The 56,607-nt window shown below is 67.8% G+C and carries 52 protein-coding genes (1 of these 52 only partly in view); 34 read left to right on the forward strand and 18 right to left on the reverse strand.

All coding sequences use genetic code 11. The features are described from left to right. From ACNQQL_RS05000 to ACNQQL_RS05030, 7 genes are all read left to right on the forward strand, one after another. Positions 1 to 474: the end of an MFS transporter gene (locus tag ACNQQL_RS05000; RefSeq protein ID WP_347063408.1), read on the forward strand. The gene continues 888 nt to the left of window position 1, outside the view; the window shows 474 of its 1,362 coding nt (coding positions 889–1,362); its start codon lies off the left edge, out of view; it ends in the stop codon at positions 472 to 474. 50 nt (positions 475 to 524) lie between these two features. Then, positions 525 to 1,454 (forward strand): dihydrodipicolinate synthase family protein, encoded by a 930-nt coding sequence (locus tag ACNQQL_RS05005; RefSeq protein ID WP_347063409.1) that lies wholly within the window; start codon positions 525 to 527, stop codon positions 1,452 to 1,454. Between the two features lie 25 nt (positions 1,455 to 1,479). Continuing rightward, on the forward strand, positions 1,480 to 2,409 hold the full coding sequence (locus ACNQQL_RS05010; RefSeq protein ID WP_347063410.1) for a Gfo/Idh/MocA family oxidoreductase: 930 nt from the start codon (positions 1,480 to 1,482) through the stop codon (positions 2,407 to 2,409). A gap of 73 nt (positions 2,410 to 2,482) precedes the next feature. Next, on the forward strand, positions 2,483 to 3,496 hold the full coding sequence (locus tag ACNQQL_RS05015; RefSeq protein WP_072439941.1) for an arabinose ABC transporter substrate-binding protein: 1,014 nt from the start codon (positions 2,483 to 2,485) through the stop codon (positions 3,494 to 3,496). A gap of 20 nt (positions 3,497 to 3,516) precedes the next feature. Beyond that, positions 3,517 to 5,064, forward strand: a complete 1,548-nt coding sequence (gene araG, locus ACNQQL_RS05020) for an L-arabinose ABC transporter ATP-binding protein AraG (RefSeq protein ID WP_347063411.1) — start codon at positions 3,517 to 3,519, stop codon at positions 5,062 to 5,064. 31 nt (positions 5,065 to 5,095) lie between these two features. Next, positions 5,096 to 6,115: an L-arabinose ABC transporter permease AraH gene (gene araH, locus ACNQQL_RS05025; protein WP_175959910.1), complete on the forward strand. Its 1,020-nt coding sequence runs from the start codon at positions 5,096 to 5,098 to the stop codon at positions 6,113 to 6,115. Between the two features lie 58 nt (positions 6,116 to 6,173). Continuing rightward, complete coding sequence (locus ACNQQL_RS05030) at positions 6,174 to 7,076, forward strand: SMP-30/gluconolactonase/LRE family protein (protein WP_347063412.1); 903 nt, start codon at positions 6,174 to 6,176, stop codon at positions 7,074 to 7,076. 87 nt (positions 7,077 to 7,163) lie between these two features. Here the strand turns inward: ACNQQL_RS05030 and ACNQQL_RS05035 are convergent, their stop codons facing one another. Beyond that, positions 7,164 to 8,057 (reverse strand): amidohydrolase family protein, encoded by an 894-nt coding sequence (locus ACNQQL_RS05035; RefSeq protein WP_347063413.1) that lies wholly within the window; start codon positions 8,055 to 8,057, stop codon positions 7,164 to 7,166. A gap of 170 nt (positions 8,058 to 8,227) precedes the next feature. Between ACNQQL_RS05035 and ACNQQL_RS05040 the strand changes: the two genes are divergently transcribed. From ACNQQL_RS05040 to ACNQQL_RS05070, 7 genes are all read left to right on the forward strand, one after another. Next, positions 8,228 to 9,055: a p-hydroxycinnamoyl CoA hydratase/lyase gene (locus ACNQQL_RS05040; RefSeq protein WP_034181554.1), complete on the forward strand. Its 828-nt coding sequence runs from the start codon at positions 8,228 to 8,230 to the stop codon at positions 9,053 to 9,055. A gap of 42 nt (positions 9,056 to 9,097) precedes the next feature. Continuing rightward, complete coding sequence (locus ACNQQL_RS05045) at positions 9,098 to 10,549, forward strand: aldehyde dehydrogenase (protein WP_347063414.1); 1,452 nt, start codon at positions 9,098 to 9,100, stop codon at positions 10,547 to 10,549. 91 nt (positions 10,550 to 10,640) lie between these two features. After that, entirely contained in the window at positions 10,641 to 12,539 is a 1,899-nt protein-coding gene (locus ACNQQL_RS05050) for a feruloyl-CoA synthase (protein ID WP_347063415.1), read from the forward strand. 221 nt (positions 12,540 to 12,760) lie between these two features. Then, complete coding sequence (locus tag ACNQQL_RS05055; RefSeq protein WP_072439955.1) at positions 12,761 to 13,255, forward strand: MarR family winged helix-turn-helix transcriptional regulator; 495 nt, start codon at positions 12,761 to 12,763, stop codon at positions 13,253 to 13,255. Positions 13,256 to 13,541: 286 nt separating this feature from the next. Further along, positions 13,542 to 14,747, forward strand: a complete 1,206-nt coding sequence (mhpT, locus tag ACNQQL_RS05060) for a 3-(3-hydroxy-phenyl)propionate transporter MhpT (RefSeq protein WP_175959916.1) — start codon at positions 13,542 to 13,544, stop codon at positions 14,745 to 14,747. Between the two features lie 67 nt (positions 14,748 to 14,814). Beyond that, positions 14,815 to 15,954, forward strand: a complete 1,140-nt coding sequence (locus tag ACNQQL_RS05065; protein ID WP_347063416.1) for a porin — start codon at positions 14,815 to 14,817, stop codon at positions 15,952 to 15,954. 28 nt (positions 15,955 to 15,982) lie between these two features. Next, positions 15,983 to 17,704, forward strand: coding sequence for a tannase/feruloyl esterase family alpha/beta hydrolase (locus ACNQQL_RS05070; protein ID WP_347063417.1), 1,722 nt, complete (start codon positions 15,983 to 15,985; stop codon positions 17,702 to 17,704). Between the two features lie 76 nt (positions 17,705 to 17,780). On the opposite strand, the gene ACNQQL_RS05075 is transcribed toward ACNQQL_RS05070, so the two are convergent. Next, complete coding sequence (locus ACNQQL_RS05075) at positions 17,781 to 18,257, reverse strand: Lrp/AsnC family transcriptional regulator (protein ID WP_204422118.1); 477 nt, start codon at positions 18,255 to 18,257, stop codon at positions 17,781 to 17,783. 180 nt (positions 18,258 to 18,437) lie between these two features. Here ACNQQL_RS05075 and ACNQQL_RS05080 point away from each other — a divergent pair, with 180 nt between their 5' ends. Further along, positions 18,438 to 19,670, forward strand: a complete 1,233-nt coding sequence (locus ACNQQL_RS05080; RefSeq protein ID WP_347063418.1) for a diaminopropionate ammonia-lyase — start codon at positions 18,438 to 18,440, stop codon at positions 19,668 to 19,670. 29 nt (positions 19,671 to 19,699) lie between these two features. After that, positions 19,700 to 20,884 (forward strand): M20 aminoacylase family protein, encoded by a 1,185-nt coding sequence (locus ACNQQL_RS05085; RefSeq protein WP_347063419.1) that lies wholly within the window; start codon positions 19,700 to 19,702, stop codon positions 20,882 to 20,884. 58 nt (positions 20,885 to 20,942) lie between these two features. Here ACNQQL_RS05085 and ACNQQL_RS05090 read toward each other — a convergent pair whose 3' ends face one another. Further along, positions 20,943 to 22,301: an aspartate aminotransferase family protein gene (locus tag ACNQQL_RS05090; RefSeq protein ID WP_347063420.1), complete on the reverse strand. Its 1,359-nt coding sequence runs from the start codon at positions 22,299 to 22,301 to the stop codon at positions 20,943 to 20,945. 811 nt (positions 22,302 to 23,112) lie between these two features. Here ACNQQL_RS05090 and ACNQQL_RS05095 point away from each other — a divergent pair. From ACNQQL_RS05095 to ACNQQL_RS05105, 3 genes are all read left to right on the forward strand, one after another. Continuing rightward, complete coding sequence (locus ACNQQL_RS05095; RefSeq protein ID WP_131949441.1) at positions 23,113 to 23,721, forward strand: acyl-homoserine-lactone synthase; 609 nt, start codon at positions 23,113 to 23,115, stop codon at positions 23,719 to 23,721. After that, positions 23,722 to 23,997, forward strand: a complete 276-nt coding sequence (locus ACNQQL_RS05100) for a hypothetical protein (RefSeq protein WP_347063421.1) — start codon at positions 23,722 to 23,724, stop codon at positions 23,995 to 23,997. Positions 23,998 to 24,259: 262 nt separating this feature from the next. Continuing rightward, a complete protein-coding gene (locus tag ACNQQL_RS05105) occupies positions 24,260 to 26,260 on the forward strand; it encodes a glycoside hydrolase family 28 protein (protein WP_347063422.1) in 2,001 nt (666 codons plus the stop codon). 69 nt (positions 26,261 to 26,329) lie between these two features. Here the strand turns inward: ACNQQL_RS05105 and ACNQQL_RS05110 are convergent, their stop codons facing one another. Further along, positions 26,330 to 26,839, reverse strand: coding sequence for a GNAT family N-acetyltransferase (locus ACNQQL_RS05110; protein ID WP_347063423.1), 510 nt, complete (start codon positions 26,837 to 26,839; stop codon positions 26,330 to 26,332). Between the two features lie 424 nt (positions 26,840 to 27,263). Then, on the reverse strand, positions 27,264 to 27,893 hold the full coding sequence (locus tag ACNQQL_RS05115) for a glycine zipper 2TM domain-containing protein (protein ID WP_347063424.1): 630 nt from the start codon (positions 27,891 to 27,893) through the stop codon (positions 27,264 to 27,266). A gap of 542 nt (positions 27,894 to 28,435) precedes the next feature. On the opposite strand from ACNQQL_RS05115, the gene ACNQQL_RS05120 reads away from it, so the two are divergent. The 3 genes from ACNQQL_RS05120 (at position 28,436) to ACNQQL_RS05130 (ending at position 31,419) form a co-directional block, all read left to right on the forward strand. Then, positions 28,436 to 29,635, forward strand: a complete 1,200-nt coding sequence (locus ACNQQL_RS05120) for an amidohydrolase family protein (RefSeq protein WP_347063425.1) — start codon at positions 28,436 to 28,438, stop codon at positions 29,633 to 29,635. A gap of 69 nt (positions 29,636 to 29,704) precedes the next feature. Then, on the forward strand, positions 29,705 to 30,889 hold the full coding sequence (locus ACNQQL_RS05125) for an amidohydrolase family protein (protein ID WP_347063426.1): 1,185 nt from the start codon (positions 29,705 to 29,707) through the stop codon (positions 30,887 to 30,889). Positions 30,890 to 30,945: 56 nt separating this feature from the next. Then, positions 30,946 to 31,419, forward strand: coding sequence for a nuclear transport factor 2 family protein (locus ACNQQL_RS05130; RefSeq protein WP_347063427.1), 474 nt, complete (start codon positions 30,946 to 30,948; stop codon positions 31,417 to 31,419). A gap of 55 nt (positions 31,420 to 31,474) precedes the next feature. Here ACNQQL_RS05130 and ACNQQL_RS05135 read toward each other — a convergent pair whose 3' ends face one another. Continuing rightward, positions 31,475 to 32,335, reverse strand: a complete 861-nt coding sequence (locus ACNQQL_RS05135; RefSeq protein WP_347063428.1) for a LysR family transcriptional regulator — start codon at positions 32,333 to 32,335, stop codon at positions 31,475 to 31,477. Between the two features lie 228 nt (positions 32,336 to 32,563). Next, positions 32,564 to 33,043 (reverse strand): helix-turn-helix domain-containing protein, encoded by a 480-nt coding sequence (locus ACNQQL_RS05140; RefSeq protein WP_072440281.1) that lies wholly within the window; start codon positions 33,041 to 33,043, stop codon positions 32,564 to 32,566. Between the two features lie 481 nt (positions 33,044 to 33,524). Between ACNQQL_RS05140 and ACNQQL_RS05145 the strand changes: the two genes are divergently transcribed. Then, positions 33,525 to 34,310 (forward strand): ABC transporter substrate-binding protein, encoded by a 786-nt coding sequence (locus ACNQQL_RS05145; RefSeq protein ID WP_347063429.1) that lies wholly within the window; start codon positions 33,525 to 33,527, stop codon positions 34,308 to 34,310. Positions 34,311 to 34,355: 45 nt separating this feature from the next. Then, positions 34,356 to 35,204, forward strand: coding sequence for a phytanoyl-CoA dioxygenase family protein (locus ACNQQL_RS05150; protein WP_347063430.1), 849 nt, complete (start codon positions 34,356 to 34,358; stop codon positions 35,202 to 35,204). Positions 35,205 to 35,288: 84 nt separating this feature from the next. Here ACNQQL_RS05150 and hutC read toward each other — a convergent pair whose 3' ends face one another. Continuing rightward, positions 35,289 to 36,026, reverse strand: a complete 738-nt coding sequence (gene hutC / locus ACNQQL_RS05155) for a histidine utilization repressor (RefSeq protein ID WP_347063431.1) — start codon at positions 36,024 to 36,026, stop codon at positions 35,289 to 35,291. Between the two features lie 223 nt (positions 36,027 to 36,249). Then, on the reverse strand, positions 36,250 to 37,005 hold the full coding sequence (locus ACNQQL_RS05160; RefSeq protein ID WP_347063432.1) for an SDR family oxidoreductase: 756 nt from the start codon (positions 37,003 to 37,005) through the stop codon (positions 36,250 to 36,252). Positions 37,006 to 37,438: 433 nt separating this feature from the next. Between ACNQQL_RS05160 and ACNQQL_RS05165 the strand changes: the two genes are divergently transcribed. After that, entirely contained in the window at positions 37,439 to 38,146 is a 708-nt protein-coding gene (locus ACNQQL_RS05165; protein WP_347063433.1) for a YceH family protein, read from the forward strand. A 95-nt stretch (positions 38,147 to 38,241) separates the two neighbouring features. On the opposite strand, the gene ACNQQL_RS05170 is transcribed toward ACNQQL_RS05165, so the two are convergent. The 3 genes from ACNQQL_RS05170 to ACNQQL_RS05180 are packed head-to-tail and all read right to left on the reverse strand — an operon-like array spanning position 38,242 to position 40,515. Further along, positions 38,242 to 39,507: a hypothetical protein gene (locus ACNQQL_RS05170; protein ID WP_347063434.1), complete on the reverse strand. Its 1,266-nt coding sequence runs from the start codon at positions 39,505 to 39,507 to the stop codon at positions 38,242 to 38,244. Next, positions 39,507 to 39,944 (reverse strand): hypothetical protein, encoded by a 438-nt coding sequence (locus ACNQQL_RS05175; protein ID WP_347063435.1) that lies wholly within the window; start codon positions 39,942 to 39,944, stop codon positions 39,507 to 39,509. Before ACNQQL_RS05175 ends, ACNQQL_RS05170 begins: the two co-directional genes overlap by 1 nt. Before the next feature lie 16 nt (positions 39,945 to 39,960). Next, positions 39,961 to 40,515: a hypothetical protein gene (locus ACNQQL_RS05180; RefSeq protein WP_347063525.1), complete on the reverse strand. Its 555-nt coding sequence runs from the start codon at positions 40,513 to 40,515 to the stop codon at positions 39,961 to 39,963. A 404-nt stretch (positions 40,516 to 40,919) separates the two neighbouring features. Here ACNQQL_RS05180 and ACNQQL_RS05185 point away from each other — a divergent pair, with 404 nt between their 5' ends. The 3 genes from ACNQQL_RS05185 (at position 40,920) to ACNQQL_RS05195 (ending at position 44,139) form a co-directional block, all read left to right on the forward strand. Continuing rightward, a complete protein-coding gene (locus tag ACNQQL_RS05185) occupies positions 40,920 to 42,236 on the forward strand; it encodes a lipase family protein (protein WP_347063436.1) in 1,317 nt (438 codons plus the stop codon). Between the two features lie 190 nt (positions 42,237 to 42,426). After that, entirely contained in the window at positions 42,427 to 43,557 is a 1,131-nt protein-coding gene (locus ACNQQL_RS05190; protein ID WP_347063437.1) for a 3-deoxy-7-phosphoheptulonate synthase, read from the forward strand. A gap of 153 nt (positions 43,558 to 43,710) precedes the next feature. Then, entirely contained in the window at positions 43,711 to 44,139 is a 429-nt protein-coding gene (locus tag ACNQQL_RS05195) for a PRC-barrel domain-containing protein (protein ID WP_072440007.1), read from the forward strand. A gap of 217 nt (positions 44,140 to 44,356) precedes the next feature. Here ACNQQL_RS05195 and dapF read toward each other — a convergent pair whose 3' ends face one another. After that, positions 44,357 to 45,187 (reverse strand): diaminopimelate epimerase, encoded by an 831-nt coding sequence (gene dapF, locus ACNQQL_RS05200; RefSeq protein WP_347063526.1) that lies wholly within the window; start codon positions 45,185 to 45,187, stop codon positions 44,357 to 44,359. Between the two features lie 257 nt (positions 45,188 to 45,444). On the opposite strand from dapF, the gene ACNQQL_RS05205 reads away from it, so the two are divergent. The 3 genes from ACNQQL_RS05205 to trhA all read left to right on the forward strand — a co-directional run bounded on the left by ACNQQL_RS05205 (position 45,445) and on the right by trhA (position 48,558). Then, positions 45,445 to 47,523 (forward strand): carbon starvation CstA family protein, encoded by a 2,079-nt coding sequence (locus ACNQQL_RS05205; RefSeq protein ID WP_072440015.1) that lies wholly within the window; start codon positions 45,445 to 45,447, stop codon positions 47,521 to 47,523. Between the two features lie 12 nt (positions 47,524 to 47,535). Then, entirely contained in the window at positions 47,536 to 47,742 is a 207-nt protein-coding gene (locus ACNQQL_RS05210; RefSeq protein WP_006480280.1) for a YbdD/YjiX family protein, read from the forward strand. 195 nt (positions 47,743 to 47,937) lie between these two features. Continuing rightward, complete coding sequence (gene trhA / locus ACNQQL_RS05215) at positions 47,938 to 48,558, forward strand: PAQR family membrane homeostasis protein TrhA (protein WP_047902192.1); 621 nt, start codon at positions 47,938 to 47,940, stop codon at positions 48,556 to 48,558. 103 nt (positions 48,559 to 48,661) lie between these two features. Here the strand turns inward: trhA and ACNQQL_RS05220 are convergent, their stop codons facing one another. Both ACNQQL_RS05220 and ACNQQL_RS05225 read right to left on the reverse strand, forming a co-directional pair. After that, positions 48,662 to 49,093, reverse strand: coding sequence for a nuclear transport factor 2 family protein (locus tag ACNQQL_RS05220; protein WP_347063438.1), 432 nt, complete (start codon positions 49,091 to 49,093; stop codon positions 48,662 to 48,664). A 119-nt stretch (positions 49,094 to 49,212) separates the two neighbouring features. Then, on the reverse strand, positions 49,213 to 49,566 hold the full coding sequence (locus ACNQQL_RS05225) for a DOPA 4,5-dioxygenase family protein (RefSeq protein WP_347063439.1): 354 nt from the start codon (positions 49,564 to 49,566) through the stop codon (positions 49,213 to 49,215). Between the two features lie 490 nt (positions 49,567 to 50,056). On the opposite strand from ACNQQL_RS05225, the gene ACNQQL_RS05230 reads away from it, so the two are divergent. Together ACNQQL_RS05230 and ACNQQL_RS05235 are read left to right on the forward strand one after the other, a co-directional pair. Continuing rightward, positions 50,057 to 50,434 carry a hypothetical protein gene (locus ACNQQL_RS05230; protein ID WP_347063440.1) on the forward strand — a complete coding sequence of 126 codons (378 nt, stop codon included), beginning with the start codon at positions 50,057 to 50,059 and terminating at the stop codon, positions 50,432 to 50,434. A 223-nt stretch (positions 50,435 to 50,657) separates the two neighbouring features. Further along, complete coding sequence (locus ACNQQL_RS05235) at positions 50,658 to 51,146, forward strand: hypothetical protein (RefSeq protein ID WP_347063441.1); 489 nt, start codon at positions 50,658 to 50,660, stop codon at positions 51,144 to 51,146. A 225-nt stretch (positions 51,147 to 51,371) separates the two neighbouring features. Here ACNQQL_RS05235 and hpnH read toward each other — a convergent pair whose 3' ends face one another. Both hpnH and ispH read right to left on the reverse strand, forming a co-directional pair. Next, entirely contained in the window at positions 51,372 to 52,532 is a 1,161-nt protein-coding gene (hpnH, locus tag ACNQQL_RS05240; RefSeq protein WP_034181593.1) for an adenosyl-hopene transferase HpnH, read from the reverse strand. A 12-nt stretch (positions 52,533 to 52,544) separates the two neighbouring features. Next, positions 52,545 to 53,486 (reverse strand): 4-hydroxy-3-methylbut-2-enyl diphosphate reductase, encoded by a 942-nt coding sequence (ispH, locus tag ACNQQL_RS05245; protein ID WP_034181594.1) that lies wholly within the window; start codon positions 53,484 to 53,486, stop codon positions 52,545 to 52,547. A gap of 397 nt (positions 53,487 to 53,883) precedes the next feature. Between ispH and ACNQQL_RS05250 the strand changes: the two genes are divergently transcribed. After that, a complete protein-coding gene (locus ACNQQL_RS05250) occupies positions 53,884 to 55,071 on the forward strand; it encodes a glycosyltransferase (RefSeq protein WP_347063442.1) in 1,188 nt (395 codons plus the stop codon). A gap of 123 nt (positions 55,072 to 55,194) precedes the next feature. Here the strand turns inward: ACNQQL_RS05250 and ACNQQL_RS05255 are convergent, their stop codons facing one another. Continuing rightward, entirely contained in the window at positions 55,195 to 56,598 is a 1,404-nt protein-coding gene (locus tag ACNQQL_RS05255; RefSeq protein ID WP_347063443.1) for a phage tail protein, read from the reverse strand. Positions 56,599 to 56,607 lie beyond the last annotated feature (9 nt).

Consider the following 56,607-nt stretch of genomic DNA (forward strand, 5'->3'; position numbering starts at 1 on the left):
GGCCTGCTGTCCGCCGTGCCGTACCTGTTCGCGGTGATCGGGCTGCTGGTCGTGCCGCGTCATTCGGATCGCACGCGCGAACGCTACTGGCACATCGTCGTCGTGTCGGCCGCCGCGGCGCTGACGATGGCCGCGAGCGCATGGGTGCGGCAGCCTGCACTGCAGTTCCTGTTCATCTGCCTCACGGCGTTCTCGCTTTACTCGATCCAGGCCGTCGTATGGGCGCTGCCCGGCGAATTCCTGACCGGGACGAGCGCGGCGGTCGGCATCGCCGCGATCAATTCGCTCGCGAATCTCGGCGGCTATGTCGGGCCGTACGGCATCGGCCTGATCAAGCAGGCGACCGGCAGCCTCGCGGCCGGCCTGTATTTCCTCGCGGCGACGCTGCTGTTCGCGGTGCTGATCACGTTCGTGGTCCGCGCGACGCTGCGCGCGCCGCAGCCGGCCGCGGGCGCGCTTGCCCGCGAATCCTGAACGCTTTGTTTTCCGGCTGAACGCCGATTCGACCGACGCAGGACCAGAACATGACATCGAGCAGCACGCCGCGCTATCGCGGCATCTTCCCCGTCGTCCCGACGACGTTTTCCGACACCGGCGAGCTCGATCTCGCGAGCCAGAAGCGCGCGGTCGATTTCATGATCGACGCGGGCTCGGACGGGCTGTGCATCCTCGCGAACTTCTCCGAGCAGTTCGCGATCACCGACGACGAGCGCGACGTGCTCACGCGCACGATCCTCGACCACGTGGCGGGACGCGTGCCGGTGATCGTCACGACGTCGCACTACAGCACGCAGGTGTGCGCGGCGCGCAGCCTGCGCGCGCAGCAGCTCGGCGCGGCGATGGTGATGGCGATGCCGCCGTATCACGGCGCGACGTTCCGCGTGCCCGAGGCGCAGATCTTCGATTTCTATGCACGCGTGTCCGACGCGATCGAGATCCCGATCATGATCCAGGACGCGCCCGCGAGCGGCACGGCGCTGTCGGCGCCGTTCCTCGCGCGGATGGCGCGGGAGATCGAGCAGGTCGCGTACTTCAAGATCGAGACGCCCGGTGCGGCGAACAAGCTGCGCGAGCTGATCCGGCTCGGCGGCGATGCGGTCGAAGGGCCGTGGGACGGCGAGGAGGCGATCACGCTGCTTGCCGATCTGCACGCGGGCGCGACCGGCGCGATGACGGGCGGCGCGTATCCGGACGGCATCCGGCCGATCCTCGAAGCATGGCGCGAAGGGCGCCACGACGACGCGTACGCGCGCTACCAGGCGTGGCTGCCGCTGATCAATCACGAGAACCGCCAGTCCGGGATCCTCACCGCGAAGGCGCTGATGCGCGAAGGCGGCGTGATCGCGTGCGAGCGGCCGCGGCATCCGATGCCGGAACTGCATCCGGACACGCGCGCGGAACTGCTCGCGATCGCGCGCCGGCTCGATCCGCTCGTGCTGCGCTGGGCCCACTGACCGATTCGCGAAGGAGGAATGCACGATGAGCAAGCAGGTTTCGCTGGGCGTCGTCGGGATCGGCAAGATCGCGCGCGACCAGCATCTTCCGGCGATCGCCGCCGAACCGGGCTTCGCGCTGACCGCGTGCGCGAGCCGCCACGCGGAAGTCACCGGCGTGCGCAACTATCAGGACCTGCGCGCGTTGCTGGCCGCCGAGCCGGAGCTCGACGCGGTGTCGCTGTGCGCGCCGCCGCAGGTGCGCTACGCTCAGGCGCGCGCCGCGCTCGAAGCCGGTAAGCACGTGATGCTCGAGAAGCCGCCGGGCGCGACGCTCGGCGAAGTGGCCGTGCTGGAGGCGCTCGCGCACGAGCGCGGCCTCACGCTGTTCGCGACCTGGCATTCGCGCTGCGCGAGCGCGGTGGAGCCCGCACGCGCGTGGCTCGCGACGCGCACGATCCGCGCGGTGCAGGTGCGCTGGAAGGAGGACGTGCGGCGCTGGCATCCGGGGCAGCAGTGGATCTGGGAGCCCGGCGGCCTCGGTGTGTTCGATCCGGGTATCAACGCACTGTCGATCGTCACGCGGATCCTGCCGCGCGAGCTCGTGCTGCGCGAGGCGACGCTGTTCGTGCCGAGCGACGTGCAAACGCCGATCGCGGCCGAACTCGATTGCGCGGATACCGACGGCGTGCCCGTGCGCGCGGAATTCGACTGGCGGCACGGCCCGGTCGAGCAATGGGAGATCGCGGTCGATACGGCCGACGGCGTGCTCGCGATCAGCCGCGGCGGCGCGCAATTGTCGATTAACGGCGAGCCGGTCGAGATCGGCCCCGAGCGCGAGTATCCTGCGCTCTACGCGCAGTTCCGCGCGCTGATCGCGCGTGGCGAAAGCGACGTCGACGTGCGGCCGCTGCGGCTCGTCGCCGACGCGTTTCTGTTCGGCCGGCGCGTCCAGACCGACGCGTTCGGCCGCTGAACGTGCCGGCGCGCTTCGCCGCGACCGCGCACGACAAATGATGAAGACCCAAATCGATACCAGGAGACACCACATGACCCGCACGACTCACACGATTCGCCGACACACCCTGCGCGCGCTGCTGGCCGCGCTTTGCATCGCGCCGCTCGGCATGCAGGGCGCCGCGCGCGCCGACGCGCCGCTGAAGATCGGCTTCCTGGTGAAGATGCCCGAGCAGGCATGGTTCATCAACGAGCAGAACGCGGCGTCCGCGCTCGGCCAGAAGGAGAATTTCTCGGTCGTGAAGATCGGCACGCCCGACGGCGAGAAGGTGCTGGCCGCGATCGACAACCTCGGCTCGCAGGGCGCGCAGGGCTTCGTGATCTGTGCACCGGACGTGCGCCTCGGCCCGGCGATCGCCTTGCGCGCGAAGCGCTACAACATGAAGTTCGTGACGGTCGACGACCAGCTCGTCGATTCGAGCGGCAAGCCGCTCGCGAACGTGCCGCACCTCGGGATGTCGGCGACCAAGATCGGCAACCAGGTCGGCCAGGCGATCGCCGACGAGATGAAGCGGCGCGGCTGGAAGCCCGAGGAAGTCGGCGCGCTGCGGGTCACGAACTACGAGCTGCCGACCGCGAAGCTGCGCACCGACGGCGCGACGCAGGCGCTGCTCGCGAACGGCTTCCGCAAGGAGAACATCTTCGACGCGCCGCAGAAGACGACCGACGACGAAGGCGGCTTCAGCGCGGCTGCGCCGGTGCTCGCGCGGCATCCGAACGTGAAGAAATGGGTGATCTACGCGTTGAACGAGGAAACCGTGCTCGGCGCGGTGCGCGCGACCGAGCAGCTGCACATCCCGGCGGCCGACGTGATCGGCGTCGGCATCAACGGCGCGGGCGAAGCGTTCGCCGAGTTCCAGAAGAAGGAGCCGACCGGCTTCTACGGGACGATCGCGGTCAGCTCGACGAACCACGGCAAGGACAGCACGCAGAACCTCGTCGACTGGATCCGCAACGGCAAGACGCCGGCGGCCGACACGCAGACGAGCGGCAAGCTGATGACGCGCGCGAACTGGCAGGCCGTGCGCGCCGAGCTCGGCATCTGAGCGCGCGGAGCGAAAACGCAATGACGATGCAGACGATGACGGCCGTGTCCCGCCACGACGACGCTGAAGCCGGCGCGGCCGCCGGCCCGCTGCTCGCGCTCGACGGCATCACGGTGACGTTCCCGGGCGTGCGTGCGCTCGACGCCGTGTCGCTGTCGGTGCGCGCGGGCGAAGTGCACGGGCTGATGGGCGAGAACGGCGCGGGGAAATCGACGCTGCTGAAAGTGCTGTCCGGCGTGAACCAGCCGCAGGCCGGCACGCTGACGCTGAACGGCACGGTGCAGCGCTTCGCGTCGACGCGCGCCGCGCTCGAAGCCGGCATCGCGATCATCTACCAGGAGCTGCATCTGGTGCCCGAGCTGACGGTCGCCGAGAACCTGATGCTCGGGCAGTTGCCGAGCCGGCTCGGCGTGGTCGACGAGCGCGCGCTCGCCGCGCGTGCGCTCGATGCGCTGGAGCGGCTCGGCGAGCATATCGATCCGGGCATTCCGGTGAAGTATCTGTCGATCGGCCAGCGCCAGATGATCGAGATCGGCAAGGCACTGATGCGCGACGCGCGCGTGATCGCGTTCGACGAACCGACGAGCTCGCTGTCCGCTCGCGAGACCACGCAGCTGTTCCGGATCATCCGCGCGCTGCGCGCGGAAGGCCGCGCGATCATCTACGTCACGCACCGGATGGAGGAAGTCTACGAACTGTGCGACCGCGTGACCGTGTTTCGCGACGGCCGCCGGATCGACACGTTCGATTCGGTCGCCGATCTCGACCGCGACCGGCTGATCGGCTGCATGGTCGGCCGCTCGATCGAGGACGTGTACGGCTACCGGCCGCGCGCGGCCGGCGACGTGCTGGTCGAGGCAAAGGGGCTGGCGGGCCCCGGGCTGTCCGAGCCCGTGTCGTTCACCGCGCGACGCGGCGAGATCGTCGGCTTTTTCGGGCTCGTCGGCGCGGGCCGTTCGGAGCTGATGAAGCTGCTGTACGGCGCGGCGCGCCCGAGCGCCGGGCACGTCGAGCTGGGCGGGCGGCGCGTCGCGTTTGCCAGCCCGCGCGACGCGGTGCGCGCCGGCATCGCGCTGTGCCCGGAAGACCGCAAGCAGGAAGGCATCGTCGCGATCGCGTCGGTGGCCGACAACCTGAACATCAGCGCGCGCCGGCATTTCAGCCCGGCGCGCATGCTGCTCGACGAGCGGCGCGAGCGCGAGCTCGCGCAACGCTACATCGAGCGGCTCGCGATCAAGACCCGCGACGGCGATACGCCGATCGGCGCGCTGTCCGGCGGCAACCAGCAGAAGGTCGTGCTGGCGCGCTGGCTGGCCGAGCGCATCGACGTGTTCCTGATGGACGAGCCGACGCGCGGCATCGACGTCGGCGCGCGCGCGGAAATCTACAACCTGTTCTACGAACTCGCGGAAGCGGGCCGCACGGTGATCCTCGTGTCGAGCGATCTGGCCGAAGTGATCGGCGTGTCGGACCGGATCATCGTGATGAAGGAAGGACGGATCGCGGGCGAAGTGGAGAAGGCGCAGGCGACGCCCGATGCGCTGATCAAGCTCGCGCTGCCGCGCTAGCGGCTTGCTGTTCAACCGGAATGCAAAAGATATGAGTCAGGCAATGCAACCCCAACGTACTTCCCCGTCCCCCGATGCCGCTGCCGCGCCCACGAGGGCGCGCGGCGGCGTGTGGCAGCTGATCAACCGCTCCGGCATCGTGATGGTGTTTCTCGTGCTGTTCGCGACGCTGTCGCTGACGGTGCCGGACTTCCTCACGCCGCGCAACATCCAGGGCCTGCTGCTGTCGGTCACGCTGATCGGCTCGATCGCGGTGACGATGATGTTCGTGCTCGCGCTCGGCGAGGTCGACCTGTCGGTCGCGTCGATCGTCGCGTTCTCGGGCGTCGTCGCGTCGACGCTGATCACCGCGACGCACAGCGTGCTGTTCGGCATCGTGGCCGGCGTGCTCGCGGGCGGCGCGGTCGGGCTCGTGAACGGCGTGCTGATCGCGCGCTACCGGATCAATTCGCTGATCGTCACGCTCGCGATGATGGAAGTCGTGCGCGGGCTGGCGTTCATCACGTCGAACGGCGACGCGGTGATGATCTCCGAGGAACGCTTCTTCGAACTCGGGTCCGGCTCGTTCCTCGGCATTTCGTATCCGATCTGGAGCAACATCATCGGCTTCGTCGTGTTCGGCTTCCTGCTGCGCAAGACGGTGTTCGGCAAGAACGTGCTGGCCGTCGGCGGCAACGGCGAGGCCGCGCTGCTCGCGGGGCTGCCGGTGATGCGCATCAAGATCACCGTATTCGTGCTGCAGGGGCTCGTGACGGGCTTTGCCGGCGTGATGCTCGCGTCGCGGATGAGCCTCGGCGACCCGAAGACGTCGGTCGGCCTCGAACTCGGCGTGATCTCCGCATGCGTGCTCGGCGGCGTGTCGCTGACGGGCGGCGTCGCGACGATTTCCGGCGTGCTGGTGGGTGTGCTGATCATGGGCTCCGTGCAGGATGCGATGAGCCTGCTGAACGTGCCGACGTTTTACCAATATCTGATACGCGGCGGAATTCTGTTGCTCGCGGTGCTGTTCGACCAGTATCGTCGCAACCAGCGGCGCGCGATGAAGATCTGACCGGTAGCGCGTCGCCCGCGAAAGCGATGGATCCATGCGACAGATATCGGGAGACGGCATGCAACAGACTCATCCGGCCGCGTCGGCGACGCTGCTGGCCGACAGCCGCAACGCGCTCGGCGAAGGCGCGACGTGGTGCGATGCGACGCACGCGCTGTACTGGACGGACATCGAAGGCGCGCGGTTGTGGCGATGCCGCGCGGACGGTTCGGACCTCGCGCACTGGCCGATGCCCGAGCGGCTCGCGTGTTTCGCGCTGACCGGCGATCCGGACGTGCTGCTCGTCGGGCTCGCGACGCATCTCGCGTTCTTCGACCTGCGCAGCGGTGCGTTCACGCGGATCGTCGACGTCGAATCCGATCTGCCGACGCGGCTGAACGATGGCCGCTGCGATCCGTTCGGCGCGTTCGTGTTCGGGATGAAGGACGAAGGCGGCGAGCCGCCGCGTGCGGTTGGTGGCTTCTATCGGCTCAATGCCGACCTTACGCTCGAACGGCTCGCGTTGCCGGCGGCGGCGATCGCGAACAGCATCGCGTTCTCGCCGGACGGTTTGAAGATGTATTTCTGCGATTCGCTGGTGCGCGAGATTTTCGTCTGCGATTACCGCGCGGGCGGCGACGTCGCGAACGTGCGGCCGTTCGCGCGCCTGACCGATGCGAACGGCGACCCGGACGGTTCGACGATTGATCGCGACGGCGGCCTGTGGAACGCGCAGTGGGGCGGCAGGCGCGTCGTGCGCTATGGGCCGGATGGCGTCGAGACGGAGCGCGTCGACGTGCCGACCGCGCAGCCGAGCTGCGCGGCGCTCGACGGCGAAGGCCGCCTGTACGTGACGAGCGCGCGCGTCGGGTTGAGCGACGACGCGCTGGCCAGCGACGCGCATGCGGGCGGCGTGTTCGTCGCGCAGACGCGGCACGCGGGGCTGCCGACCGCGCGGTTCATGCCGACGCGCGCAACCTGAGCGCCACGGTGCGGCCGGCGGACGCGGCATCGGCGCGTGACCGCGCCAGCCGCCACGCGGCGCTCGGCGCATTCACCGCTCGGCGTGTCACGCGCGCGGCGCGTCGAGCCCCAACCCCAGCAACGCCACTGCGTTGTCCTTCAGGATCAGCGGATGCACGTCGGGCCGGAACCCGGCGCCGTGGAAATCTTCCAGCCAGCGATCCGGCCGTATCAGCGGAAAATCCGACGCGAACAGCACCTTGTGCCTGAGCAGCGTGTTCGCATACTTGATCAGCTCAGGCGAGAAATACTTCGGCGACCATCCCGACAGATCGATGTAGACGTTCGGCTTGTGCAGCGCGATCGACAGCGCCTGCTCCTGCCACGGCCACGACGGGTGCGCGATCACGATCTTCATGTCCGGAAAGTCGGCCGCGACGTCGTCGAGGTGAATCGGTTCGGAATACTTCAGACGCAGCCCGCCGCCGCCGCGCATGCCCGATCCCATCCCCGAATGGCCGCTGTGGAACACGGCCGGCAGCCCGTGTTCGGCGATTACCTCGTAGATCGGATACGCGAGCCGGTCGTTCGGAAAGCACCCCTGCATCGTCGGGTGGAACTTGAAGCCCTTTACGCCGTGTTCTTCGATCAGTCGGCGTGCCTCGCGTGCGCCGAAGCGGCCCTTGTGCGGATCGATGCTCGCGAACGCGATCATGACGTCGGCATTGTCCTGCGCGAATTGCGCGATCTCCTCGTTCGGAATGCGGCGCCGGCCGATGTTCGTCTCGCAGTCGACGGTGAACATCACGAAGCCGATGCGGCGCTCGCGGTAATACGCGATCGTCTCCGGAATCGTCGGCCGGCGGCCCTGCTTTAGCACCGTGCCGAAGTACTTGTCGGCCGCGTCGTCGAATGCCTTCGCGAACAGGTCGGGCGGCTGGCAGCACGACACTTCGGCATGCACGTGCGTGTCGATGGCGATCAGGTTGCGGATGTCCAAGCGTGTCTCCTCATGTCGTGAAGCGCAGGCGCCGCGCGGCGCGAAACCGCGCGTTCGCGCCCGTTTAGGGGTTTGTCCCGAGCCGCTCCCATTCTACTTTACATATCAGGCTACCTGATAGTAAATTGGCGTCGAGTCGCGCAGGGCGGCACTGTCATTGGAGAACGAAGATGAGTTACGAAGGTCGCTGGAAAACGGTGAAGGTCGCGGTCGAGGGCGGGATCGCGTGGGTCACGCTGAACCGTCCGGACAAGCGCAACGCGATGAGCCCGACACTGAACACGGAGATGATCGACGTGCTGGAAGCGGTCGAGCTCGACGCCGAAGCGCAGGTGCTCGTGCTGACCGGCGAGGGCGACGCATGGACGGCCGGGATGGACCTGAAGGAGTATTTCCGCGAAGTGGACGCGGGCCCGGAGATCCTGCAGGAAAAGATCCGCCGCGACGCGAGCCGCTGGCAGTGGCAGCTGCTGCGCATGTATTCGAAGCCGACGATCGCGATGGTCAACGGCTGGTGCTTCGGCGGCGGTTTCTCGCCGCTCGTCGCGTGCGATCTCGCGATCGCGGCCGACGAAGCCGTGTTCGGCCTGTCGGAGATCAACTGGGGCATCCCGCCGGGCAACCTCGTCAGCAAGGCGATGGCGGACACAGTCGGGCATCGCGAGGCGCTGTACTACATCATGACCGGCGACACCTTCACCGGGCCGCAGGCCGCGAAGATGGGGCTCGTCAACAAGAGCGTGCCGCGTGCGCAGCTGCGCGACGAAGTGCTTGCACTCGCCGCGAAGCTGCTGGACAAGAATCCGGTCGTGATCCGCAATGCGAAGCACGGCTTCAAGCGCTGCCGCGAACTGACGTGGGAGCAGAACGAGGATTACCTGTACGCGAAGCTCGACCAGGCGAACTACCGCGATCCGGAAGGCGGCCGCGAGCAGGGCCTCAAGCAGTTCCTCGACGACAAGAGCATCAAGCCGGGCCTGCAGGCGTACAAGCGCTGACGCGCGACGCGGCATGCAACGGGACTGAGCGGAGACAGCGAAATGCACGAAGTGAGTTTGTTGATCGACGGCGTGTCGCGCGGCGCGTCGGATGGCGGCACGTTCGACCGGATCGATCCGGCGACGGGACAGGTGGCGTCGCGCGCCGCCGCGGCGACGCTCGCCGATGCGGATGCCGCGGTCGCGGCGGCCGCGCGCGCGTTTCCGGCGTGGGCCGCGCTCGTGCCGACCGAGCGCCGCCGGCGGCTGCTCGCGGCGGCCGACCGGATGGACGCGCGCGCCGGCGAATTCATCGAGACCGGCCGTGCGGAAACCGGCGCGATGGCGAACTGGTACGGCTTCAACGTGATGCTCGCGGCGAACATGCTGCGCGAGGCCGCCGCGATGACGACGCAGATCGCCGGCGCGGTGATCCCGTCCGACGTGCCGGGCAACCTCGCGATGGCCGTGCGCCAGCCGTGCGGCGTCGTGCTCGGCATCGCGCCGTGGAACGCGCCGGTGATCCTCGCGACCCGCGCGCTCGCGATGCCGCTCGCGTGCGGCAACACGGTCGTGCTGAAGGCGTCCGAAGGCTGCCCGGGCGTGCACCGGCTGATCGGCAGCGTGCTGCACGACGCGGGGCTCGGCGATGGCGTTGTCAACGTGATCACGCATGCGCCGCAGGACGCACCGGCGATCGTCGAACGGCTGATCGCGAACCCGGCGGTGCGGCGCGTCAACTTTACCGGGTCGACGCGCGTCGGCCGGATCGTCGCGACGCTCGCCGCGCAGCACCTGAAGCCGGCGCTGCTCGAACTCGGCGGCAAGGCGCCGGTGCTCGTGCTCGACGACGCGGATCTCGATGCGGCGGTCGACGCGGTCGCGTTCGGCGCGTTCTTCAACCAGGGCCAGATCTGCATGTCGACCGAGCGCGTGATCGTCGACCGGAAAGTCGCCGATGCGTTCGTCGAGCGGCTCGTCGCGAAGGCGCGTACGCTGAAGGCCGGCAACCCGGCCGCACCGGGCGTCGTGCTCGGCACGCTGGAAAGCGCGTCGGCCGCGCAGCGCATCGCGGCGCTGGTCGCCGACGCACGCGCGCACGGCGCGGCGTTGCCGCTCGGCTGCGAAGTCGACGGCGCGGTGATGCAGCCGACGATCGTCGACGGCGTCACGCGCGACATGAAGCTCTATGCGGACGAATCGTTCGGGCCGGTCGTGACCGTGCAGCGCGTCGATGGCGACGAAGCGGCGCTGGCGGCCGCGAACGACAGCGAATACGGGCTGTCGGCCGCGGTGTTCAGCCGCGACATCGCGCGCGCGATGCAGGTCGCGAAACGGATCGAGTCGGGCATCTGCCATATCAACGGCCCGACCGTGCACGACGAGGCGCAGATGCCGTTCGGCGGCGTGAAGGCGAGCGGCTACGGCCGGTTCGGCAGCAAGGCGTCGATTGCCGAATTCACCGACCTGCGCTGGATCACCGTGCAGACCGCGCCGCGCCACTACCCGATCTGAGCGGGCCGCCGCGCAGCGGCTACGACAACGACACAATGAAGTTCCCGCCGCGCGCTGCAAGCGCGCCGGCGGAACCGACTGGAGACAGACCTTGGATGCGGATCCGACCCAACTGCGCGGCATCGCCGCCGCGCAGCCGGCCCCCGCCGGCTACCGCCCCGTCGCGATCGGCGCGGCGCCGCCCGACATCGCGCAACGCGACGGCTGCTGGACCCTGCGTGCATCGACCGCGCTCGGCGCATATCCGCGCCGGCTGACCGACCGGCTCGTCAGCGGCGCGCAAGCGCACCCGGACCGCTGGCTCGTCGCGCGGCGCGGCCCCGACGGCGCATGGATCGGCGTCAGCTATGCGCAGATGCTCGAACGCGCACGCGCGATCGGCCAGGCACTGCTCGATCGCGGGCTGTCGGCCGAGCGGCCGGTCGCGATCCTGTCCGGCAACGATCTCGAACACCTGCAGGTCGCGTTCGGCGCGCTATGGGCCGGCATTCCGTATGCGCCGCTGTCGCCTGCGTATTCGCTCGTGTCGAGCGACTACGGCAAGCTTCGCCATGCGCTGGCGCTGCTGACGCCGGGGCTCGTGTTTGCCGCCGACGGCGACGCGTTCCGTGCCGCGCTCGATGCGACGGTGCCGCCCGACGTCGAGCGCGTGGTCGTGTCGGCGGCGGACGGGATGCGCGGCGTCACGCGCCTCGCGTCGCTGCTCGACACCGTGCCGGGCAGCGTCGACGCCGCGCACGATGCGATCACGGGCGATACGATCGCCAAGTTCCTGTTCACGTCCGGTTCGACGCGGCTGCCGAAGGCGGTGCCGACCACGCACCGGATGCTGTGCAGCAACCAGCAGATGCTGCTCGAAACGTTTCCGCAATTCGGCATCGAGCCGCCGGTGCTGGTCGACTGGCTGCCGTGGAACCACACGTTCGGCGGCAGCCACAACGTGGGGATTGCGCTGTACAACGGCGGCACGCTGTATATCGACGACGGCAAGCCGGTCGCCGGCAAGTTCGACGAGACGCTGCGCAACCTGCGCGAGATCGCGCCGACGGTGTACTTCAACGTGCCGAAAGGCTGGGAGGAACTGACCGCCGCGCTTGAAACGGACGCGGCGCTGCGCGAGACCTTCTTCTCGCGCGTGAAGATGTATTTCTTCGCGGGCGCGGGGCTGTCGCAGGCGGCATGGGACCGGCTCGAGCGCGTGACGCTGGCGTACTGCGGCGAGCGGATCCGGATAATGGCCGGCCTCGGGATGACCGAGGCCGCGCCGTCGTGCATGTTCACCACCGGGCCGATGTCGGGCGCCGGCTACATCGGCCTGCCCGCGCCCGGCTGCGACGCGAAGCTGGTGCCGGTCGACGGCAAGCTCGAGGCGCGCTTTCGCGGGCCGAACGTGATGGCCGGCTACTGGCGCGCGGGCAGCGACGACGCGCGCGAGGTGTTCGACGACGAAGGCTATTACCGCAGCGGCGATGCGGTGCGCTTCGTCGACCCGCAGCGTCCGGAGATCGGGCTGATGTTCGACGGCCGCATCGCCGAGGATTTCAAGCTGTCGACGGGGACCTTCGTGAGCGTCGGGCCGATGCGCGCGCGGATCGTGTCGAACGGCGCGCCGTATGTGCAGGACGCGGTCGTGACCGGAATGAACCGCGACGGCGTCGGCGCGATGATCTTTCCGCGCATCGACGACTGCCGCCGCCTCGCGGGCGCGGGGCCGGACGCCGACGTGCGCGCCGTGCTGCAGGCGCCGGCCGTGCGCGCGTTTTTTGCGGACCTGCTGCAGCGGTTGAACCGCGACGCGACCGGCAGCGCGACGTTCATCACGCGGCTGTGCCTGCTCGATACGCCGCCGTCGCTCGATCTCGGCGAAATCACCGACAAGGGTTCGATCAACCAGCGTGCGGTGCTGACGCAGCGCGCGGCGCTGATCGAGGCGATGTATGCGCGCGACGCGGCCGATGCGGGCGTGATCGTCGCCGGTGCGGCGCACTGATGTCGAGCGTCGTGCCGCACCGCCATGCGGCGGCGGTGCGGCACGCGGTCAGCACGGCAGCGCGTTCCTGGTCGATCAGTGGGTAAACCCCGATCGAAACCGCCGAATCGGGTCTGTGTTGTATACGGTGCTCCGGACGCCGCGATGCGGGCGATGCGGGCGTGCCCGCCATGCGGGCCGCGTGAGGTAAGATGGCCCGCGATCTTCCTCCCGACACCTTCATGAGTTCGACACCCGTCAAACCGGCCGGCGCGAAACGCGCTGCCCGTGCCACCGAGGCCAGGCCGCCCGTGCGTGCCCAGCAGCGGCTGACCTACTTGATCGGCAATCTCGATCGGCTGCTGCGCCGCCTGATGAGCGATGCGCTCGCACCGCTCGGCGTGACGCTCGCGCAATACACGGCGCTGTCGGTGCTCGAGGCGCGCGGCGCGCTGTCCAACGCGCAGCTCGCGGTGCGCTCGTTCATCACGCCGCAATCCGCGAACGAGGTGATGGTCGCGATGGCGGCCCGCGGCTTCGTCACGCGCGAGGCCGATCCGAATCATGGCCGCGTGATCCTGCTGCGCCTGACCGACGAAGGTTCGGCGATCCTGCGCGAATGCGAACGGGTGCTGCGGCCGCTCGAGCGCCGAATGCTTGGCGACGACCTCACCGCCGCCGACGCCGCGCAGGTCCAACGCACGCTCGAACTGTTCGTGCGCAACCTGCGCGACTGAACCACACTTTCGTTTCATTCGTCGTTCCGCACGGCCTTGCCCGGCCGGCTTCCGCGCGCGTTGCGGGTTAACACCGGCACACCGCACACTTGAAATATCAGGTTACCTGTTATTAAATCATTCCGTCCTTCGATGGGATGACGGTCCGCACGACCGGCTGGTCGCGCGGATTTTATTTCGGACAATGAATCAGGCTACCTGATAATGTATGACGCATGGTCCGATCACGACAAAGACACCGCGCATGCGTTTCGGCATGACGCGCAGTACAAGGTTTGGAGACGACATGGACACTTCCGTTGCCGAGAGGCCGGCCGTCGCGACGACGCTCGGTCTGTGTTTCGCGATCGCGCTGCTCGAGGGGCTCGACCTGCAGTCGGTCGGCGTCGCCGCGCCGCGCATGGCTCACGAGTTCGGGCTCACGGTTTCGCAGATGGGGCTCGCGTTCAGCGCCGGCACGTTCGGCCTGCTGCCGGGCGCGATGCTCGGCGGGTGGCTCGCCGACCGGATCGGCCGCAAGCACGTGCTGATCGCGTCGGTCTGCCTGTTCGGGCTGCTGTCGATCGCGACCGCGCACGTGTCGAGCTTCGCGATGCTGGTCGTCGTGCGTGCGCTGACCGGCCTCGGCCTCGGCGGCGCGATGCCGAACCTGATCGCGCTGTCGTCCGAAGCGGCCGACGCGCGCTCGCGCAGCAGCGCGGTCGCCGTGATGTACTGCGGCATTCCGTTCGGCGGCGTGATCGCGTCGTTGATCGGCGTGCTGCTGGCCGGCGACACCGAGTGGCGGCACATCTTCTACGTCGGCGGCATCGGGCCGCTGCTGCTCGCTCCGCTGCTGCTCGCGCTGCTGCCGGAATCGCGCGCGTTCCTCGACGTCAGCGCATCGGGCGCCGCGCGCCCGAGCGTCGCGCACACGCTGTTCGGCGGCGCACGCACGGGCACCACGCTCGCGCTCTGGCTCAGCTATTTCTGCACGCTGATCGTGCTGTATTTCCTGCTGAACTGGCTGCCGTCGCTGATGGCGGCGAAGGGGCTCGCGCGCAGCCAGGCCGGGATCGTGCAGATCTTCTTCAACATCGGCAGCGGCCTCGGCGTGCTCGGCATCGGCATGTCGATGGACCGGATGCGGCCGTCGCGGGTCGTCGGCGGCATGTACGCGGGGATCGTGCTGTCGCTCGCCGCGCTCGCGATCGCGCCCGGGCTCGTATGGCTGTCCGCCGCGGCGTTCGCGGCCGGGATGTTCGTCGTCGGCGGCCAGTCGGTGCTGTATGCGCTGGCCGCGATGTACTACCCGACCGCGATGCGCGGCACCGGCGTCGGCTCCGCGGTCGCGGTGGGCCGGCTCGGCTCCGTGGTCGGCCCGCTCGCGGCGGCCGAGCTGCTCGCGATGGGCCGCAGCGCGTCGGTCGTGATCGGCGCGAGCATCCCCGTCACGCTGGTCGCCGCCGTCGCGGCGCTGGTGCTGATCCGCAGGCCGCAGGCACACGACTGAGTTTGTTTACTTTCACCCACGAGCGCCGGCAGAGCGCGATATCGACGCAGGTCTGGAGACACTAACCATGAAGCACACCAAAGCCTTGCTGGCAGCCGGCGCATGCGCGCTGGCCGCGACGAGCGCGCACGCGCAATCGAGCGTGACGCTGTACGGGATCATCGACACCGGCGTCGAATACGTGTCGCACGCGAACGCGGCCGGCGATCACGTGGTGCGGATGCCGGGCGTGACCGGCGAGATGCCGTCGCGCTGGGGCCTGCGCGGCAGCGAGGATCTCGGCGGCGGCTACCAGGCCGTGTTCGTGCTCGAAAGCGGCTTCAACGTGCGCGGTGGCGATCTCGGCCAAGGCGGGCGGCTGTTCGGGCGGCAGGCATTCGTCGGGCTGAAGGGCGGTTTCGGCACGCTCGCGTTCGGCCGCCAGTACACGATGACCTACCTCGCGCTGCAGGGCGCGGACATCATTGGTCCCGACATCTACGGGCTCGGCTCGTTCGACGCGTACGTGCCGAACGGCCGCGCCGACAACGCGGTGACCTACATCGGCACGTATCGCGGTGTGACGCTCGGCGCTGCCTATTCGTTCGGCCGCGACGGCGCCGGCACCGGCAACTCGCCGGGGCAGGGCACGTGCGCGGGGCAGGTGCCGGGCCACGCGGTCGAGTGCCGCAACTGGTCGGCGATGCTCAAGTACGACAGCGCGTATTTCGGCGCGGCGGCGTCGTACGAGGAGCAGCGCGGCGGCACGGGCGCGGCCGCGAACTTCTTCGACGGCGTCGCGCCGGTCGCCTTCACGAGCAGCGCGGGCAAGGACGCGCGCGTGCACGTGAGCGCGTATGCACAGGCGGCGGGCGCGCGGATCGGCGCGGGCTGGATCGGGCGGCGCGTGTCGACCGGTTCGCCGGCCGCGCCCGGCGCGCATTCGGATCTGTTCTTCGTCGGTGCGTCGTATGCGGTCAAGCCGGACTTCATCGTCGACGGCGAAGGCTACCGGATCGTCAACAGCGCGCACGACACGCGCGCGACGATGGCGACGCTGCGCGCGACCTATCTGCTGACGAAGCGCACGTCGGTCTATGCGCAATCCTCGTATCTGTGGAACAGCGCGCATGCGCGCTACGCGGTCAGCGGCGGCGGCCCCGGCACGACGCCCGGCGCGGGGATGGGGCAGCTCGGCGCGATGGTCGGCGTCAAGCACATGTTCTGATCCGGCAACCTGACGAACGGGAGATATCTTGAACAGAAAATCTGTATTCCTCTGCATTGCGCCGCTGTCAGCGGCGATGCTCGCCGGTTGCGGCGGCGACGATTCGGTCAACTCCGCGCCCACGCACCTGAGCGCCGCGACGCCGGCCGCGATGGCGCAGACCTGCGACGCGCTCGCCGCGAAGCTCGCGTATGCGAACGCGTCGTTCACGTCGGTTGCGACCGCGGCTGCCGGCGCGCTGACGGTGGCCGGCAAGCCGATCGCCGAGCACTGCGTGATCGAAGGCAAGATGAACGAGCGCGTGAGCGCGGTCGACGGCAACACCTATGCGATCGGCTTCGAGATGCGCTTGCCGAAGGCGTGGAACGGCCGCTTCTTCTACCAGGCGAATGGCGGCCTCGACGGCAACGTCGTGACCGCGACCGGCGAGATCGGCGGCGGCGGGCCGCTGACCGATGCGCTGAACCAGGGCTTCGCGGTGATCAGCTCGGATTCCGGGCACAGCGGCGCGCAGAATCCGCTGTTCGGCCTCGATCCGCAGGCGCGGATCGACTACGGCTATGGCGCCGTCGATGCGCTGACGCCGATGGCCAAGCAGGTGATCCGTCTCGCCTACGGGAAGGCGCCCGACCGCAGCTACTTCGGCGGCTGTTCGAACGGCGGCCGTCACGCGATGGTCACGGCGGTGCGCAACCCGGGCGATTACGACGGCATCATCGCGGGCGATCCGGGCTTCCATTTGCCGAAGGCGGCGATCGGCGAGATGTACGGTGCGCAGCAGTTCGCGAAGATCGCGTCGGCAACCGGGGCGAACGGGCTGCCGGATATCCGCAGCGGCTTCACCGACACGGAGCGCCGGTTCGTCGGTGCGAAGATCCTCGACAAATGCGATGCGCTCGACGGCGTAACCGACGGGATGGTGCAGGACGTCGCCGCGTGCCAGGCGCACTTCAGCGTCGAGACGGACGTCCCGACCTGCGCGAACGGCACGCGCACCGGCGCATGCCTGACGACCGCGCAGAAAACCGCGCTCGAGAACGTATTCGCGGGTGCGCGCAACAGCGCAGGCACGGCGCTCTATGCGAGCTTTCCGTACGATCCGGGCGTGGCCGGCGGCGGCTGGGCCGCGTGGAAGCAATCGAATTCCATCACGCTCGATCCGGTCGCGATGGCGTTCACATTCATGTCGCCGCCGAAAACCGCCGCCACGCTCGCGAACCTGCCCGGTTTCGCGCTCGGCTTCGACATGGACAACGACGCGCCGGCGATCTTCGCGACCAGCGGCGTGTACACGCAATCCGCGTGGTCGTTCATGACGCCGCCCGACGAGACGAACCTGTCCGCGCTGAAGTCGCGCGGCGCGAAGCTGCTCGTTTATCACGGCACGGGCGACCCGGTGTTCTCGTCCAACGACACGAGCGACTGGTACCAGCGGGTCGCGCAGGCGAACGGCGGCGATGCGTCGAGCTTCGCGCGCTACTATCCGGTGCCCGGGATGAACCACTGTGCAGGCGGGCCGGCGGCCGACCAGTTCGACATGCTGACGCCGCTCGTCGCGTGGGTCGAGCAGGGGCAGGCGCCCGCCGCGATCGTGGCTGCCGCGCGCGATGCGACGAACGCGGTGCCGAACGCGGACGTGCCCGCATCGTGGGGCACGGGGCGTATGCGCCCGCTGTGCCCGTATCCGCAGGTGGCGCGCTACAACGGCTCGGGCGACGTGAATTCGGCGGCGAGCTTCAGTTGCCGCTGACGTAGCCGTGGATGGGATGCGACCGGCGCCTGCAGTCGCGCGCCGGCCGTTTCATGGCCGTACGCCTCCGCCGCACTCACTCGCCGGAATCGACCGGTACCTCGAGCCCGACCTTCACGCGGCTCATGCTCACCAGTGTCTTGAACCGCTTCACGTTGTTGTTCGCGAAGAACAGCTCGCGCGTGAGCGCGTTGTACTGATCCATGTTGCGCACGGCGAGGATCAGCACGAAATCCCATTCCCCCGTCACGTAGTAGCACTGCTGGATCTGCGGGCAGCGCTCGAAGGTCCGCTTCATCGCGTCGAGCTGGTCGATCTGCTCGCTCTCGACCTCGACGTTCACGACGATCGTCAACGGATGATCGACCTTCTCCGGCGCGACGACGGCCGTATAGCGCTCGATCACGCCGTCTTCCGCGAGACGCTTCAAACGCCGGTTCACCGCCGCCGTCGACAGATTCACGCGTGCGCCGAGTTCGCTTTGCGGCGTCTGCGCGTCGCGCTGGATTTCCATCAGCAGCTTGCGATCGAACGCATCGAGTGGGGTCGTCATGATGGTGCGCGAAACCTCGAAAGAATGAGAAATTTTTGCGTTCAGGCGGCCAATTCGGCGATTTTATTGACCAGCGTGCGCAATATTATTTTTCCAACCGACGGCGAACGCAACCCGCGCTTGCCCGATCCGACCCACCCGACGGACCGCCGGCACGGTCCTGCTCCGGAGCCTTTCGCCATGCTGATCGCCAACCCCCGCGCGTCGCGCGCCGCCTATCCCGACGCGCTGCGCCGCGTGATGAACATCGCGTCGGCCGACGAAAGCGGCTCGTGGCTGTCGCACTGGCCGCTCGTCGGCAGCGCGCGCACGCCGCTGCGCGCGCTGCCGGACCTCGCCGCGCGGCTCGGCGTCGCGAGCGTCAGCGTGAAGGACGAGTCGTGCCGCTCGCCGCTCGGCAGCTTCAAGGCGCTCGGCGCGCCGAGCGCGCTGGTGCGGCTCGTGAGGCGCCTGCGGCGCACCCACGATCTCGATCCGCAAGGGCTGATCACCGGCCGCTACGCAGCGCAGCTGGCCGACCTGACGGTGATCAGCGCGACCGACGGCAATCACGGCCGTGCGCTGGCCGCCGCCGCGCGCGCGATCGGCTGCGGCTGCGTGATCGTGCTGCACGCGAATGTCGACGCCGAGCGCGAACGCGCGATCTCGGCGTACGGCGCGCGGATCGTGCGCATCGCGGGGAACTACGACGAGTCGGTCGTATGCGCGGCGCAGCTTGCGCAGGCGAACGGCTGGTACGTCGTGTCGGATACGTCGTACGACGGCTACGAAGCGATTCCCCGCGACGTGATGCAGGGCTACGGCGTGATCGCCGCCGAGGCCGCCGCGCAGGCGGCGCAACACGACGGGAGGCCGTTCACGCACGTGTTGCTGCAGGGCGGCGTGGGCGGCCTCGCCGCGGGTGTGGCGAGCTACCTGTGGGAGCGCGATGGCGCGCGGCGGCCGCATTTCATCGTCGTCGAACCGCGCCAGGCCGACTGCCTGTACCAGAGCGCGCTCGCGGGGCGGGCGGCGAAGGCGACCGGCAGCGTCGATTCGGTGATGGCCGGGCTCGCGTGCGGCGAGGCGTCGCCGCTCGCATGGGATTTCCTCGAGCTGTGCATCGACCACTTCATGCTGATCGACGATGAAGATGCCGTGCGCGCGATGCGCGGCCTCGCGGCCGGCAGCGAACGCGACGTGCCGCTCGTCGCCGGCGAATCGGGCGCGGCCGGCATTGCGGGGCTGGAAGCGCTGATGCGCGACCCTGCGCTCGCGCGGCAGGCGGGGCTCGACGCAAGCACGCGCGTGCTGGCGATCAATACGGAAGGCGCGACGGCGCCGTCCGTGTACCGGCGCTGCGTCGGCGACACGGCCGACGCCGTGCTCGCGCGGCAGCGCGCCTGGCTGAACCGCGCGGCGGTAGCGGCCTGAACGACCAACCGACCGACGAGGCAAGCGCAATGGACACAATCGACGCAATGGAAGAAAGCACGCTGCAGGGGCGACTGAAGACCTGGCGCCGCCATCTGCACCAGCATCCGGAGACGGGTTTCGAAGAGGTGAACACGTCCGACTACGTCGCGCGCATCCTGACGACGCTCGGGCTCGACGTGCATCGCGGCATCGGCGGCACGGGGCTCGTCGCGAACCTGACGGTCGGCACCGGCACGCACGCGATCGGCATCCGCGCGGACATGGACGCGCTGAACATCGCCGAGCACGCGCCGGGCCGCGAACACGCGTCGCGCACGCCCGGCAAGATGCATGCGTGCGGGCACGACGGCCACATGTCGATGGTGCTCGGTGCGGCGCAACTGCTGGCCGAACGGAAGGACTTCGACGGCACGGTGCGCTTCATCTTCCAGCCGGCCGAGGAGCATGGCCGCGGCGCGAAGGCGATGATGGCCGACGGGCTGTTCGAGCGCTTTCCGGTCGACGCGATCTTCGGCGCGCACAACATGCCGGGCATGCGCGCGGGTACGTTCTCGACGCGCGCGGGCGGCATCATGGCGAGCGAGGATAATTTCGCGATCCGGATCGACGGGCGCGGCACGCATGCGGCGCGCCCGCACATGGGCATCGATCCGATCGTGATCGGCGCGCAGATCGTGCTCGCGCTGCAGACGATCGTGTCGCGCAATCTCGATCCGGGCCAGCAGGCCGTGATCTCGTGCACGGAGTTCATCACCGACGGGCTGCGCAACGTGCTGCCGTCGACGGTGACGATCAAGGGCGACACGCGCAGCTATTCGCGCGACGTGCAGGCGCTGCTCGAAACGAGAATGCGCGAGATCAGCGAGGGGATCTGCCGCACGCACGGCGCGACCTGCACGTTCGACTACACGCACGAGTTCGCGCCGACGGTGAATTCCCCGGAGTGGGTCGACACGGCCGTGCAGGCCGCCGCGCATATCGCAGGCGCCGGCGCGGTGAACGCCGATGTGCAGCCGATGATGATCTCCGAGGATTTCGGCGCGTTCCTGCAGGCCGTGCCCGGCAACTTCGTGTTCATCGGCAACGGCGACGCGGCCGATCGAGGCGGCGTGCCGCTGCATAACGCGACGTACGATTTCAACGACGAGATCCTGCCGGTCGGCGCGCGTTATTTCGCGGAGGTGGCGCGGCGGGCGTTGCGGGCCGCGTAGCGCACGGTGCGGTGGGTGCGCCGGCCGTGGCCGCTGCGCCGCACCGCGCGTCAGCCCATCACACCAGCTCGCCCAGGCACGCGTCGAACTGCGCGACGAGTGTGTCGACATCGTCGCGCGTCGTCTGCGGGCACACGAGCATCATGTTGTGGAACGGCGTGATCAGCACGCCGCGATTCAGCAGGTACAGGTGCACGATGTGTTCGAGCTCGCTGTCGAGTTGCGCGCCGGCAAGCGTGCCGTTGCGCGGCGGCACGGGCGCGAACTGGAATTCGGTGCGCGCGCCGATGCGCGTCACGCACCACGGCAGCCCGTGTTTCGCGATCGCCTGTTCGAGCCCGGCGGCCAGCCGCGCGGCGAGTTCGAACATGTGCGCATACGCGGCGTCGGTCGCGACTTCGGCCAGCGTCGCGCGCATCGCATGCATCGCGAGCATGTTCGCGCTGAGCGTCGTGCCGATCCCCGAATGGCCGGGCGGCGCGTTCAGCTTCGCCTGCTTCGCGCGTTCCGCGAATTCGGCGCTGAAACCGTACACCGCGCACGGCACGCCGCCCGCGATCGGCTTGCCGACCACCAGCATGTCCGGTTCGAGATCGTGCGCGACCGCATAGCCGCCCGGGCCGCTGCTGATCGTGTGCGTCTCGTCGATCACGAGCAGCGTGCCGTAGCGGCGCGTCAGTTCGCGCGCCGCATCCCAGAAGCCCGGATCGGGCAGCACCATGCCGATGTTCGTCATCGCGGGCTCGGCGAGCACGCATGCGACGTCGCCGTCCTTCAGCGCCGCTTCGAGCGCGTCCAGATCGTTGAATTCGACGACGCGCGTGTTCGCGAGCAGGTCGTACGACTGCCCGAGCAGGCTGTCGCGCTGCACGGGGCGGCCGTCGACGAGATCGACGAACACATCGTCGACCGTGCCGTGATAACAGCCATTGAACACGACGATCGTGTTGCGGCCGGTGGCCGCGCGCGCCCAGCGCAGCACGAAGCGGTTCGCGTCGCTCGCGCTCAGCGCGAACTGCCAGACCGGCAGCCGGAAGCGGCGCGCGAGCTCGCGCGCGACCCACGCGGCGTCCTCGCTCGGCAGCATCGTCGTGTAGCCGCGCGTGGCCTGCTCGACGAGCGCGCGTGCAACGGGCTCGGGCGCATGGCCGAACATCGCGCCTGTATCGCCGAGGCAGAAATCCACATAGCGATGGCCGTCGACGTCGGTGAAGGTCGCGCCGCGCGCTTCCTTCACGTGCAGCGAGAACGGCGTCGACCAGTCCTGCATCCAGTGCAACGGCACGCCGAACAGCAGGTGCTCGGACGCTTCCGCGGACAGTGCGCGGGACGCCGGCATGGCTTCGGTGAACGCACGGCGCTCGCGATCGAACAGCGCGCGGGCGCGGATGAGGTCGACTCCGTGGCGGGAAGGCAAGTGGGGCTCCGGGGCAGTGAAGATGAGGAAACGATAGCGCGGGCGGCAGGGGGCTGAACAGGGGCGGAATTACCGAGGCGAACGGAAGCGCGACTATCCGTTGCGACTGGCGATGACATTGCCGCGCCTGAAAGCAGGCGTTTTGCGCACGAGTGTTATTTGATTTGGAGATGGCACTGGTGAATGGAAGTCGAAAAGAGCCGTGAAGGTTTCCATGGATATTTATCCGGACTTTCGTGGCCTATCGTTATTGCACGCCGTGGCGCGAGGTGTTCGTCAGAGTCGGTCGTTGCTGGCTGACGGGGGAATCTGATACGCGGTTGAGAATGCATCCGGTCGACTCGATCGGTCGCGCATGCGGCTGGGCATTTCGAATTCCGCAGGGATTTGCTGGTTAATTTCGAGATAAGCGAATATCGGATTTTCCTGCAATGGCGGGATCGTGAGCTCGAAGCGGGCCGGTTTTTCGGCGATCGGATTTCAATCATCCAGAATGCGGAGCAACACAATGAAGATCGGAAAACATCTTGCCGCACTCGCTGCGTGCGGCGCATTGACCGGCATTGCTCACGCAGGCCCGGCGTCGCCGCAAGCGGTCGTCAAGAAGATCACGCTGACGGCGCATATCGGCGACAGCCTGTTCGTGTCGAAGCCGGACAATTCCGCGTGGTACGACGTGGTCGAACTGAACGCGACGGACCGTGCGCGGCAGAACTTCGCCACGACGCTGCCGATCCGCGTGCGTACGACGAACCCCGATATCAACGTCACGCTGCTGCAGCCGCTGCGGCTGTCGAACGGTCGCGACGAGATGCGGACCTTCGTTCACGAAGAAGGGCGGTTACCACACGAACTTGCAGCGGATCTCGGGCGCTACCGGCGCCGCGTGTTCGTCGAACAACTCGGTTGGGAGCTCCCGTCGGCGAACGAAAGCTTCGAGCGCGACCAGTTCGATCGCGACGATACCGTGTACGTGTTCGCGCGAAATGCCGGCGGCGACGTGTGCGGATGTGCGCGCCTGCTGCCCACGACGCGCCCGTATCTGCTGCAGTCGCTGTTCGCCGACCTGATCGCCGCAGACATGCCGCTGCCGCAATCGGCGGCCGTCTGGGAGCTGTCCAGGTTCGCGGCGACCGACGACGAAGGCGGGTCGGGCAATGCCGAGTGGGCCGTGCGGCCGATGCTCGCGGCCGTGGTCGAATGCGCGGCGCAGCTCGGCGCGCGGCAGCTGATCGGCGTGACGTTCGCGAGCATGGAGCGGCTGTTCCGCCGGATCGGCATACACGCGCACCGCGCAGGCCCGCCGAAGCAGGTGGACGGACGTCTGGTGGTCGCATGCTGGATCGATATTGATCCGCAAACGTTTGCGGCATTAGGAATCAAGCCGGGGCAGGCAGCCCGGCAAGCCATCGCCGCCTGAATGGTCAACGCGAAGGTCGTGCTGACGGGCAAGGCAGGCGATGCGGAAATCGCGTCCGGCGCGGCTCGCACGCTCACGCTGGTCAAGCCCGGTCACGACGGCTTTGACGGCTACGACGAAACGCGCAACCTGAAAGTCAGCGCCCATGTGCCGGCCGTCAGTGGGGCAGCCTCGACCAACGGGAGTTACCGTGGCGATCTGGTGCTGATGTTCGAACCGGCCGCTTCGGCCGGGCGTGAGCCGGCAACGGGTGTGGTAGCGGCGGCTGGCGAGTAGGTCGTTGCCCCGGCGGACGTCGTCGGCCGGGGCGTTTCAGTTGAAGTTTTTGCGCATAAACATACGACAACAGATCTCTAGAGGTGCATTCTCTGATGTGAGTGGGCGCACACATCAGAGGCATTGGCTCAGTAAAAACAGGGTAAACGACAAATACGTGTGCGGCTTCGATCGCATTTAGACTGCGTGTTGTAGTACGACGACGTATAAATAGCGATCCGCCGTCCGGCGCGTCGATACCCCATACACTGAAGGAGTGCCCATGGCCGTAAACAGCCGCCGTTCGTCTTCGTCTGCCCGATCGCCGTCGTCGAAGCCGGTATCGCGCCGCGCATTCATCGGCTGGAGCGGCGCGCTCGCCGGCGTCGCCGTGCTCGGCGGACCGCTCGCGGCGACCCGGGCGTTTGCGGGAGGCCACATGCCCAATGCGTCGGCGGTCGACCTCGTCTGGGGCGAGCATGGCGCGGCGGCGCGCATCGCCGCATCGCTCGCGCACGTGTCGCGGCTCGCGCTGCGCGGGCGCGACTTCGACGTGACGCACTACGGCGCGCGACCGTGCGCGACGGTCGCGCAAACGTCGCCGTACACGAACGTCGCGAAATCGCCGGTGAGCCCGGGTTCCGAACTGACGACCGCGCCCGGCGCGTTCGATTCGCGCCCGGCGTTTCTCGCGGCGATCGACGCGTGCCGCCGCGAAGGCGGCGGGCGCGTGATCGTGCCGTCCGGCAACTGGTACTGCGCGGGGCCGATCGTGCTGCAGAGCAACGTCACGTTCCACCTGAGCGCGAACTGCACGATCTACTTCAGCCCGAACCCGGCCGACTACGCGAAGGACGGCCCGGTCGATTGCGGCGCGAACGGCCGGCTGTACTACAGCCGCTGGCAGGCGAACGATTGCCTGAACTACGGCGCGCCCGTCTACGCACGCAACGCGACGAACATCGCGCTGACGGGCGAAGGCCCGACGTCGGTGCTCAACGGGCAGGCGATGACGCCGTTCTCCGGCAGCGGGGCCGGCAGCGCCTGCTGGTGGACCTACAAGGGCTCGTCGGGCGCGTACGGTGCAGGCGCGTCGGTGCCGAGCCAGGCCTATGCGAATCCGAACAACGTCGATCTGCGGATCGTCGCGCCCGCGATCCCCGACGCGCTCTACGCGCTGCTCACGTCGCCGGTCACGCCGTGGCAGCAGGACCAGAACTACCTGCCGGCGCTGTCCGAGGCCGGCGTGCCGGTCGAGAAGCGCATCTTCGGCCTCGGTCACTACCTGCGGCCGTGCATGGTCGAATTCATCGGCTGCACGAACGTGCTGATGGCGAACTACCAGACCCAGAACACGCCGTTCTGGCAGCACCACCCGACCGCGAGCCGCAATGTCGTGATTCGCGGCGTGACGACCAACAGCATCGGCCCGAACAACGACGGCTTCGATCCGGACGCGTGCACCGACGTGCTGTGCGAGGACTGCACGTTCAACACCGGCGACGACTGCATCGCGATCAAGTCCGGCAAGGATCGCGACACCGAATACGGGCCGGCGAAGCGGCACCTGATCCGCAACTGCACGATGAACAGCGGGCACGGCGGCATCACGCTCGGCAGCGAGATGGGCGGCGGCGTCGAGCAGATCTATGCGGCCAACCTGTCGATGCTGAACGCGAACTGGCAGACCAACCCGCTGAACATCGCGATTCGCGTGAAGACCAACATGAATCGCGGCGGCTACGTGAGGGACTTCCACGTGAAGGGCGTCACACTGCCGAACGGCGTGACGCTGAAGGGCGGCGGCTACGGCAGCGCGCTGCTCGCGGGCAGCCCGGTCAACGCGAGCGTGCCGCTCGGCGTCGTCACGCCGTCGGCCGGCAACCCGTCGGCCGCGCAGGGCGGCATCGTCACGTTCGATTGCGATTACCAGCCCGCGAACGATGCGGTGCGCACGCGCGCGCCAGTCGTGCAGAACGTGACGATCTCGGACGTGAAGGCGAGCAACGTGACGCTGAACGGCGTGACCGCGTCGTGTTTCCAGGCGATCGTCGCGCAGGGGCCCGCTGCGTTCGACTACAACGGCACGCCGCCCGCGCCGGCCGTGCAGCCGATCTCCGGCGTGACGATCAGCAATTGCGACTTCGGTACGCCGGTCGCGTCGGGCACGCCGACGGTCACGTCGCCGGGGCCGATCTATGCGTTCAACGTGAGCGCGCTGACGCTGACGGACGTGACGATCGCCGGGCAGATCGTCAACACGACGATTACCGACAAGCGGTGACGTGAGGTGAAGTGAAGGGCGTTCGCGTGCGGTGGTCGATGCACGCGAACGCAAGCATGACTGAACGCGTCAAGCCAGCGTCTTGACCATGTGATGTTCGTCGTAGAAACGGCCGTCGACGAACAGCGAGCGCGGTTCCGTGCCGAACCGGACGAACCCCTGCGACGCATACAGCCGCTCCGCGCTGCAGTTGATCTCGTTCACGCACAGCATCAACTGCTTGCACTGCCACGCTTGCGCCGCATGAGCGGTCGCGCTCTCGAGCAGCGCCTGCGCGATGCCCTGCCCGCGATACGCCGGATCGACGAACACGCCCCAGATCGTCGCCTTGTGCGCGACCTTCGCGCGCGCATCGCGGCGCACGCCCGTGATGCCGACGAGCGTGTCGCCGTCGAACGCGCCGAACACGGCGCGCTCGTGGCTTGGCGTGATGCGCGTCGCGAATTCGTCGACCGGCACCTGCGATTCTTCGTCGAGCGTGGGCAGGAAAGACGTGGGCGCGGTGTCGACCGCACGCAGGCGGAGGGTCTGGAAATGGGCGGCGTCGGCCGCGTCGAGCAGGCGGGTCGTGATCGTCATCGAGGGGATTCCGGTAGAGGGCTGTACGTGCCGGTGCGGGCTGCTGCGGCCGCGCGATGCATCGTGGCTATGCTAATCGGAATCCGGATGACGTGTGACGGCGTTCGATGCGTCGTGCGACCAGGCCGCGCCCTGGTCCCCAGATCGCGTCGCGCGGTCGACGCGCATCGCGGTCGGTGCGGAGCGCGTGTGATTGCGACGCGGTCGATCCATACAGGCGAGCGGTGAAACGGCCGTGCACCGCGTCGGGCCGGAGGCGGACACGAATGTGGAGGGACTGCGAAAGTGCCGGCGGCGCGTCATGCGCGTCGCGCCGGCACGAAGGATGAGGATCACGTGAAGCAAGCGAGCCGTCGCGCCGCACCGGCACACGACATCTAACGCGCGGGATGCGCCAGCTCAGGTCAGGCGCACTGAATCGGCATCAATACCGCGACAACTGATTGCCGTTGATCTGCACGCGATCGCCCGGCCGCAGGTTGCCCGGCGACTGCACGTCGAACGAACGCGTCGAGCCGTCGCTGACCTGCACGTCGATCCGGTAGCTGCTCGGCGGGTGCGCCGCGCCCATCTGCTGGCCGATCTGGTTGCCCGCGACCGCACCGCCGAGCGCGCCGATCACGGTGGCCGCATCGCGGCCGTGGCCGCGGCCGAACTGGTTACCCACCAGGCCGCCGACCAGCGCACCGACGACGGTGCCGGCGACGCCCGCCGGGCCAACCGAACCGCTGACCGGCTGGATGTTCGCGACCGTGCCGTACTGCGTGCCGTAGCCGTTGCCGTACTGATTGCCGTATTGCTGCTGATTGCCGTATTGATCATACGGCTGCGACCCGTATTGCGGCTGATTGCCGTACTGGTCGTACGGCTGCTGCTGCACGTAGCCGGGTTGCGAATACGCGGGCTGCGAATAAGCGGGCGTCGCATATTGCTGCTGCGGATAACCCGGCTGCGCGCCGTAATAACCGGGTGCGACGCAGGCGGTCAGCGGAAGCGCCGCCACGGCGACGAGCGAGGCGAACAGAACGGTCTTCGTGGAAGGAATGCGCATCATGATGGTTCCTGCATCGGCAACGTGTTCGCCGACGGATACCGGGACGGGTGGCGAACTCGGCGTGAGTATAAGGAATGGCCGAATGCGTGTCCGGTGCGGCCGGGTAACAACGTGTAAAGTCTGTTGCCGCGCAAATCGCCGGCTTGCGCGGGGCGGTCGCGCAATGGCCGGCAAGGGCGGCGGCGCTCGTTCGGCAGCTTCGATTACGCGTATCGACAGCGGTCCTGCGGAGTATTTTTTGAGGCGGTTGGCCCCTCGATTCCGGCGCCCGAAATCTCGGCTTCCGCGACGCCCCCCGACGGGCCGTTGGCATACAGGCCGTCTCCGACGAGATCGGACCCCGCCGCCGCACCTTGCTGGCGTGGCGTCTGCGCCGCCCATCGCGAAATCGAATGCGCGGCATCGCGACATTTAATTGGCCTCGGGCGATGGCGTCCGATATCGTGGCCGGATTCCCTGCCAACGGTCGCTCCGCGCCGGCTGCGGTGCCTTCCCCTGTCCGCGCCGGTGTCGCGCAGCGACCGCCCCACAGACTCCCAGCCATGACCGATCGCATTTTCATCAACGCCGTCGACGCCGGCGGACAGCCCATCAACCTCGTCGTCCGCGACGGCCGCTTCACCGCAATCGGTACCGATTGCGCGGCCGCGCCCGGTGCACAGACGATCGACCTCGACGGCCGCGTCGTGCTGCCCGGCTTCGTCGATGGCCACATCCACCTCGACAAGAGTTTCGTCGGCGATCGCTGGGTGCCGCACGAATCGGTCGGCTCGCTGCGCGAGCGGCTCGCGGTCGAGAAGCGCCAGCTCGCGGCTGCGCCGCCGATCGTCGAGCGCGCGAACGCACTGATCGCGCAGGCCGCCGCATTCGGCACGGTCGCGATGCGCAGCCACGTCGACGTCGACGCGACGACCGGCCTGTCGAACCTGCAGGCCGTGATGGCCGCGCGCGAGCAATGGCGCGGGATCGTCGACATCGAACTCGTCGCGTTTCCGCAGGCCGGCGTCGTGACGTGCCCGGGCACCGCCGACATCCTCGACGCGGCCATGCGCGAAGGCGCGGACGTGGTTGGCGGGATCGACCCGACGACGCTCGACGGCGATGCGGACGGCCAGCTCGACATCGTGTTCGGCATCGCCGAGAAGCGCGGCGCGAAGGTCGACATCCACCTGCACGAGCCGGGCGAAACGGGCATCGCGCAACTGCTGCGGATCGCGGCGCGCACGCGCGCGGCGGGGCTCGGCGGACGCGTGAACGTGAGTCATGCGTATGCGCTCGGCGAAGTAGGCTACGACGATGTTCAACGCACGGCGGCGGCCCTCGCCGAAGCCGGTGTGTCGATCCTGACGAACGCGCCGGGCGACTGCGCGTTTCCGCCGGTGCGGCAGTTGCGCGACGCGGGCGTGCACGTGTTCGCGGGCAACGACAACATCCGCGACGCGTGGTGGCCGTACGGCAACGGCGACATGCTGCAGCGCGCGATGATGGTCGGCTATCGGTCGGGCTTCTACACCGACGAAGCGCTCGGCGTCGCGCTCGACATGGCGACGCACGCCGGCGCGCGCGTGATCGACAAGGAGAACTACGGAATCGCGGTCGGCTGCGACGCGACGTTCGTCGCGGTGCGCGCGCCGAATGCGGCGGCGGCCGTCGCGGGCGTGCCGGCCGAACGCTGGGTGTTCCGCCGCGGCGAAAGCGATACGGGCGCACCGTTCGCCCCCGCGCTGCGCTTCACGCGCTGACCGACCCGACCGCGGGCAGCGCGCACGCGCCGTGCCCGCCTCGCGCTGACCGACCACACCGGAACCGACATGACGAACCTGCTGATCCGCAATGTCCGCACGAGCGCCGACGCTGCGCTCGACATCCTGATCGAAGGCGATCGCATCGCGCGCGTCGGCCCGTCGCTCGACGCGCCTGCAGGCTGCGCGATCGAGGACGGCGCGGGCGCGCTCGCGCTGCCTGGCCTCGTCGAAGGCCACACGCACCTCGACAAGACGCACTGGGGGATGCCGTGGTATCGCAACCAGGTCGGGCCGCGCCTCGTCGACCGCATCGAGAACGAACGGCACTATCGCGCGACGAGCGGCCATGACGCGGGCGCCGCATCGCTCGCGCTGGCGCGCGCGTTCCTCGCGGCGGGCACGACGCGCATCCGCACGCACGTCGACGTCGATACCGAGGCCGGGCTGCGGCACCTGCACGGCGTGCTCGCGACGCGCGAGACGCTGCGCGGGCAGGTCGACATCCAGATCGTCGCGTTTCCGCAATCGGGCGTGCTCAAGCGGCCGGGCACCGACGCGCTGCTGTCCGACGCGCTCGGCGCGGGCGCCGATCTGCTCGGCGGGCTCGACCCGTGCGCGATCGAAGGCGATCCGGTCGAGGCGGTGGACGTGCTGTTCGCGATCGCCGGGCGCCACGGCCGCGGGCTCGACATCCACCTGCACGAGCGTGCGTCGATGGGCGCGTACTCGCTCGACCTGATCCTGCAGCGCACGGCCGCGCACGGCATGCACGGGAAGGTCGCGATCAGCCACGGGTTCTGTCTTGGCGATATCGCCGAACGCGAGCGCGATGCACTGCTCGCGCGGATGGCCGAACTTGGCGTCGCGATCGTCACGACCGCGCCCGCGGATGTGCCGGTGCCGCCGGTGGCCGCGTGCTGCGCGGCGGGCGTGACCGTCATCGGCGGCAACGACGGCGTGCGCGACACGTGGACGCCGTACGGCTCGCCCGACATGCTCGAACGCGCGATGCTGATCGGCATGCGCAACGATTTCCGCCGCGACGACGCGCTCGAAGTCGCGCTCGACTGCGTGACGCACAGTGCCGCGCGCGGTTGCGGTTTCGCCGACTACGGGCTGCAGCCGGGCAGCCGTGCGGATGTCGTGCTTGTCGATGCGCTGACGTTCGCCGAGGCGGTCGTCGCGCGGCCGGTGCGGCGTCTCGTCGTGTCGTCGGGGAAGATCGTCGCGCGCAACGGCGCGCTGGTCTGAGCGTAGCGTCGCGCCGGTATGATCCGGTTTTCAGCCGGATTTCCCGGGAGACGACGATGCAACGCACGACAGCGGCACGGGCCGCACGATGGATGGCGGCGGTCCTGTTCGCCGTGACTGTCGCGCATGCGGTGGCGGCCGGCCCGAACGACGCGCAGCAGGAAGCCAATCGACGGACGGTGCTCGCGTTCTACGAAAAAGGCTTGAACGAGAAAGACGCGGACGCCGCGCTTGCGTATGTCGGCGAGCGCTACGTGCAGCACAACCCGAACGCGGCCGACGGCCGCGACGGCTTCCGCAAGTTCGTCGCGTTTCTGCGCGACAAGTATCCGCAATCGCACAGCGAGATCAAACGCTCGTTCGTCGACGGCGACTACGTGATCCTGCACGTGCACGCGGTGCGCGAACCCGGCACGCGCGGCAGCGCGATCATGGACATCTTCCGGCTCGAGAACGGCAAGATCGTCGAGCACTGGGACGTCAACCAGCCGGTGCCCGAACAGGCCGCGAACGGGAACACGATGTTCTGAGTTGTCCGGAGCGTGCAGCCCCCTTCCTCGTTCCTGAACGAACCTCGCCGCGCGACTATTCCTCGTGCTCCAGCATCGCCGCGAGCGTCTTCGTCAGCACGCTGACCATCGGGTCGGCCGTCGGCCGATGCAGGATGGCGATGTCCATGTGCTCGATCGGCGCGAAACCCTGCTTCGCGGTCAGCACGGTGTGCTCGTCGGTCACCACGCGCGCCGGCAGCACGCTGATGCCGAGCCCGTCCGCGACGGCGGCCTGGATGCCGCTCAGGCTCGACGTCGTGAAGCTGATCCGCCAGCGGCGGCCGCGCTCCTCGATCGCCTTGATCATGTCGTCGCGATAGAGCCCGCGCGGCGGAAACACGACGATCGGCACCGGGTCGAGATCGATCGACGGATGCTTCGCGCTGTCGATCCAGCGCAGCTTCTCGGGCCAGCGCACGACGGCCTCGCGGCTGTCGCGCCGCTGCTTGATCAGCACGAGGTCGAGTTCGCCGCGGTCGTATGCCGCGCTGATATTGCGGCTCAGCCCGCAGGTCACTTCGAGCTTGACCTGCGGATGCGCGCGATTGAACGCGGCGAGCGCATGGGTCGTGCGGCCCGCCGCGAAATCGTCGGGCACGCCGAGCCGGATCGTCAGTGCGACCGTCGCACCCGACAGCGCTTCCAGCATCTCGTCGTTCAGCGCGAGCATGCGCCGCGCATAGCTGAGCACCGTCACGCCCGCGTCGGTCGGCCGCACGTCGCGCGTGCCGCGGTCGAGCAGGCGGTGCCCGGCGATTTCCTCGAGCCGGCGCACCTTCTGGCTGACCGTCGACTGCGTCGAGTGCAGGCGCGCGGAGGCGGTCGTGAAGCTGCCGCAGTCGGCGACCATCACGAGCGCGCGCAGCAGGTCGAGGTCGAACAGAGGTCTATTCATTTATGCACTTTTTCGGATTCGAACATTTCATTTCCTAATGCGCGCGACGATTTTTAACATGGCCGGGCGCCGCGGGCAATCGCGGTTTCGCCGGGCACGCGGACGTCAATCTCGTGGATTCGAACGGCAAGACGCCGTTGCAGCATGCGCGGCGGCGCGGGTATGGGGAGATCGGGCGGGTGCTGGCGGGGGGCGGTAGGTTTCAGCCGGGACGGGAAGGTGCTGCGGTCAAACCCATACCTCCCGATACAGGTGAAGATCCTTCGACCAAGCTGCGAGGTTTTTCCAGATGGTCCGGAGCGGGGTGCCCGAGCGTTCGGCGGCTTCCTCTGCCGCCTTCACCACGACAGGCAGCGGCACCTCGTCGAGGATGACGGAGAACTGCGATTCGTATCCTTCCGGAATGTGTCCTGTGGTCAACGCGTCGGCCAGCAAGCGCTCGGTCAATTCGCCCTTGTAGCTGACGTTCGCGCTCACAACGGCTTTGTAGAGGCCGTTGTGAGCCTGTCGTGGCAGCGCCAGGAGTTCGATGCCGAGCACGCTGAGCAACGGGATCAGCTTGTTGATGCCGAGATCCTTGACCTTGCCGGCTTCGAGCTGGTTGACGGTGAACCGAGACAGCCCGGCGAGCTTGGCAAGCTGGGCCTGTGTGAGGTCGAGTTCCGCCCTTCGTTTTGCAACGGCCTGACCGATTTCATAGAGTTGCATGTCGACCTCCCGGCGCACGTTCAGCGCCCTCAAATGTAAAATATATCTTACATGCTCGGATGAGCTATTGCCTCCGAGCAATTTCTGATGCGGTATAGGTCGCATTACCAATGCCGCCGAAGCCGCATCGGACGAGGCTCCGCATCGATCGCCTGTATAGACATCGTCACACCGCAGATATCCGGAAAAACGCGCTCTGTGGCAGGCGTGCGTCGCGCAGGGTAAACACAAAAAAACCGCGGAAATCCCGCCAAAAAGCCGTATTTCAAGCGCCATCCCTTCCTTTTCGCCCCCGCCCGGCCTCACCCCGCCTCGTCCCCGCGTGTTCCCGCTTGCGCTCGAAAATTGAGCAGTCTAGACTGCATCGCAGCTTCAACGAAGTCCCGTCTTTCGCGCACCGCACCGCGTCGGCCTCCCGGCGCGGTGCCATCCACCGGACGCCGGCGCTCGCCCGCCGCGTCGAGACCTTCAAGGACACGCCATGAACCGCACTGCAAAGCTCCTCGTTACCGCGCTGGCGTTCGCGCCGCTCGTGTCGTTCGCGCAGGACACGTCGACGATCCGCTGGGGCATCGATCCCACGTATCCGCCGTACGAGGCGAAGCAGCCCGACGGCTCGCTCGCCGGCTTCGACATCGACCTGCGCAATGCGATCTGCGAGGAACTGCGCGCGAAGTGCGTGTGGGTCGAGCAGGGCTTCGACGGGATGATTCCGGCGCTGCGCGCGCGCAAGTTCGACGTGATCATGTCCGCGATGACGGCCACCGACGAGCGGCTCAAGCAGATCGACTTCTCGAACAAGCTGTATGCGTCGCCGGGCGCGCTCGTCGCGCCGGTCGGCTCGAAACTGCTGCCGACCGCGGCGTCGCTCGCGGGCAAGCGCATCGGGATCGACCAGGGCACGACGCAGGAGGCGTACGCGAAGGCCGAATGGGCGACCAAGGGCGTGACGATCGTCTCGTACCAGAACCAGGACCAGGTGTACCAGGATCTCGTCAACGGCCGCCTTGACGCGACCTTCCAGGACAAGACGCAGGCCGGCTACTCGTTCCTGAAGACGCCGCGCGGCAAAGGCTACGCGTTCGCGGGCCCCGACGTGACCGACGCGCGGATCACCGGCTACGGCGTCGCGATGGGGCTGCGAAAGGGCGATGCCGACATGAAGAAGCGGCTGAACGGCGCGATCGCCGCGATCCGCGCGAACGGCACGTACCAGAAGATCGCCGCGAAATACTTCGACTTCGACATCTACGGCGCGAAGCCGTGAGCGCCGCACCGTGACCCCGTGATTCATTCAATCGACAGGCAAACCATGACGAGTATCCAGGACCGCGTCGCGCAAGCCGTGACGCCCGAACTGATCGCCGCGTTCCGCGAGGAAGGCGCGGTCTGCATCAAGGGCATCTTTTCGCCCGACGAAGTGGCCGCGCTCCGGGCCGGCATCGACGCGAATCTCGCGCAGCCGAGCGAGCGCGCGAAAGTCGCGAGCCGGCTCGACGATCCGGGCTGGTTCTTCGAGGATTTCTGCAACTGGCAGCACAACGACGCATACCGCGACTTCATCGTGCGCTCGCCGGCGCCGTCGGTGGCTGCCGCGCTGATGGGCACGGAGCACGTGCGGCTGCATCATGACCACCTGCTCGTGAAGGAACCCGGCACGCGGCAGCGCACGCCGTGGCACCAGGACCAGCCGTACTACAACATCGAAGGCGACGACAACGTCAGCATGTGGATTCCGGTCGATCCGGTGCCGCTCGAATCGACGCTGGAATTCGTCGCGGGCTCGCATCGCGGGCCGTGGCTGATGCCGCGCACGTTCATGGACAAGGAGGCGAAGTGGTTTCCGGAAGGCAGCCTCGCGGACTTGCCCGACATCGAAGCCGATCGCGCGGCGTTCCCGATCCGCCACTGGGCGCTCGAGCCAGGCGACATGGTGTGCTTCCGGATGCTCACGCTGCATGCGTCGGGCGGTACGCAGAACCGCCGGCGCGCGTTCTCGATCCGCTTCGTCGGCGACGACATCCGTCACGCGCCGCGCCGCTGGAAAACGTCGCCCGATTTCCCCGGGCTCGCGGCGCAACTGCCCGACGGCGCGCCGCTCGAACACCCGCTGTTTCCGGTCGTGTGGTCGCGCGGCGCGGGGCAGGTCGGCGCGATCTGACCGGCGCATGTAACGAGCGCGGCGGCCGTTTCCTGACGAAACGGCCGCCGCGCGTTTTTGTGCGTGTCTGCGTGTGACGAAGGTTCAGGTCGGGTGGCGCCCGGCGCCCGGCTTGAAGCGCGAGCCGAGCCGGTAGCGGTTGCCCGGGTGCAGGAAGTGCACGAACGTGACGGGCAGCCCGTCCGTCCAGGTGCGGCGCGTGAGCGTGAGGCACGGCTCGTCGGCGCGCATGTCGAGCAGTCGTGCTTGTTCGCCGGTCGGCAACGATGCGTCGACGACGTGCTCGATTTCCAGTTCGGAGTGCGACACGTTGTTGTACAGGTACTCGGACGGCGGCTCGGTCTGGAAATCCTGGTCGATGAAACCGGGCGCGGCGGCCGGGTTCACGTAGCGATCCTCGAGCTGGATCGGGCGGCCGTTTTCCTCGTGCACGCACACCACATGAAAGACCGGCGTGTTGACCGGCAGGCCGAACGCGGCCGCGACGTCGAACGACGCGGGCTCGCTCGACCGGCTCAGCACGCGGCAGCGGTATTCGTGCCCGCGCGCGCGGATTTCGTCGCGGATATGCGCAATCATCAACAGGTTCGACTGCGGCTTCGCCTCGGCGACGAAGGTGCCGACGCCCGCGATGCGCTTCAGCACGCCTTCCTCGGTCAGTTCGCGCAGCGCGCGGTTGACCGTCATGCGCGCGACGCCGAACTGCGCGGCGAGATCGAGCTCGGACGGAATGCGGTCCCCGGGGCGCCAGTCCCCCGATTCGACGTTCTGGCGAACGAGCGTCTTGATCTGCTGGAACGGTGCGGTGGTCCGGGTGACCATCGGGGGATCCTTGAGGGTGAAATACGGGAGCGATTCTATCGCCTTTCCGCAGGCGTGCTATGGACTTGGCCATGCGCAAATCGGGCACTCGCAAACCGAGCTCGCCCAAGCCGGCGTGCGCAATTCGAGCGCTGTCCGGGCATGCCGTCAGCAACGCTGGTCCGCATCCGGGATGCGGCGTCGCGTGCGGCATGCGTGGCCGGCCGGATCGCGGTGACGCGGATCACAAATCCCGCACGTCGGCCGTCGGCGTGGAGCCGAACGCATCGCTCAACGCATAGCCGATCAGTTGACGTGCGGCCGCCTCGGGCGTCGCGAGCGCGCCGCTCGACTTCAACTGGTCGAACTTCTCGCGCATCGGGAAGTTGTCTTCGCTGGTCGAGCGGATCGTCGCCTGCATGCCCGTATCGACGACACCCGGCGCGACGCTGCAGATCCGCAGCGCTCGGTTCGCATCGAGTGCGACCGCGCGAGCATGGTGATCGAGTGCGGCCTTGGTCGCGCAGTAGATGCTCCAGCCCGCGTACGCATTGCGCGCCGCGCCGCTCGACAGGTGCAGGATCCGGCATTCGGTCGTGGCGGATGCCGCCTGCGCGAGCGCGGCCGACAGCATCAGCGGCGCCGCGACGTTCAGGCCGACCGCGCGCGCGACGATCGCCGGGTCCTGCGCGGCGAGCGGGCCGATCGGATCGACGATCCCCGCGTTGTTGAACAGCAGCACGATCGACGCGCCGTCGACGAAGCTGCGCAGCGTGTCGCCGGCCAGCCAGGTCGCGACGGCCGACGTGTCCGACAGGTCGAGTTCGACTTCGGCGAAGCGGTCGCCGGCTTGCGACGCGAGCGATGGATGGCGGCTGCGCGACACGCCGAGCACGGCGATGCCTTCCTGCAGCAGTTGTTCGGCGAGCGATGCGCCGAGACCGCGCGTGTGTCCGGTGACGATGGCGCGCACGTGCGGCGAGGTTGAGGATGCAGTCATGGTGGCGAACGGGTGATTGGGTGAAAAGGTGAACGGTGTCGACGAGCGGCGCGCATGCGCGGCGGCAGTGCGTGTTGGGCCGGTGATGCGTGGTATTGATGTGCAGAGGCGGTTGCGCGCGGCGCCGCGGATGGTCGCGTGAGCGCATATCGTAGCGCCGGCATGCGGGTCGCGCAAACGCGGGCATGATCCCGCCTGCATGTGCCGCATGCTGCGGCTTGTGGAGCGCGAATTCGCAAGTGCCGCGCGCATGCGAATTCGCGCGGCATCGCGAGGCCGATACGTTGGACGAAAGCGACTGCGGCAAGTGCGCGCGCCGGCACGGCGAGCAGCGCTGGGCCATGCGCCGCGAGCTATCATATGGCTCGCCCGTTTGCGATACCGGACGGGCCGCGACCGTTTCCCCTCACCTGCTGCACGCTGCGAAGCCACCATGAACACCACGCCGGATACGCCCACGCCACGCGCCCTTCGCGAACTCACGCCTCTCGAGGCCCGCATTCTCGGTGTGCTGGTCGAGAAACAGCACACGGTGCCGGACACCTACCCGCTGTCGCTGAATGCGCTGACCGCGGGCTGCAACCAGAAAACCGCGCGCTCGCCGGTGATGAACGTCAGCGAGGACGAAGTCACGACCGCGCTCGACGGGCTGAAGCACCTGAGCCTCGTGATGGAAGGCAGCAGCAGCCGCGTGCCGCGTTTCGAGCACAACATGAACCGCGTGCTCGGCATCCCGAGCCAGGCGATCGCGCTGCTGACCATTCTGCTGCTGCGAGGCCCGCAGACGGCCGCCGAGCTGCGCTTGAACAGCGCGCGCCTGCACGGCTTTGCGGATATCTCGTCGGTCGAGGCGTTTCTCGACGAACTCGCGGCGCGCGCGCAGGCGCTCGTCGTCCGGCTGCCGCGTGCGCCGGGCGCGCGCGAGAACCGCTGGATGCACCTGATGTGCGGCGAGGTGAACGTGGCCGACTTCGCGAGTGCGGATGCCGGTGGTGCGGATTCCGTGCCGCCTTCCGAATTCGAGGCGCTGAAGGCCGAGCAGAAGCGCCTCGCGGATGAAGTGGCGCGACTGAATGCGCTGGTTCAGCGGATGGCCAGCGAACTCGGCATCGACGTCGACGCGCCGGGCGACGCGTCCTGACGCCATGACTGCGGTGCGTGCGCATCGCTCGGCGTCGTTACTGCGCGGCCGGGTCGATACGCGATGCGGATGCGGATACCGCACGCACCGCCGCGTTACTTCAGCTTGACGCCCGGTACGAGATAACGCGCACCGCCAGACCTCAGGATCGGTGCGAGCGCCGCAAACGGCGCGTCGAGCTGCGGCCCGAGACACGCGCCCTCCGCGTGGTTGATACCGGACACGGCGAACGACAGTTTGCCGGGCGCATCGAGTTCGAACGCAAGATACTGGGGAAACACGTCGGCGCACGACAGCGAATTGCCTTCGCCGTCTGTCGGCCGTTCGCCCGGCTCGGCCTTGTCACGCCGCTGCGCGATGAAGCGCGTCAGTGCGGCGCTCGTTTCCATGTTGCCGTCCTTGCCCGACGAAGCTGCATCGATCGCGCGATTCCAGTCGAGATACGCGCCGCGCAGCAGGTCGAACGTGACCGGATCGTAGTGATTGTTCGGGTACGCGCCGCCGCAGAACGTGCTGCCCGATTCCACGATGCCCAATGCCGCACGCGACAGCCATGTGACTGTCACGTGCTCGTCGTCGTAGCCGCCGAGCGTCCCGGCTGCCGGCCCGTCGTCGGTATAGCGCGTCGATGCGCATTCGAGCGCGGCGAGATTCATCTGCCAGTGCCGCTGTTCCAGCAAATGATTGACCCGCGCCATCACGGCTGGATCGGGATGGCGGCTCAGCCGCGGATACGCGAGCACCGTGCGCGGGTCGCTCCACATCCGGTACGCGACCGTGCCGTCGCCGATCTCGGTGCCAACCGGCCGCGCGTGCCCTGCGAGCTTCAGCGTGGCATAAGGCGCGTGCTTCATGTCGATGTCCGCGCCGCGCGCGATGCCGCTGCCGACGCCGCCTGCGGAGAGATCGGTGATGGCTTCGACGGCGCCGGGCGCTATCGCGTCGGGATCGTATTCGGCGACGCGGCGCAACGTGAAGGTGCGTGTCTTGCCGGAGCGCGCATCGGTCCAGCGGCCGCGATAGCCGTCCTGGTCCCGCGTGCCGCGCCAGGTTGCCGCGACATGCTCGAAATCGGCATGCTCGCGGAATGCCGACGAGTCGCGCGCGTCGTCCGGCAACTGCGTGCGCACGAGCGGTTCGACCAATTGCGCGGGCGTGCCGTGCAGCGGGATATCGACGCCGAACTGCGCATAGAAATAGCGGCCGGAGAGATTGCCGTCCGCGGCCGGGAAGTTGTCGAGTTCCATCACGACGGCGCCGGCGCCTTGCAGCGTTCCCTCGTAGACCGTGCGCGGCGCGGCATCCGACCCACCCGCGCGCAGCGCGATCAGCACCCACGCGATCCGGATCAGCGGGCGCATCACCAGTGGCACCCGGCTTGTGCGGATGCGTCGACATCCAGCACCCTGCCGAACGCGGTTTTCTTGCCGGTGCGCGCATTGGTGTAGGTCATCGAATAGATGTTGGCGCCCTGGGACATCATTTCGTATCTCCCGTTGATCTTGCCGTCGACCATTTCGACCCAGGTCGTCGTGAACTGGTGCGGACGGTCCTCGGCGAGCACTTCGTCCTCTTCGTGTTCGATCACCAGCGGGAGGGCCGTTTTCGATTTCGCGTACCGGACCATGCCGCCCGTCCAATTGACCGCATCGTCGTAGTAGGTGCGCATCTCGAAGCGCACGGGTTTGTCGCCATCCGATGTGAAGCAGAACACTTCGGTGGAAACCTTGGCGAGCGCCGGCAACGAAATACAGAGCAGTACCGCGGCAAGCGCTTTTTTCATGATGGTGGTGTGCAAGAGATAAAGCGGCCTTTCAACCGACACTGATCCGCGTAGCCCCCGCATCGACGAGCCGGAACAGCAGATCCTCGACGGCCGTCTCGGGCGCGGAACCGAGATCCGCATCGACGCGCCACCCCTGTTCCGTGCGAACCGGTTCCGACAGGTAGTGAACGATGCCATGCAGCCCGTCTTCGGCCGGTGTGTTCTCGTCGTCCACATCGAACCACGCGAAGAACCATGTCTTGAACGCGTCGACCGCCGCGCTTTCGTCGAGACCGTCGGCCTCGATCGCGGCCCAGTCCCACACGAACGGGCGGATCGATACGGCCGCCGTTTCGAGATCGAACGCGAACGGTTCGAAATCCAGTTGCGAGGTCGAATCGACCATCGACGGCTGGCCGGCCGCGTCGCCTTCGGCCGGGATCGTGTCGGCCCGGCACGGCAGCGCGAGCGGCCCTTCGGTGGCCAGCGCGCCGTCGGCCTGCCGGTAGGCCGGTTCGACGATCACCGCCGGTTGCGCTGCCGCTTTCGCGAGCAGGTCGATATAGGGTTGGCGGATGGCACGGAGCAGTTCGGATACGGTCATCATGGCGTGTCGGTTGGGCAGGAAACGATCGGTCACAGGCAGGCGGTGCGCCGCGCGGCCCGCATCGCACGACGGGCCGCTTCGGTAACGGACAGCCGTGATCGTACGGCACTTCGTCCGGGTGCGGACAGTCGGCCGAACGGCTGGGGCGCCCGCATCGCATTGCGGCGGATTTAGACGTTTACCTTCAAACAACGGAAAACGCACATCGAACGCGTTCTCGTTGTGCTTCAATTCATCCGGTTTGTAGTCCTACTAAAATTACAGATTCCGAACAAACCGGATCATTCATTTAAAGGAGACAGTCGATGGCACGGAAACGGTTGTGAATCGGCAATCGCGATGGTCTGCAACACCGCCGAACTTCCTTCGATGAAAGCAGGTTATCCAAGGGGCCTCCACCCATGTCCTCCAGACGTTTGATGATTGCCGCGGCCGCCGTGTCCGCTGCACTGGCCTTCGCCGCACCGCCGGCCAGCGCCGGTGCGCCGACCGTGTCCGATCCGTTCTATACGTACGCCGGCACCACGCCATTGGCATCGATTCCACCGGGCACGGTGCTGAAGACGCGCAACGTCACCTATCACGTGGCCGGCATTCCGACCGCGCTGACCGCGCAGCAGCTGCTGTATCGCACCAGCAACGCGCGGAACCAGCCGGTCGTCAACGTGACGTCCGTGATCCGGAGTCAGGTCAGCAACGGCCAGGCCATCTCGTACCAGTCGGCCTACGATTCGCTGAACCCGTACGATGAACCGTCGCAGGTGATCGCCGGCGACCGCGACGTCAGCAAGGTCATCAACGTGGGCACGTTGTTCTACAGCGCGGAATCGGTTCCGCTGTCGACACTGCTGCTGCTGGGCTACAACATCATCGTGCCCGATACGGAAGGCCAGACGGCGGACTTTGCCGCCGGCCCCGAATACGGGATGACGACGCTCGATTCGATCCGCGCGGCGCTCAACACGCCGTCGACCGGCCTGAATCCGTCGAGCAAGGTCGCGATGATCGGCTATTCCGGCGGTGCGATCGCGACGAACTGGGCCGCGCAACTCGCGCCGAGCTATGCGCCCGACATCAACCGGCAACTCGTCGGCGCGGCGGAAGGCGGCGTGCTGGTCGACCCCGCGCACAATCTGCGCTATGTGGACGGCAGCATCGTCTGGGGCGGCGTCGCCGCGGCCGCGCTCGCCGGGCTGTCGCGCGGCTACGGCTTCGACCTGACGCCCTATCTCAGCGACACCGGCGTTGCCGTGTTCAAGGACATCCAGAGCCAGTCGCTCGGATACATCCTGCCGAAGTACACGGGCCTGCATTGGGCGACGCTGTTCAAGCCGCAATACGCGAACGACATCAACAGCATTCCGGTGTATGTGACGTACGCGAACAAGGTGAATGCGGGGCTGGCCGCGTCGCCGACCATTCCAATGTTTATCGGCCAGGGCACGGCGGGCGCGCTCGACGGCACGTTCGGCAGCCAGGTGGGCGACGGCGTGATGCTTGCGTACGACGTGCGCGCGCTGGCGCAGAAGTTCTGCGCGAGCGGCACGCCGGTCACGTACACCGAGTATCCGCTCGAACATGTGGGCGCGATCGTGCCCTGGGTGGCCGGCATGCTGCCGTGGCTCTACGACCGCTTCAACGGGAAAGCCGCGCCGAGCAATTGCTGGCTGACGGCGCTGCTACCGAGCAATTCGCTGGCGCCCGAGACGCCGCACTAGACGCGCCGGGTGACGCGGTGAAGGGCAGGGCGATCCGCTGCGGATCGCCCTTTTTTGTCCCGCGTTTGGCCGTCTGTCGCATTTACCTGACCGCAGTCACCCGCATTCCCCCGCCGCGACCGGCTGCCGCCTCTCCCGGGTGCCATAATCGAGCCTGCACATCATTCCAGACGTCCCCCGGAGAATCACCATGCAGAACCTCGACAATCCTTCCCATGATCGCGAGGTAGGCAGCGCCGACGCGACGCAGGACACCACGCGCATCGACGATGTCCGCATCGGCGCCGTGCGCCCGCTGATTTCGCCGGCGCTGCTGCTCGACGAATTGCCGGTGCCGGCCGCCACGCAGACGCTCGTCGAGGATACGCGCCGCGCGATCGGCGGCATCCTGCACGGCCGCGACGACCGGCTGCTGCTCGTCGTCGGCCCGTGCTCGATCCACGATCACGACCAGGCGCTCGACTACGCGCGCCGCCTGAAAGTTGCGGCCGATGCGCTGAAGGACGACCTGCTGATCACGATGCGCGTCTACTTCGAGAAGCCGCGCACGACGGTCGGCTGGAAGGGCTACATCAACGATCCGCGCCTGGACGGCAGCTTCCGCATCAACGAAGGGCTGCGCGCCGCGCGGCAACTGCTGCTCGACGTCAACGCGCTCGGCCTGCCGGCCGCGACCGAATTCCTCGACCTGCTGAGCCCGCAGTACATCGCCGACCTGATCGCGTGGGGCGCGATCGGCGCGCGCACGACCGAGAGCCAGAGCCACCGCCAGCTCGCGTCGGGGCTGAGCTGCCCGATCGGCTTCAAGAACGGCACCGACGGCGGCGTGCAGGTCGCGTCGGACGCGATCGTCGCCGCGGCCGCGAGCCATGCGTTCATGGGGATGACGAAGATGGGGATGGCCGCGATCTTCGAGACGCGCGGCAACGACGATGCGCATGTGATCCTGCGCGGCGGCAAGAGCGGCCCGAACTACGACGCCGCGCATGTCGAGGCGTGCTGCGCGGTGCTGCGCAAGGCCGGGCTGCGCGAGCAGGTGATGGTCGACTGCTCGCATGCGAACTCGAACAAGTCGCACGAGCGGCAGATCGACGTCGCGCAGGATCTCGCGCGGCAACTGTCGCAGGGCGAGCACCGGATCGTCGGCGTGATGGTCGAGAGCCATCTCGAGGCCGGGCGGCAGGATCTGAAGCCGGGTGTGCCGTTGCAGTACGGCGTGTCGATTACCGATGCGTGCCTGAGCTGGACGCAGACGGAGCCGGTGCTCGATGTGCTGGCGGAGGCGGTGCGGCATCGCAGGGTGTATTCGCGGAATGCGTGACAGGGGCGGCGCCGATATGCGTGCTGCGTCATCACGTCCGATGCAGCATCTCGCGAGTGGCGCTAACATGGCGCCGGTGCGATGTGTCGCGCGCACGGAGGCGGCGAGGCCGGCCGCCGATATCGACAACAATTCACCGGAGTGCATAAAAACATGGCGTTCTACAAAACCCTCATCGCAGCAACCGTCCTCGCATCGAGCGTCAGCGCACACGCGCAGATCGCCGGCGCGCAGCCGCTCAGCGTGACCGTCGAGCAATCGCAGGCACTGCTCGAAGGCTGGAGCGTGAAGAAGAGCGTACTCGGCAAGACCGTTTACAACGACGCGAACCAGAAGGTCGGCACCGTGCGCGACCTGATCGTCGCGCCGGACGGTTCGGTGTCGGCGGCGATCGTGTCGGCCGGCGGCTTCCTCGGCGTGGCCGCGCACGACGTCGCGGTGCCGATCGCGTCGCTCGACGTGCGCAACGGCAACATCTACCTGCCGGGCGCAACGAAGGATGCGCTGAAGGCGACGCCGGCGTTCCAGTACGCGAAGGTGCCGTCGCCGCCGAAGCCGAAGAAGCTCGACGACAAGCACTGATCGATGCGGCCCGGCGCACGCTGCGCCGGGCCCGGCCGACCGCGGGCCGTGAATGGCTCCGCGCGTCGGCGCGATCGTCGGAGGCCGGGCGCCACATCATGGCGGCGAACGGATCGCGTCGACGATCGATGACGATGCGGCTGCGTTGCCGCCGTGCATCCGGCGCGAATCGGTATCGTGATTCGCACCACGCCGCGAATATCGCCAATGCCGGTGCTCAGCTTGCCGGCATCTTCCCGTCCACCCACACCCCGTCGAAACCGAACGCGATCGGCCCGCTCAGGAACACGCTGCCGGTGCCGTCCCATTGAACGGCGACGTCGCCGCCGTCGCATTCCACCCGCACCGTGTGGTCGAGCAGCCCGCGCCGGATGCCGTTGACCGCCGCGCCGCACGAACACGAGCCCGAACCAAGCGGCACGCCGCCGCCGCGCTCCCAGATGCGCAGGCGGATATGCGAGCGGCTGACGACCTGAACGAAGTGCACGTTGGTCTTCAGCGGAAACAGCGGATGCGTTTCGATTGCCGGGCCGAGCGTTTCGACATCGACCGTACCGAGATCGTCGACGAAGAACGTGCAGTGCGGATTGCCCATGCTGCACGCGGCCGGTGCGCCGGGCAGCGGAAGGGCGAGCGTGTCGACGGCTTCGGCGACGGGCACGTCCTGCCAGCCGATGCGCGGTGTGCCCATCTCCACCGTGATCAGCCCGTGCGCATCGTGCGAACAGAGCAGGCGCCCGCGGTTGGTGCGCAGCACGACCGACGCCGCGCCGGTTTCCCGCATCACCTTCCACGCAACGCCGCGCGTCGCGCTGCCGCAGGTATCGAGCATCGAGCCGTCGGGATTCCAGAATGCGACGCGGGCGGCTGCGTCGTCGCAGTCCGACATCACCGTGAGCTGGTTGAAGCCGATGCCGCGATGCCGGTCGCCCATGCGCCGGACGAGGTCGCGGTCGATCGCGTGTGCTTGAGCCTGATCCTGGCCGCGCAGGTCGACGACGACGAAGTCGTCGCCATTCGCGTTCATCTTCTGAAATCGGATCGGCATGGCGGTTCCGGAATCGAGGCACGCGAACACTGTACGTGGCTTGCCGGGCGCGATCAATCGCGGACGGTGCGTACGTCTACGTAATTTTACGTAGCCCCGCATACGTAGTTATCCGCTTGTAAGCCGCCCCTGTCGCACGGAATACTACGGCCCATTGCCGCGGCCTTTGCAAGACTGCGGCACGACGCATTGACGTCACGCGTGTGCGGCCACTTCGCCGCATGCCATCAAAACCACATTGGAGACCAGGAGACGCCATGAATCGGGCTTCCAGTACCCTGCTCTGGATCGCGGTCGCGCTGCTCGGCGCGTTCTCGTTCGGAACGATCGCACTCGCGCACGGCGAGCGCGTGAGTGCCCTCTGGATCGTGATCGCCGCTGTCTGCGTGTATCTGATCGCGTATCGCTTCTACAGCCGTTTCATCGCCAGCAAGGTCATGCAGCTCGACGGGCTGCGGATGACGCCGGCGGTCAAGTACAACGACGGCCTCGACTACGTGCCGACCAACAAGTACGTGCTGTTCGGCCATCACTTCGCCGCGATCGCCGGCGCGGGGCCGCTCGTCGGGCCCGTGCTCGCCGCGCAGATGGGCTACACGCCCGGCATGCTGTGGATCCTGGCCGGCGTCGTGTTCGCCGGCGCGGTGCAGGACTTCATCGTGCTGTTCATCTCGACGCGCCGCGACGGCCGCTCGCTCGGCGATCTCGTCAAGATGGAGCTCGGCACGGTGCCCGGCGTGATCGCGCTGTTCGGCGCGTTCCTGATCATGGTGATCATCCTCGCGGTGCTCGCGCTGATCGTCGTGAAGGCGCTGACCAATTCGCCGTGGGGCACGTTCACCGTCGCCGCGACGATTCCGATCGCGCTGTTCATGGGCGTCTATACGCGCTACATCCGTCCGGGCCGCATCGGCGAAGTGTCGATCATCGGCTTCGTGCTGCTGATGGCGTCGATCGCGTTCGGCCAGACCGTGCACGATTCGCCCGCGCTCGCTGCGTGGTTCACGTTCAGCGGCACGCAGCTCACGTGGATCCTGATCGGCTATGGCTTCGTCGCATCGGTGCTGCCGGTGTGGCTGCTGCTCGCGCCGCGCGACTACCTGTCGACGTTCCTGAAGATCGGCACGATCCTGGGCCTCGCGATCGGCATCCTGGTCGTCGCGCCGGAACTGAAGATGCCCGCGCTGACGAAGTTCGTCGACGGCACGGGCCCGGTGTGGTCGGGCAACCTGTTCCCGTTCCTGTTCATCACGATCGCGTGCGGCGCGGTGTCGGGCTTCCACGCGCTGATTTCTTCGGGCACGACGCCGAAGCTGATCGACAACGAAACCAACGCGCGCTTCATCGGTTACGGCGCGATGCTGATGGAATCGTTCGTCGCGATCATGGCGCTGGTCGCCGCGTGCGTGATCGAGCCGGGCATCTACTTCGCGATGAACGCGCCGGCCGCTGTGCTCGGCTCGACGCCGGAAGCCGTCGCGAACACCGTCACGCAGTGGGGCTTCGTGCTGACGCCCGACATGCTCACGCAGACCGCGAAGGCCGTCGGCGAAACGACGATCATCGCGCGCGCGGGCGGTGCGCCGACGCTGGCTGTCGGCATGGCGCACATCCTGCACCAGGTGATCGGCGGCGAAGCGATGATGGCGTTCTGGTATCACTTCGCGATCCTGTTCGAGGCGCTGTTCATCCTGACGGCCGTCGACGCCGGCACGCGCGCGGGCCGCTTCATGCTGCAGGATCTGCTCGGCACGTTCCACCCGGCGCTCAAGCGCACCGAGTCGCTGCCCGCGAACCTGGTCGCCACCGGGCTGTGCGTGGCCGCGTGGGGCTACTTCCTGTACCAGGGCGTGGTCGATCCGCTCGGCGGCATCAACACGCTGTGGCCGCTGTTCGGCATCTCGAACCAGATGCTCGCCGCGATCGCGCTGGTGCTCGGCACCGTCGTGCTGTTCAAGATGAAGCGCGAGCGCTATGCATGGGTGACGATCGTGCCGACGGCATGGCTGCTGATCTGCACGCTGACGGCCGGTTGGCAGAAGATTTTCGACGCGAACCCGAAGGTCAGCTTCCTCGCGCACGCCGCGAAGCTGCAGGCCGCGGTGGACGAAGGCAAGGTGCTCGCGCCGGCCAAGTCGATCGCGCAGATGAAGCGGATCATCTTCAACGACTACATCGATGCGGCGCTGGCCGGGCTGTTCATCTTCGTCGTCATCTGCATCGCGGTGTACGGCGTGATCGCCGTGCTGCGCGCGCGCCGCGAGTCGAAGCCGACCGTGCGCGAGACGCCGTACGAAGCGATGCCGGCCGCGCAGGCGCTCGGCAGCGGACGTTAAGGGGAGGCCGCGATGTTCAGCGATCTCGGCAGCGACCTGCGCAGCGCGGGGCGTTACCTCGGGCAGGCGTTGCGGCTGATGGTCGGCCTGCCCGACTACGACACCTACGTCGCGCACATGCGCGAAACCCATCCGGACCGCGAGCCGATGACGTACGAGGAATTTTTCCGCGAGCGTCAGAATGCGCGGTACGGGTCGGGAGCAGGGAAGTGCTGCTGAACCGGGCCGGTGAAACGGTTCGGTGATTTACAAGGAAGCGCCGCGATGGATTTCGCGGCGCTTTTTCTTTGGCGGGGCAGACGGCACGCCTGTCGCGGGTATCGCTGCGTCGTTTGCCGGCGCGCAGCACGGCAACGTCCGGTGGCCGGTATCATAGAACTCATTTTTCCCGGTGGACTCGCAGGAGAACACGTCGTGCATGTCGGTGAGCGTTTCAACAGCATTTCCCATCTCGTCGGCGCGGTGCTGTCGGTGGCGGGCCTCGTGGCGCTCGTGACGATGGGCGCGCTCGAAGGCGACCCGTACAAGGTGGTGAGCTTCAGCGTGTACGGCGCGATGCTGATCCTGCTCTACGCGATCTCGACGCTGTACCACAGCGTACGCAACCCGCGCCTGAAAGCGATCCTGCAGAAATGCGACCATTCGGCGATCTACCTGCTGATTGCTGGCAGCTACACGCCGTTTACGCTGGTCACGTTGCGCGGTCCGTGGGGCTGGTCGCTGTTCGGTGTGAGCTGGGGGCTCGCCGTGCTGGGCATCGTGCAGGAACTGACGCTCGGGCGGCGCACGCGCATGCTGTCGATGATCCTGTACGTGCTGATGGGCTGGCTCGCGCTCGTCGCGGTCCGCCCGCTGATCCATGCGCTGCCGCCGGTGGGCACCGCGTGGCTCGTGGCCGGCGGCGTGATCTACAGCGCCGGGATTTACTTCTTCATCAACGACGAACGCATCCGTCACGGGCACGGTATCTGGCACCTTTTCGTGCTGGCCGGCAGCCTTTGCCAGTTCGTCAGTGTCGCGATGTATGTCGCGTAAGCGCAATGCGGCGTCGAGCCGGTGACGACGCGCCACGGGCGCGTCCGGGGAATGCGCTGTCGGCGCGCGGCGGTCATGGCCGCGGCCCGCTCGCCGGCGGCCGTCAGGCGCGGTCGGGCGCCGGCGTCGCGGCTTGCAGCGCGAGAAAGCCGACCCATCCCCAGTACACGCGATGATGCGCGATCAGCCCGTCGCGCAGATCCATCACCTCGACGAGATCGACCTGGTCGCCTTCCGGCGTTTCGCGCGGATATTCCCATGTGAGCTGGCGGCCGTTCGAGAAGAACAGCCCGGTCCGGTACCAGCGCCCTAGCCGGTTGCCCGGATTGCGCAGGCCGGCCGCGAAGAATTCGCCGATCGCGGCCTTGCCGTGCAGCACGCCGGAGCCGTGCGCGGGCAGCGTGACGACGACGAGCGGCGTTTCGAGCACCGCGTCGTCCGCGTACAGCGACATCAGTGCATCGAGATCGCGAGCGACGACGGCGGCGTGCCAGCCTGCATGGATGCGCCGGGCATCGGCGTCGGTGTGTGTCATGGCGGGTTCCCTGAAGTGTCGATAACGGAACCCACTGTATGAGCGCGACGCCGCGAGACGTTTCACGTCGGCCCGAAACGTGGATGCGGCCCTGGTTGAAGGCGGCCGCGCGTCAGACCTTATCCGGCCAGCGCGTCGAGATTCAGCACATAGGATTTGCCGATCCACACCGCGCAATCGCGATGGTCGCGCAGGTCGTCGCCGGTATTCGGATGCAGGAAGATATCGAGCGTGCCGTGGTTCAGCACGAGCCACGGCACGATGTCGTGGAATCGTGCGGCGTCGAATGCGATCTGGTACGACCAGGCCGGATGCGGGCCGACGAGGCGTTCGTGAAACCGGCCGAGTTCGATGACCGCGCCGAACCGTTCGTCGACGACCTGGCGAAACGCCCAGGCCGCGTCGCGGCTGGCCGCATCGAAATAGACGTGCGCGTGCCAACTGTCGATGGCGGTGGTGTCGAGGGCAGCCATGGAAGGATTCGATAAAAAAGGGGAATGCATGAAGCGCCGTGCGAAACGGCCGATGCGTGATTATCGCGCGTCCTTGCCGTATGCGTCGTGTCACGGTCCGGCAATCCGAAGCGGATGATTTGTCCTGTATCAGAAGAACCGTTTGATCCGACGAAACCGGGCTGGTGGTATCCGCATGCGCGATATCACGCCGGTAGCCTTGTCGGCACTTGCGCTAGCCGCAATCGCACAGGCAACACGTCATTTCGGAAATTGAAAAAGCGGTGCGAGCGTGCTTTGAGGCAACCGGAAAAATGCAATCAGGCAGTTGAATGAAATAAAGAAATTCCGTTTCGGCGGGATGGGGGAATGACGCAGATCGCATGCCGAATGCAAGGCTGAAAATATCAATTGCGAAATCGGCTATTCAAGCGGAATGCGGCGCGACATACGATGGTTTCAACGCATCGACGATCGCGATCGATGCGGGGACAACCATCTGGAGGCCACCATGCGATCCCTCGTTCCCGTTGCTGTTCTTTCCTGCGCACTCGTTGCGCTGCCCGCCGTCAGCTTTGCGCAGTCGGCCGGCTCCGACTGGCAGTCGAATGCCGCGCGGCTGAGCTGGTCGGCGGCGCGCGCCGAAACCGACGCGCAACTGATGCAGATGACTCGTGCCGGCTATCGCGCGACGACGGCCGGCAACCAGAACTATCCGCTCGCGATGCCGCGTGCGCTCGAACGTGTCCGCAATCCGGTGCCCGACCGGTCGCGCGAAGAGCGGGCCGCGATGGAAGCGCGCGCCGCGCGCGACGTGCAGGGCGGCCATCCGGTCAAGGCGTTCTTCGTGAAGACCGCGTACTACCTGAAAGGCGAGAACACGTTCTGATGCGGCAGACGAGCATGGCTTGCCAGCTTCGATCCGCCCACGTCGCGCGCGCGTCGGCACCGCGCCGGTTGCCGGATGTGCGAGCGACGCCGCGACGCAACGACGGGCACGTCGCGCGGCGCCGCGCGAAGGACAACCGCACTGCGGGGCGCGGCACGACCGCGTGTCGTGCCGCGTGGTCGGATTTCGCGTCGAGCGATGCTGCCGAGGGCGAGCGCGAATCATGAAGGCCACCCGGAAAAACCGTCGCCGCGTGCCGCTGACCCGCGAATGGCTGCTGCCGCTGCCGCCCGCGCATGCACGCGACATCTCGCTGAAATGCCACATGGCGCTCGTCGCGCTGCGCGGCGAGCATGGCAACGAGGCGCTGCTGATGCGGTTGCGCACGAGCGTCTATCTGGTGTTCCTGGCGATCGACGATGCGGTGTGCGGGGGCGCGGACATCGACCTGTGCGTCGACGCGGAGCGTGCGCTCGATGCGGGCGTGGCGCGCGCGGCGCAAAGCGGCGCATGGGCGCTGCGCGACGACGAATGCGCAGTGCTCGAGCGCGTGCTTGCGGCGCACGACACCTGCGTCGCGACGCTCACGCGGCATCGGCTCGCCGAGCTGTGGCGTCATGTCTGCGTGTTCGCGACGAGCGGCCAGCCGGCGCTCGTCGCGAGCGCGGCGGAGAAGATGCGTATGAACGCGGCCGCATCGCTGGTTGCGTAGTGCCGCGCGCCAGTTTTGCAGGGAGGATGGAGGAGACAGGGCCGGCCGCACCGGCGCGGCCGATGCAATCGCGCGACGTCGGCGATTGCGCGGTCGCCGCGACAACGTGGTGCGGGCGCAATCCAGCGGCCCAAAACAAAAGCGCCACGGAGCGAACTCCGTGGCGCTTCATTCATGCCCGCCGGCGCGGAGGCACGGCCGCCGCGCGGCGAAATGCGCTTAAGCTTAAGCCGCCGTTGCCGGCTTCGCCGGCTTCTGCAGCTTGCCCTTGCCGGCGCGCTGGATTTCCTCGAGCTTGATCTCGACGTGGCGCGAGAATACGTACTCGGCCGGGCGCTGCTTCGCGATCGAGATGTCCGGTGCGAACGGGCCGTCGGTCTTGATGCCCTTCGTGCTCACGCGCAGCGCTTTCAGCGGGTGCGCGATCGTGTCCATCACGGCCGTTGCCTCGAAGCCGCAGTGGACCATGCAGTCAGCGCACTTCTCGTAGTTGCCGACGCCGTAGTTGTCCCACTCGGTCGTTTCCATCAGTTCCTTGAAGGTCTTCACGTAACCTTCGCCGACCAGGTAGCACGGCTTCTGCCAGCCGAACACCGTACGCGCCGGGTTGCCCCACGGCGTGCACTTGTACGTCTGGTTGCCGGCCAGGAAGTCGAGGAACAGCGACGACTGGCTGAACGACCAGCGCTTGCCGCCTTCGCCGCGCTTCAGGATTTCGCGGAACAGGTTCTTCGTCTTGTCGCGGTTCAGGAAGTGCTGCTGATCCGGCGCGCGCTCGTACGCGTAGCCCGGCGACACCGTGATGCCGTCGACGCCGATTGGCCCCAGCGTGTCGAAGAACTTCGCCACGCGCTCGGGCACCGCATCGTTGAACAGCGTGCAGTTGATGTTCACGCGGAAGCCGCGGCGCTTCGCTTCCTTGATCGCCGCGACGGCCTTGTCGTACACGCCTTCCTGCGACACCGAGTGATCGTGCGCCTGCTGGTCGCCGTCGAGGTGGACCGACCAGACGAAATACGGGCTCGGCGCGTAGTCGTCCATCTTCTTTTCCATCAGCAGCGCGTTCGTGCACAGGTACACGAATTTCTTGCGCTTCATGATGCCCTTGACGATTTCCGGCATCTCCTTGTGGAGCAGCGGTTCGCCGCCGGCGATCGACACGACGGGCGCGCCGCACTCGTCGACGGCCTGCAGGCATTCCTCGACGGACAGGCGCTGGTTCAGGATCGGGTCCGGATAATCGATCTTGCCGCAGCCGTTGCACGCGAGGTTGCAGCGGAACAGCGGCTCGAGCATCAGCGCGAGCGGATAGCGTTTGTTGCCGGACAGGTGCTGGCGCACGATATACGCGCCGACACGGACTTGCTGGAGCAGCGGAATAGACAAGGGATGTCCTCCTTAAACTTCGCGGGCGACAGCTTGCGTGAGCTTCGCCGGCAGCTTGAATTCGACTTTTTCCTCACGGCCCGCCATCGTCGCGACATCGACGGGCCCCAGCGCGCGCAGCGCGCCGATTACATCCTCGACCATCTCTTCGGGCGCCGACGCGCCGGCGGTCAGGCCGACCGTCTGCACGCCCGCAAACCATTCGGCTTTCACTTCCGAGCCGTCGGCGACGAGATAGCTCGGCACACCGCTTTCGGTGCCGATCTCGCGCAGGCGGTTCGAGTTCGAGCTGTTCGTCGCGCCGACGACGAGCAGCACGTCAACCTGTTCGCTCAGCTCGCGCACGGCGGCCTGGCGATTCTGGGTGGCATAGCAGATGTCGCGCGTGTCCGGGCCGACCAGGTCGGTGAACCGGCGCTGCAGCGCTTCGATGATGCCGCGCGTATCGTCGACCGACAGCGTGGTCTGCGTGATGTACGCGACCGGCGTATCGACGGGCAGCGTCAGCGTCGCGACTTCGGCTTCGCTCTGCACGAGGATCACCTCGGCCGGAATCTGGCCGATCGTACCCTCGACTTCCGGGTGGCCCGCGTGGCCGATCAGGATCAGCCGGCGGCCCGCCGCGACATACTGGCGGCCCTGCACGTGCACCTTCGTGACGAGCGGGCAGGTCGCGTCGAGCACGTCGAGCCCGCGCGTTTCCGCGTCGCGCTCGACCGTCTGGGCGACACCGTGCGCGCTGAAGATCGCGACAGCGCCGTGCGGCACCTCGTCGAGTTCCTCAACGAATCGTGCCCCTTTATTACGCAGGTTTTCGACGACATGCCGGTTATGAACGATCTCATGACGCACATAGACCGGCGCGCCGTGCTGTTGCAGCGCGCGATCGACGATCTCGATCGCACGGACAACCCCCGCACAAAAGCCGCGGGGCTGGGCAAGGATGACTCGCATAAGTGAGCGAACTCCGACGACAGACGCCGGGGTTCGAAGAGCTGGCACCAACTCGATCGCCCCGGCTTGAAGTTATGAAGGCAGGAACGAACCGGCCAGACCAGGCCCCGGAACCCCGAATTAATCGCGCATTTTAACCCTATCGGGCAGTCCTTGCTCTGGTGCCGTATCTTCCGTGTTGCAATTGCGTGAGAGCCGCGTCGGCGCTGGCGCGCGCGGAACCCAGTAAACTACGCGGTTTCGCGGGCGGCCGCTCCGGCTGCCCGGCGTCGCGCTCATTTCAAGGCCATTCGATGACCGTCGATTCTTACGCGTATTGCCCGGCCGCCCGAGCGGTTTCGGGCGTTTTGTTCCTGACCCCCATTCAAAACGCCGGCGTCCGGCCGGAGGCGCGCCGATGATGCTGGTGATCGCTTTCCTGGTGTCCGGCCTGTCGCTGATGATCTGGATCGTGCTGCTCGTCGCGCGCGGCGGCTTCTGGCGCGCGGTGCCGGCGCGACCGCTGGCGCCCGACGCGCGCGGTGCGGCGGCCGACGCGGGCTGGCCGGCCGTCGTCGCGGTCGTGCCGGCGCGCAACGAGGCCGACGTGATCGCCCGCGCGGCGACTTCGCTGCTCGAGCAGGATTATCCGGGCGACTTTCATCTGATCATCGTCGACGACCACAGCGACGACGGCACCGCCGACGCGGCCCGTGCGGCGGCGCTCGCGATCAACCGCGCCGACCGGCTGACGGTGCTGGCCGCGAAGCCGCTGCCGGCCGGCTGGTCGGGCAAGGTGTGGGCGCAGTCGCAGGGGATCGCCGCGGTGCAGACGCTCGGCCTGCCGGCCGACTACCTGCTGCTGACGGATGCCGATATCGGCCACCCGCCCGATGCCGTCGCGCAGCTCGTCACGCGCGCGCAGGCCGAGCACCGCGATCTCGTGTCGCTGATGGTGCGGCTGCGCTGCGATTCGTTCTGGGAAAAGGCGCTGATCCCGGCGTTCGTGTTCTTCTTCGCGAAGCTCTACCCGTTCTCGTGGATCAACAACCCGCGCAACAAGACGGCCGGCGCCGCGGGCGGCTGCATGCTCGTGAAGCGCACCGCACTCGAGGAAGCGGGCGGCATCGAGTCGATCCGCGGTGCGCTGATCGACGACTGCAGCCTCGCCGCGCAGATCAAGCATCGCGGCAGCGGCCGCCATCCGATCCGGCTCGACCTGGCCGACCGCAGCGTGTCGCTGCGCCCGTACGACAGCTGGCGCGACATCTGGAACATGATCGCGCGCACCGCGTTCACGCAGCTGCACTATTCGCCGCTGCTGCTGGCCGGCACGCTGCTCGGGATGGCGGTCATCTACCTTGTGCCGCCCGTCGCGGCGCTCGCGTACGGCGCGCGCGCGTGGCCGGCGTGGCTCGCGTGGGCGTCGATGTGCGCCGCGTATGCGCCGATGCTGCGCTACTACCGGCGCTCGCCGCTGTGGGCGCCCGCGCTGCCGCTCGTCGCGCTGTTCTACGTCGGCGCGACGTTCGCGTCCGCGTGGCGCTACTGGCGCGGCAAGGGCGGCCAGTGGAAGGCGCGCGTGCAGGCGCCGGTGGAGCGCTGAGCGTTTCGCGCGCCGTTGGCGCGCGTCCCGGGACGCTGCCGTTCCGGCAGCCGGAAAGCAAACAGCCCGATCGGTGGAAACCGGTCGGGCTGTGTCGTTTTCGGCGGTGCTGGCTGCCGGTGCTTACCGCTGGGTCAGCATCATGTACATCTGGATCACCACGTCGGGCGAGAACGTGAACGGCACCCAGCCGAAGCCGGTGTGGCGGGCGACCAGCAGGCGGTCGCCGTTCGACTGCTTCTGCACGGCCATCATCGGGTTCTTCGTCGACACGAAACGCCAGCCAGGCGGGATGCCCTGCGGCGGTTCCGGCTGCATCGACGCGCGCGCATGCGCCAGTTCCTCGATCAGCTGGCCGAGCTGGTCCGGATTCAGCGTGATCGATTCGCCGTTGATGGTCAGCGCGATCTCGTTCTGCGACGGCCGCGCCACGTGCAGCGTCGCCTTGTCGGCCGGGGCGGCGGCGGCTTCGGTTTCGGCTTCGGCTTCGGCTTCGGTCGCGGCTTCGGCTTGCGCCGGCGCGACGATCGCGGTTCCGGCGTCGGCTGTCGTATCGGCCGCAGCCGGCGCGGATGCGTTCACAGCCGGTTCCGCCGCCGGCGTGTCCGCCGGTGCCGGTTCGACGGTTTCGGCGGCAACGGCCGGAGCGGCAACCGCGTTCGTCGCGGCTTCGTTGACGACGGCCTCGACCAGCGCTTCGGCGTCGGCGACGGCCTTCGCGTGGTGCTGTGCGGCGGCTTCGGCCTGCGCGATCGCTTCGGTATGGCGCTGCGTGAGGGCTTCGGCCTGCGCGGTGGCGTCGGCGTGGCGTTGCGCGGCGGCTTCGGCCTGCGCGATCGCTTCGGCGTGGCGCTGCGTGACGGCTTCGGCCTCGGCGGTCGCATCGGCATGACGCTGCGCGGCGGCCTGCGTTTCGGCAATCGCTTCCGCGTGACGCTGCGCGAGCGCTTCGGCCTCGGCGATCGCGGCTGTATGGCGCTGCGTGGCTGCTTCGGCTTCGGCGGTCGCTTGCGCGTGACGCTTCGCGGCGGCCTCGGCTTCGGCGGCCGCTGCCGCATGGCGCTGCGCGGCCGCATCGGCTTCGGTCGCGGCGGCGTCATGGCGTTGCGCGGCGGCCTCGGCTTCGGCGATCGCGGCTGCGTGTCGTTGCGATGCGGCTTCGGCATCCGCATGACGTTGCGCGAGCGCTTCGGTCCGTGCGGTGGCTTCCGTATGGCGCAGCACGGCGGCCTCGGCTTGCGCGGCGGCATCCGTATGACGGTGGGCGGCGGCTTCGGCGGCGGCGGTGGCTTCCGCGTGGCGCTGCTGCGCGGCTTCGGCCTCGGCGGCTGCCGCCGTGTGGCGCTGCGCTGCGGCCTGCGCTTCGGCTTCCGCGGCGGCGTGACGTTGCGCCGCGGCCTGGGCTTCCGCTGCTGCGGCGCGCGCGAAGGCTTCCGCGCTGCGGGCCGCCTGCTGCGCGGCGTGGTGATCGTGGAGGAGCTGATCGACGCCCGCGTTGAGCGAATCGATCTGATCGTTCAGGTTCATGCGTGTCTT

This window comes from Burkholderia sp. LFS061, from assembly GCF_047978125.1.
In the GTDB taxonomy this organism is placed as follows: Bacteria; Pseudomonadota; Gammaproteobacteria; order Burkholderiales; family Burkholderiaceae; genus Burkholderia; species Burkholderia pyrrocinia_C.

Bases quoted from the DNA above. Each gene is read 5' to 3' on its own strand.
- ACNQQL_RS05210 (WP_006480280.1), top strand. From the start codon at position 47,536: ATGTTCAGCGATCTCGGCAGCGACCTGCGCAGCGCGGGGCGTTACCTC.
- ACNQQL_RS05230 (WP_347063440.1), top strand. From the start codon at position 50,057: ATGCGATCCCTCGTTCCCGTTGCTGTTCTTTCCTGCGCACTCGTTGCG.
- ACNQQL_RS05085 (WP_347063419.1), top strand. From the start codon at position 19,700: ATGGACACAATCGACGCAATGGAAGAAAGCACGCTGCAGGGGCGACTG.
- ACNQQL_RS05095 (WP_131949441.1), top strand. From the start codon at position 23,113: ATGCGGACCTTCGTTCACGAAGAAGGGCGGTTACCACACGAACTTGCA.
- ACNQQL_RS05165 (WP_347063433.1), top strand. From the start codon at position 37,439: ATGAACACCACGCCGGATACGCCCACGCCACGCGCCCTTCGCGAACTC.
- mhpT (WP_175959916.1), top strand. From the start codon at position 13,542: ATGGACACTTCCGTTGCCGAGAGGCCGGCCGTCGCGACGACGCTCGGT.
- ACNQQL_RS05250 (WP_347063442.1), top strand. From the start codon at position 53,884: ATGATGCTGGTGATCGCTTTCCTGGTGTCCGGCCTGTCGCTGATGATC.
- ACNQQL_RS05255 (WP_347063443.1), bottom strand. From the start codon at position 56,598: ATGAACCTGAACGATCAGATCGATTCGCTCAACGCGGGCGTCGATCAG.
- ACNQQL_RS05005 (WP_347063409.1), top strand. From the start codon at position 525: ATGACATCGAGCAGCACGCCGCGCTATCGCGGCATCTTCCCCGTCGTC.
- ACNQQL_RS05160 (WP_347063432.1), bottom strand. From the start codon at position 37,005: ATGACTGCATCCTCAACCTCGCCGCACGTGCGCGCCATCGTCACCGGA.
- ACNQQL_RS05220 (WP_347063438.1), bottom strand. From the start codon at position 49,093: ATGACACACACCGACGCCGATGCCCGGCGCATCCATGCAGGCTGGCAC.
- ispH (WP_034181594.1), bottom strand. From the start codon at position 53,486: ATGCGAGTCATCCTTGCCCAGCCCCGCGGCTTTTGTGCGGGGGTTGTC.
- ACNQQL_RS05030 (WP_347063412.1), top strand. From the start codon at position 6,174: ATGCAACAGACTCATCCGGCCGCGTCGGCGACGCTGCTGGCCGACAGC.
- ACNQQL_RS05235 (WP_347063441.1), top strand. From the start codon at position 50,658: ATGAAGGCCACCCGGAAAAACCGTCGCCGCGTGCCGCTGACCCGCGAA.
- ACNQQL_RS05150 (WP_347063430.1), top strand. From the start codon at position 34,356: ATGACGAGTATCCAGGACCGCGTCGCGCAAGCCGTGACGCCCGAACTG.
- araH (WP_175959910.1), top strand. From the start codon at position 5,096: ATGAGTCAGGCAATGCAACCCCAACGTACTTCCCCGTCCCCCGATGCC.
- ACNQQL_RS05115 (WP_347063424.1), bottom strand. From the start codon at position 27,893: ATGATGCGCATTCCTTCCACGAAGACCGTTCTGTTCGCCTCGCTCGTC.
- ACNQQL_RS05195 (WP_072440007.1), top strand. From the start codon at position 43,711: ATGGCGTTCTACAAAACCCTCATCGCAGCAACCGTCCTCGCATCGAGC.
- ACNQQL_RS05225 (WP_347063439.1), bottom strand. From the start codon at position 49,566: ATGGCTGCCCTCGACACCACCGCCATCGACAGTTGGCACGCGCACGTC.
- ACNQQL_RS05045 (WP_347063414.1), top strand. From the start codon at position 9,098: ATGCACGAAGTGAGTTTGTTGATCGACGGCGTGTCGCGCGGCGCGTCG.
- ACNQQL_RS05185 (WP_347063436.1), top strand. From the start codon at position 40,920: ATGTCCTCCAGACGTTTGATGATTGCCGCGGCCGCCGTGTCCGCTGCA.
- ACNQQL_RS05015 (WP_072439941.1), top strand. From the start codon at position 2,483: ATGACCCGCACGACTCACACGATTCGCCGACACACCCTGCGCGCGCTG.
- ACNQQL_RS05205 (WP_072440015.1), top strand. From the start codon at position 45,445: ATGAATCGGGCTTCCAGTACCCTGCTCTGGATCGCGGTCGCGCTGCTC.
- ACNQQL_RS05135 (WP_347063428.1), bottom strand. From the start codon at position 32,335: ATGAATAGACCTCTGTTCGACCTCGACCTGCTGCGCGCGCTCGTGATG.
- ACNQQL_RS05120 (WP_347063425.1), top strand. From the start codon at position 28,436: ATGACCGATCGCATTTTCATCAACGCCGTCGACGCCGGCGGACAGCCC.
- ACNQQL_RS05190 (WP_347063437.1), top strand. From the start codon at position 42,427: ATGCAGAACCTCGACAATCCTTCCCATGATCGCGAGGTAGGCAGCGCC.
- ACNQQL_RS05130 (WP_347063427.1), top strand. From the start codon at position 30,946: ATGCAACGCACGACAGCGGCACGGGCCGCACGATGGATGGCGGCGGTC.
- ACNQQL_RS05105 (WP_347063422.1), top strand. From the start codon at position 24,260: ATGGCCGTAAACAGCCGCCGTTCGTCTTCGTCTGCCCGATCGCCGTCG.
- ACNQQL_RS05110 (WP_347063423.1), bottom strand. From the start codon at position 26,839: ATGACGATCACGACCCGCCTGCTCGACGCGGCCGACGCCGCCCATTTC.
- ACNQQL_RS05080 (WP_347063418.1), top strand. From the start codon at position 18,438: ATGCTGATCGCCAACCCCCGCGCGTCGCGCGCCGCCTATCCCGACGCG.
- ACNQQL_RS05145 (WP_347063429.1), top strand. From the start codon at position 33,525: ATGAACCGCACTGCAAAGCTCCTCGTTACCGCGCTGGCGTTCGCGCCG.
- dapF (WP_347063526.1), bottom strand. From the start codon at position 45,187: ATGCCGATCCGATTTCAGAAGATGAACGCGAATGGCGACGACTTCGTC.
- ACNQQL_RS05010 (WP_347063410.1), top strand. From the start codon at position 1,480: ATGAGCAAGCAGGTTTCGCTGGGCGTCGTCGGGATCGGCAAGATCGCG.
- ACNQQL_RS05055 (WP_072439955.1), top strand. From the start codon at position 12,761: ATGAGTTCGACACCCGTCAAACCGGCCGGCGCGAAACGCGCTGCCCGT.
- hutC (WP_347063431.1), bottom strand. From the start codon at position 36,026: ATGGTCACCCGGACCACCGCACCGTTCCAGCAGATCAAGACGCTCGTT.
- ACNQQL_RS05170 (WP_347063434.1), bottom strand. From the start codon at position 39,507: ATGCGCCCGCTGATCCGGATCGCGTGGGTGCTGATCGCGCTGCGCGCG.
- ACNQQL_RS05040 (WP_034181554.1), top strand. From the start codon at position 8,228: ATGAGTTACGAAGGTCGCTGGAAAACGGTGAAGGTCGCGGTCGAGGGC.
- ACNQQL_RS05065 (WP_347063416.1), top strand. From the start codon at position 14,815: ATGAAGCACACCAAAGCCTTGCTGGCAGCCGGCGCATGCGCGCTGGCC.
- ACNQQL_RS05125 (WP_347063426.1), top strand. From the start codon at position 29,705: ATGACGAACCTGCTGATCCGCAATGTCCGCACGAGCGCCGACGCTGCG.
- ACNQQL_RS05140 (WP_072440281.1), bottom strand. From the start codon at position 33,043: ATGCAACTCTATGAAATCGGTCAGGCCGTTGCAAAACGAAGGGCGGAA.
- ACNQQL_RS05075 (WP_204422118.1), bottom strand. From the start codon at position 18,257: ATGACGACCCCACTCGATGCGTTCGATCGCAAGCTGCTGATGGAAATC.
- ACNQQL_RS05100 (WP_347063421.1), top strand. From the start codon at position 23,722: ATGGTCAACGCGAAGGTCGTGCTGACGGGCAAGGCAGGCGATGCGGAA.
- ACNQQL_RS05180 (WP_347063525.1), bottom strand. From the start codon at position 40,515: ATGACCGTATCCGAACTGCTCCGTGCCATCCGCCAACCCTATATCGAC.
- araG (WP_347063411.1), top strand. From the start codon at position 3,517: ATGACGATGCAGACGATGACGGCCGTGTCCCGCCACGACGACGCTGAA.